The following is a 54,366-nucleotide window of genomic DNA, read 5'->3' as shown; positions in this document are numbered from 1 at the left end:
GGAGCAGATGCTGGCGATGGAGGGGCGCCTGCCCGATTCGCTCATCGCCTGCATCGGCGGCGGCTCCAACGCCATGGGTCTGTTCCACCCGTTCCTCGACGATTCGAGCGTCGAGATCTACGGGGTCGAGGCCGCCGGCCACGGCATCGCCTCGGGCCTCCATGCCGCCTCCCTGTCGGGCGGCAAGCCCGGCGTGCTCCACGGCAACCGCACCTACCTCCTGCAGGACGGCGACGGCCAGATCGCCGACGCCCATTCCATCTCGGCGGGCCTCGACTATCCGGGCATCGGCCCCGAGCACGCCTGGCTGCACGAGGCCAAGCGCGTCACCTACCTCTCCGCGACGGATGCGGAGACCCTGGAGGCGTTCAAGCTGTGCTCGCTGCTAGAGGGCATCATCCCGGCCCTGGAGCCCGCCCACGCCCTCGCCAAGGTGTTCGAGATCGCGCCTACGAAGCCGGCCGACCACCTCATGGTGCTCAACCTCTCGGGCCGGGGCGACAAGGACATCCCGCAGGTGGCCGAAATCTTCGGCACGCAGCTCTGAGTGACGAGCTCGGGTGCCGCGGCCGCCAAAACCCCGTTGACACCGCAAGGCGGATTCCTTATTCCGCCGATCTCGCCGCTGCTCCGGTCCATCCGCAGCGGCGACGACATGGCGGGGTAGCTCAGTTGGTTAGAGCAGAGGAATCATAATCCTCGTGTCGGGGGTTCGAGTCCCTCTCCCGCTACCAAAGAATTCAACGACTTAGACGCGAAGCCCTGGCCTGGACGCCGGGGCTTTTTCGTTCCGGGGCGGATTTGGGGCGGGACCTCGCGATCCGCCCCCGTTCCGTCCCGCCCCCGTCCGCCCCCGTCGCGACGCCTGTGGATGATCCCACCCGGTATCACCGGCAGCCGGTGATCCCACCCGGGATCAGGATGCCAGCCGCACGGGACGCGCCCGCCGCCGGTCCCGCCCCAGCGCCCTCGCTAGGTCCGCCGGCCGCTCGGCCTTCACCAGCCCGGGCCGCCGCGTCGACCTCACCTCCAGCATGTCCTCCGCCAGGGCCCGCAGGATCGCGTCGCGTTCCTCGCCGGCCACTGCATCCAGGATGTCCGCGTAATCAGGCATTGCCAACCCTCCGTCGCAGGAACAGATAGAGAACAAACGCGGCGGAGCAAGGACTGGGGCGGTGATCCTTCGGCTGGGCGACTTCCCCTACCGGCGGGTCCGGGTGGCCTGCCTGTGGTGCCCGCGCCGGCGGGGGGACTACTGCACCGAGAGGATGATCGCGCGCCTCGGGCCGAACGCCTCGCTCGACGCGGTGCTGCTGGCCGTGACGGTCACGTGCCGGTGGCCGAAGGCGTGGGGGAAGCGCGGCCCGAACCAGTACGTGCCCTGGTGCCGGGCCTACCTCGTGGACCTCGGCACGGACCGGCCGCCCGACCGACAAAGCTAACGGCGGACCGACGGATCTAAAGCTGCGGGGGGCTCCAACGACAAATCTAACGCTCGGGCAACATGGCCGACGTTGATGGTCTAACCCGCTTCCGAAGCTGTCGAATCATCCTGTTGGGGACAGTTTCGTTGATGCCCCCAGGCCAGGCCCCGTTAACCCGGCCCGTGCTACGACACCGATTCCACCGCCAACCCTTTCCGTTTTGGAAACGGTTCGCCGCTCCGGAGAGACCCGTGAAACCGATACGCCGCCGTCCCCTCGCCGAGATCCCTAATCCCGGGGCGTGACCGCGTGCGCGGCAGCCCCCTTTGAGGCTGCCAAAATGACGACCTTTTTCACCGCCGACACCCATTTTTTCCACGCCGGCGTCCTGCGTATGAGCGACAGGCCGTTCGTCGATATCGCCGAGCACAACGAGCTCCTCGTGCAATCGTGGAACGCGGTCGTCGGCCCACGCGACGAGGTCTGGCACCTCGGCGACTTCGGCATGGGTGGCACGCCGGAGCAGTACGCGGCGCTCTTCAAGCGCCTCCGGGGCCGCAAGTACCTCGTTCGCGGGAATCACGACCGCACGAAGACGACCAGCCTCGGATGGCACGAGCAGCACGAGCTCGTCTCGCGCCGGATCGAGGGCCAGCGCGTCATCCTCTGCCACTACCCGATGAGGGCCTGGGTCGGCGCGTGGAGGGGGAGCATCCAGCTTTTCGGGCATACCCATGGCCTGCTCCCGGACACCTCGCAGTCCTGCGACGTCGGGGTCGACCGGTGGAGCTATAGGCCGGTCACCCTCGGGGAGATCCGGGAGCGCCTGGCGGCGACCACGGACCAGCCCGAGGAGAAGGTCCGTGGCGCCGCGCTGGAGGCCGAGGACGACGGCGAGGGCTAGAAGTTCACCTCGACTGTACGGTCGCAGACCTCGACATCCGAATGCTCCATGAAGATGTCGTGGTAGTGCTGAACGGCGGCGAGTTCCGGATGCTCGGAGTAGTCGCCGTTCAAGCTGATGCGCTGGGCCATGCCGGCCGGAGTGAGCCACTGCGTCAGGCGGTCGAAGGCGGCCTTGTCCTTGTCGACAAGGCACTTGCGGACGAACACGTCGTCCTCACTGTCTCCGTACGCCAGGCGCCACGCCGTATGCGTCCACTCGTCCGCGATGTAGGCCATGAACCAATCCTGAGGGATCGAGTCCGACCGTCCCTGGCCCTTCACGTAGAACATGCGCAGGTCGTCCCGGCCTTCCTCCTTCACGAGGTTCACGAGGACGTAGGCCCGGTACAGCGTCAGCAGCATGTAGTCGGCCTGCTTGACGCGGTCGCCGGGCCACTTGGCGTGCATGATCCTGGCGGCGTCGCACGCCCGATCCAGGATGACGCTCTTGGCTTCGTCTTCGGTCGTCGGCTCGTCGAATCCACAGATGATTGTCATGGGATGTGCTCCTCCCGCAGAGGCCGGCGGCCTCGATGCGCGAAGGAATCCCCAAGTCCCGGGCGGAGTCTATCGACACCTGGGAGCTTGGTTAAGACGGTTTGGGTAGGTTAACCCGATGCCAGACCTTCGCAGGGTCGCGGATCGCCTGCAACCCCTGGGGCGAATAGTGGTTAACAGGTGGTTACCAAGCGCAGATCCGGTGATTCCCGTTTTGGGAATGGGGCGCTCAGTCCGGCCCGTGCGCGGCGTGCCAGGACAGCAGCAGCAGGGCGCGCTCCCACACCCGGCGGTGGGCGCCGTCGTCGTCGGGGATGGCGCCCACCGCCTCGGCCTGGGCCCGCCCGTCGCGGGCGAGGAGCCCGTCCACGAGCCTGTCGACCGCGTCCGTCTCGGCTCTCCACGTCAACAGGTCGATCCTACCCACGCCCGATCACCTTCGGCTTGGGCCGGTCGAGGACGCCCGTCACGGCGTCGACGAGCTTCAGTGCCGCGTTGATGCCGGCCTCGCCCGACGCTTGCACGATGACCATGCGGAACGCCGTCCTTCCGGTATCGGCGTCCCGGGCGCCTTCCGTCACCGAGACGCTGAGCCGTGGTTCACGCTTCGCCATGATCGGCCTCCTTCGGCTGGGGCTTGGCGACCGCGCCCTCGACGTCGATCCCGCACGCCGCCGCCAGGAAGCACAGCGTCAGGAAGGCCAGGACGAACGCGGAGCCCAACACCGCGGTGACGAACACCGCCCGCAGCAGGGCGTCCCCGCGCCCGTCGAGGATGAAGCCGCAGGTCACGATTCCCGCGGCGGAGACGGCGACCCTGCCCGGGCCGCCGGCGATGAGGGTGAGGAAGGACCGCATCAGGATGCCCCCCTCACCAGATTGGCGTCCGCCTTGGCGAAGCGACCCATGTCCTTCAGGAGGAACTGCATCAGCTCCTTCCGGACCTCGGGTGTGCCCTGCAGGTAGAAGGTGTCCTCGCCGAGTGAGATGGAGATCTCGGGCTCTCGCTCCGCCTTCACCGCCGCCTCACCCTTCTCGATCAGGTCGAGGATGCGCTCCACGGACGAGGCGTCCCCGGAGATGGTCGTGAACGGATCGTCCTCGCCGAAGCTGTGGTGTTCCGTCCGGCGGAGGCTCTCGTCCGGAAGGCGGGACACGATGCCTGTCAGCGTGCGGACCTCCTCGACGATCTGGTCGATCTCGAACGAGTAGCTGGGCCCGTGCAGGATGGTGACGATGTTTCGGAGGCCGTTTTCCCACCGCGCCTGGTAGCGTTTGAGATCGGCGTCGGCGGCCTCCTTGGGCTGCTCAGGCGTACGGCATTCGCGCACCAGGGCCTCGTAGGGCCCCACGATCAGCGTTGACGGCGCCGGCTCGTCGGGTGCCAGGAAGCGACGTTGGGTCATGCTGAAGGCGACCCAACGCTCGCGGTCTACCTTGCTGCCATACCCGTTCAACGCATGAAGCTTCGCCGCTTTGGTCACGGTAGCGACGTCGGCTCCGTCCTCAACGAGGATGGTGCTCGACGTGAACTCCGGCCAGCCGATCCGGACGGCGAACACCTGCTGAAGAGGCCCCACGTCATCGACCAGGTCGAGGGGCACGTACCGGATCTCGAACCCGGCCTTGGCGAGGGACTGGGTGATCTCGTGGGCTAGCTCCTCGGCTCGGTGGGGGGCGCAGCCTTGCACTGCCGCCTTGATGTCTCGGACAATCACCATCTCGGCGTCCAGGACGGCGTGATCCCGGTCGGTGAGACCGTGCGGCCGCTCCGATGCGACGAGGATCTCCATGCCACGTGGGACGGGAGCTTCTGCCGCGGCCTTGATGGCTCGCTCACCCTCCTCATCGAGGACGATGTCGAGCCCCTGCACGGGGGCCTCACGCCATGCCAGGAGATCCTTCTCCGAGACGGCGGTCCAGTTGCCGGTGCGGACAGCCTCCCGAACGGCCTCGGCGTTGCCGGTCGGCTTCGGCACGATGATGAGGTCGGCCTTGGCCAGAGCGGCCAGGATGCGGTCGGTCCGCTCTATCGCAGACGATAAGCCACCATGGTCGGCGCGCACCGCCGCGTGGATGACGGCCCTCGTGCCGGTGACGTGGAACTTGGTCTGGATGTCCATGGTCTCGCGCCGCATGGGGACGCTCCTTCATGTGTGGGGTTGCTGGGGGAATCGAGGAGCGCCCCTGCCGCCGGGCGCGCGACGGGGCAGCCTCAGGCGGCTGCGGGCTGCCGGTAGTAGGAGGCGACTTGCTCGGCGATCTTCGGACCGTCGAGGACCTCCCGGACGGCGAGGCAAGCGACCGTGAGGGCCGTGGGGTCCTCGATCCCGATCTGCTCGGCGAGGACCTTCACGTCAGCCTCGTCGGTGGGGAAATCGAAGATGCAGTCGAGCTTCTTGAGGGCCTCGACCGCCTCGGTCTGGCTGGCATCGACGACGAACAGCCCCTCGCGCGCCAAGCGCTTCATGATGCGCTCGGCGACCTCGTGGGCGGCGACGTTGCCAGATGCGACGATCTCGCCGGCGATGATCCTGCGTGTGTTCTCAATGCTCATGGTGGTCTCCCAAGGAGTTGCGCTGATCTCGGTGGCCACTGTCGCCTGGCTCGTCGGCGGGGCGGATCAGGCGGCGATGGTGAGCCCGAGGGCCGGGACCGCCTTGGCGTGCCAGCCGGTGTCGTCGGCGTAGACCTCGGCCGCCCGCCACCGCGGGGGCTCCGTCCGGAGGATCAGGAGGTCGCCCTCGACCGGGACGGTGCCTTGGGCGAACACGGTGACCCTGCGGCCCGGCTCGACCTCGACGAGGCAATCGACGGTGAAGGCGGACCCTACGCGATGGATCACGGCTGGCTCCTTCTGGGTGGGACGCGGGGGAGAGTGGACGGCTGCGGCGGCTCGCCGTGGCTCTCGGCGAGCCCGTTCGCGAGGCGCTCGATGCTGATGCGCGACGTCTCCATGAGGAGGCGGTCGACCGAGTCCGAGACATCCATCAGCGCGCACTTCAGGGCCGGGTCAGTGAGCTCGTCGATCCGGCGGTGGACAGCCGCGCGGACCGTGATGAGCCGGGCCTTCGTCGCCGCCTTGTCGAGGCGCTGCAGGCCGGTGACGAACTCGCTACGGACGGACGTCATGCTGCACTCCTCTGGCGCCGGACCTCGGCGGCGCGCCGGGCGGCGGTGACCCGGTCCACGCGGGGGATCGGCAGGCCGCGCTGGCGGAGCACGCGGCGCACGCTGTCCTGCGACAGCCCGGTCTCGACGGCCGCGGCCGGCACGCTAGCGAGGCGCTCGACGGCAGCGACAACGGCGTCAGCGAGGCCGGGGGTCTTGAGCGGCCTGCTCCCCCGCGCAGGGCGGGGGAGCCCGAGCGTCTGGCGACCCTCGGCCGCCAACTCCAGAAGGACGTTCACGGAGCACCAGTGCCAGCGCTCGCGAGCCGCAATCATCCCGTCCTCGCGGGACAACAGCAGCGCGACGGTCTCGGGTTTGGGGCGAATCCAAACGTCCGTGGCGAGGCTCTTGCCGCGGCTCACGACACCACCTCGTCGACCGGGACGTAGGTGATCTCGCGTCGCAGACCGAGGCGGCGGAGAAGCCTGTCCCCGGGGACCCGGTGCCCCCTCAGGACGTCGCTCACGTACTGAGGCGAGACCCCGTTCGCGGACGCCCATTTCGCCTGGGTACCGGCAGCCCGGCACTCGGCCAGGAGCATGCGGACGATTGCTTCGTCTCCGAGGACTACTGGTCGTTCGAGGCTATCGTCAGCCACCATCGGGCCCTCCTGTCGACGTGACAAGAGAGAATGTACCCGCGATCCGCTGATCCGCTAGATGTGTAACGGATGATCAGGGACTATTTTGGCATTTCGATTTATTCCACAATCCATAATAAATCATCGGCCCTTGTCGGCCTTGGAATTCATGGCAATCTACTCTGATCTGCGGATCATCGGAGGTCGCCATGCTCACCCTCATCTTGCTCCTTGTCGCCGTCGGGGCCGTCTGCGCCTCGGCCTACGGGGCGGCCCAGCGCCCGCTCCCGCCCCTGACCGAGGCCCTGCCCGTCGGTGCCCTCGGCCTGGCATGGCGCCGCGTCGGGGAGCGCCAGACCAAGGGCGGCCTCAAGACCCTGTGGCTCGCCGATGCCGGTGACGAGAGCTCCTACAGCCGGCTCTACCGGGCGGATCGCGACGGGATGCGCGAGCTGGGCTTCTCCTGGGGTGGCGACCGCCAGGGCGAGTACGACAAGCCGGTCTGCTGGGAGCCGCAGCCCGCGCCGTCGAACGACCGATTCGAGGCGGCCTTCGCCCGGGCCGACGGGATCGCGCGCGAGGAAGAAGGACGCCGCGCAGCCGAGGAGGCCGAACGCCGGGCCCGGGTGGCCGAGAACATGGCTCGCCTGTGGGCGCAGGAGGGTGAGGAGCGCCTCGCCGCCGTCTCCCTCCTGCGCGACCGGATGAAGGCGCTGCCGTGGGCGTGGACGCGGTCGCAGCGGGACAAGGCGACCGCGATCTTCGCCGAGGGCGATCAGCCGTCAGCGTCGGCCGCCAAGATGGCCCGGCGCCTGGTCGAGACCTGCGACGAGATGGTCGCCCGGGTCACGGATCGGGCGCAGACGGAGAGGAAGGAGAAGTGGTGGGCGCTGGCCGCTGACCCGGCGATCCAACTCCTCGTCCACTCGGCCACGAAGCACCTGTCCGCCATGGACGACGACTGGGCGACGGTTTCTAACGATGCGGGCTGGTCGAAGGCTCACACCGCGTTGGGGCACGTCCTCTCCGGCCTGCCGCGGCTCGGTCAGTGCGAGGCGTCCCAGGCCCTGTGGGCCGTCCACGTCCACCGGCGGCAGATCCCCGACAACATGCGCCGCGAGCTCTTCGGGGAGGCCGCGTGATGGCCCGGCGACCGCATCCGAATCAACTCGACCTGTTCGCCAGCGTCACAGAGCCAACCCCGGAGCCGGCGGAGACCGTCGTCCGGCAACCGGATCGCCGCGACGACGAGATCACGCCGTTCGTCGACGCCTCGATCATGGGGGTCGTTCCGGGTCGTACCCCGATGGACGCCGCCCTGATCGAGGCCGGCCTCGCGAACCTCTACTCCCTCTCGATGGGGTACGCGCTGCGAGACATGACGGTGCCCTTCGCACCACGGAGCATCGCCTTCCCGGTGACGCTCCGGCGCGACCGGGGCGGTCGCCCATACCTTTTCCTATCGACGCCGGCCTGCGCCGACCTGCCGTACGTGCGCAGGGTCGAGGAGGTCACGGGGCTGAAGGCCGTGTGGGCGCCTTCAAACTGCGACGGGGGCATGTGGCACCACGCCATCGATCTCGCGACCGATGCCGGCTGGGAACGCCTAGCCGGGAGCATGGAGCACACGAAGATCAGCCACGTGCTCCACGCCGTCGGCCTCAATGTGTTCTGGGGGGAACTGTCGGTCGGCAACGCACGCGCCCTTCTCGAAAGGATCGGCGAGCCGGAGCCCGCCGACGCACGCCCGGCAATCCTCGGCTCGTGGGCGAAGCCGTTCGGCGCGTCGGTAACCAACAACTACCTGCACGGCTGGGGCTCCGTCCGCGCCATCGAGCTCGGCTGGGCAACCCCCAAGCGCATGAAGGGCAAGCGCGAGATCGAGGCGGCCTTCACCGAGGCCGGGCTCGCCGCAATCGCCGAGGCACGGGCATCGAAGATCGCCGCCTGAAGAAAAATCCGCATTTTTGCGGATTTCCCCGCTGTGCCTTTCGAGCCGGCGCGGCACGATTCCCTCACCACCAACCAAGGAGACAACCCGTGGCCCGTCAGCTTCTCGCCTACATCCTCGCCGCCATCGCCGCCGTCGCCGAGATGGCCGTCACCGCAACCCGCCTCGTCTGGAAGGCGGGCCGCTGGGTCGTCGAATCGATCACCCCCGCTCCCCGCCGCGCCGCCCCCGCCGGTGGTGGTTCCGCCGACATGGCCGCCGCGCTGGCCGAGGCCGCGACCGCCCCGGTCGGATCGCCTGCCGCCCTGACCGCCGCGCCGGCCCCCAAGAAGGCAATCACCCCCGACGAGGCCGCCAGGGAGTGGGGCTCCCTCGCCCAGCGTTTCGCCCTGTCCCAGGGGACGCTCACGGACGAGGAGCCCGATCTCCGCGCCCTCGACGAGGCGGCGCAGGCTTGGCTCCGGGGCCTCCCCTGGATGGACCTGATGAACGTCGCCAACGGGGACGCCTTGATGATCGGGCGCCACATGCTCGGCATGAAGCCGCTGGCGTCCCTGCCGCCGTGCCCGACGCTTGAGGAGTGGGAGCAGGGCAAGCGCGAGATGGCCCAGATGACCGCGGAGAAGCGCGAGCGCATGGCCGAGGGCCGCAAGGCCATCAGCGACGCGATCCAGGACCTGATCGACAGCCCCTCGTACGTGCCCTGCCAGGGCGTCTGATCACCCCGCATCCCTGACGCAACGAAGCCCGCCTCGGTCACCCCGGGGCGGGCTTTTTCAGGTCTGGATGCCATCGAAGAAAAATGCGTCCCCGTGCATTTTAGGGGTTGCGACTTTCCCTGTGCGCACGTGTGCACACGTCGTCAGCACGCGAAAGCATTCCGTCAGCACGTGGAGCCCCGTACGTACGCGGCCCCGGTGCCGCGTACGTCACGCGCGGCGGGCGTTCGTACGGCGGGCGGCGACCGCGACGGCCCGGACCGCATCAGCCCGGCGGCTGGTGGCGAGCTCGCCCTTCAGGCGGGCGTTCTCGGCCCGGAGCGCAGCGAGCTCCCGGCGCTGCTCCAGGAGGACCCGGGCGACGGTCGCCAGGTTCTCCGAGGTCACCGCCTCCTCCTCGGCAGCCCGGGCCTCGGCGACCAACCGGTCACCCCGGGCGAGGCCGGCAGCATGGGCGGCAGCGAGGCCGGCCGCGAGACCGTAGGCGCCGTTCTCGAAGCTGGAAACGAAACGGTCTGCGTTCATAGGGGCCTCCCCTGGTGCGTGAGACCAGGAGATCGCTACTCGGATTCACTTGTCGAGAGTCGGTCGCTTGTAGTGGTTACTGATCTCCTGGCCGCCTGTGGAGAACCCGTTACGTGCGGGCCAACTTTGGATCGGCCTGCAGGGCTGGGTTCGTACGGTAACAGAGCGCCCCGTTACACCTATGCTGTGTAACGAGTGCTCCGACTTGCGTAACGGATTGTCGAAGGTCTCCATTACCAGTGCCAGATGATGTGAGCGAAGTCGCTCAAGTGCCAGACGGTATCCGTCGGGTGCACGACCACGTTCCAGAGTGTCGTCGAGTCCGCGCAGGCGAGCCAGACGAAGCACTTCGAGGACGACTGCATGAAGCTGGAGGCCAGGCTCCGAGCCAATGACGAGATGCGCGACGACGCCCTGGCGGAATGCGATTACCTACGAGAGGAGAATGTCCGTCTGGCGCGGGAGGCCGCCGAGGTGCTGAAGCTGCGGGCCGAGAACGAGCAGATGCGGCGGCGCCTGGACAGGATACGCGCGGAGGAGTTCTGGGACCGGGTCATGGCCGAGGTGGCGGAGATGATGCCGGTCGGCGGGACGCGGCCGCTGGACGAGATCTTGGCGGGCCTGAAGGACTCGATCCACCGCGGGGCTCGGCTGCACAAGGAGCCGCTCGACGAGGACACGCTGAAGAAGAAGATGATCGGCCGGTGGGAGCACGGGAAGTATTTCGAGAAGGCTCCGGACGGCACCCTCGTGCGCAAGGCCGGATAAGCGGGGTTCCCGATCCGGGGGGCAAGCGGAACAACGGCATTCTTACCGGGACAACCAGTCGTGTGATGGCGTCGGAGAGCGCCGGACACCACTGTCGTTCTACTCGGCATCAGTCTCTCCCCATGAAAACCGCGCTACCGTCCCTTGAAACGAGTCGAATGTGCTGATGTAGAGTTGCGGCCGTCGCGGTAGGATACCATCTAGGCAGTAAGGTCCTGGGTGGAGCATTGCGATGGCCAGCAACGGAGTGGCGGCAGCTGCGCTTGTCGTTGTCCCCGACCACGAGACAGCGGTCGATCTCCTCTATTTCGAGGCCATCGCGCAAACGGTCGTCAACCTGATCGATGCGACACCCAACAAGCCACTCACCGTCGGCATTCACGGTGATTGGGGGGCCGGCAAGTCGAGCGTGCTGCGAATGGCCGAGGCTCGGCTCAAGAAGCGGGAGGGCGTTCTGTGCCTCCACTTCGACGGGTGGCGTTTCCAGGGGTTCGACGATGCCAAGACGGCATTACTGGAAACCATCGTCGAGGAGTTGCGCGACTCCGAGACCTTCGGTGCCAAGACGAAGAAGGCGGCCAAGGGCCTGCTCAAGCGCGTCCGCTGGATGAAGCTGGCCAAGCGAGGCGGCCAGTTGGCCTGGAACTATGCGAGCGGCCTGCCGAGCCCGGATCAGGTCACCGAGATCCTAGGTAAGCTTTCCGGCATTCTCAACGCGCCGGGGGAAGCCGTCGACGGCGAAGCGCTCAAGAAGGTCGTGGAGGAGGCGAAGGAATACCTCGCCGAACCCGAGGCGGCCGAGTCCGCGGTCACGCACATACGTGCGTTCCAGAAGGAGTTCGAAACGCTCCTGAAGGAGGCGGGCATCAAGAAGCTCGTCGTCCTGATCGACGACCTCGACCGTTGCCTGCCCAAGACCGCAATCGAGACCCTGGAGGCGATCCGCCTCTTCCTTTTCACTCCGCAGACGGCCTTCATCATCGCGACGGACGAGGCGATGATCGAGTATGCTGTCCGGCAGCACTTCCCCGACCTGCCGGCTGCGGCGGGGCCGACCTCCTATGCGCGGAACTACCTGGAGAAGTTGATCCAGGTGCCGTTCCGCATCCCTGCGCTCGGGATGGAGGAGGCCAAGGTCTACGTCACCCTGCTCCTCGCGCAGGCGATCCTGGGAGAGGAGGCCCGGGGTTTCGTGACGCTGGTCGAGAAGGCCCGGGCCGTCATCAAGACGCCCTGGATTTCGAATGCCCTCACGTTGGAGGACATCATCGCTGCCGGGCCCGACAAGCGAACGGAGCTGACGGCCGCCTACCGGCTTGCGCAGCAGCTAGGGCCGACGGTCGCGGAAGGGCTTGAGGGCAACCCCCGACAGATCAAGCGCTTCCTGAACGCCGTCGCGTTGCGGAAAGCCGTCGCCGACGCGCGCGGTCTCTCAAGCGAGGTCGAGATCTCCGTCCTAGGGCGCGTGATGCTGATCGAGCGCTTCAAACCGGATTTCTTCACGCAGGTCGCCAAGCAGGCGATGACGGTCGCGGGTGGCATCGTCGTGGAGTTGAAGCTGCTTGAAAGCGACGAGGCGACACCTCCGAGACCGGGTGGACCGTCCGCTGGATCGCCCCAAGCGGACGGCTCCAGGACACTGCCTGAGGCCGTGGCCGATTGGGCGGGGGACGCTTGGCTGCGCAACTGGGCACGGCTGGACCCCGACAAGCTCCTCAGTACCGTCGACCTACGCCCGTACGTGTTCGCGACCCGCGACCGCAAGAGCGCGTTCGGTCGTGCCTCGTCCAACGCCCTGCTCGACCGTATCCTGTCGTCCGTGGGTTCGGGTGCGCTCGGGGCGACGCAAGTGGACGGCGACATCCGAGCACTGGACGAAACCGGTGCCAACCTGCTTTTCAACACGTTGAAGGACCAGATCCTGGCCGTCGATCAGCTCTCGGCCTCGCCTCCGCACTTTGCCGGCCTGTGTGCGCTTGTGCGCCACCACCCCAGGTTCCAGGGTCGGCTCCTGGACTTCCTCGGCGAACTGCCAGCCGACGAGCTCGGCAGTTGGGCCGCTGCCGGTTGGTCCCCGCAGGCCTTCCAGGATGGGCCGAAGACGCGGGCGCGGGACATGTTGCGGTCCTGGTCAACCAGGGGAAGCCGTCAACTCCAGATCACCGCCAAGGCCACTTTGAGAAGTCTGGACGGACCGGAGCGCCGCTGATGGGAACGTCCGCACTGCCACGCGGGCAACGTCCGACGACCCCTCTGGTCCCGGGTTGGCTGGGCGGTCCGGCACCGCCGCCGGTCCCGCCGCCCGGCATGCCTCCGCCCCCCGTCGTCCCCCCCGGACCCGTGCCTCCTGTCCCGGTCCCAGGCCCTCCGACCCCGCCTGGCGCAACTCCCGCACTTCCCTTGGTCCCGGCCCCTCCGCCAGCCCCTCCGCCCGAACCCAACCGCTTCGGCCCGAGCAGGTCCAACTTCACCAGGTTCTCCCGGAGCGGCGGAACCGATGACCGTGCCCTGGGCAGGGCCGTCAGGGGGTACGCCCGCAACGCCGCCGGTGGGGCACGCAACGCGACGCGCCGGATGGGAGCGGCCCGTCAGGCTGCGGCGGGCGTGCTCGGCCTGTTCCGCGACTTCGACACGGTCGGCGTCCGCGAGACCTTCGAGCGCCTTGGGCTCGATGCGCTCCTCGACGGAGGGGTTGCGGAGGCATTCGCGGGGCTCACGGACGTGATCTGCGCCGACGGTGGCCTCGTGGACGAAGCCATCGCTCGTGACGCATGGGCCGAGACCGTCGACCAGCTCGGCGCCCTTGGGATCGAAAGCCTCGACGCGTTCGAGGCCGCCCAGAAGCAAGGCTTTTTCGCCGCCTTCCTCTCCAACAGCATCGTGGGGCGCATTTTCCACGATATCGCGGTTCGCGGTTTCAAGGTCGCCCCGGTCATAGCCGACTTCCGTACCGTCGAGCGCGAGTTGCGGGACTACGTGTCCGCCGCCACGCGCGACGGCATCATCGGCCTAACCCCGCAATCGTTCGGCGACCTCACCGGCCCGAGCCTGGGACGCATCGTGGACGAGATCTACGAGGTGGCGTGGTCCCTGTTGGAAACCTACGGCGATGAAGGCGAATCCTCATGAGATGCCACATCGTCGTTCGTCTCGGACCCTCCGACCGCGCATCCATCGCCGCCCCCGCCGGAGAGCCGCAGCGTACCCTCGACGTCCGTCCCGACGTAGCGGGCCTGAGGTTCGGCATGGGCCAGATCCTCGGCGAGATGGCCACACGCGGGTTGCGTCCGACCGAGGTAGGCGTCGACCTGCTGGTTCTTGCCGTAGCCGTGCAGGCGGCCGACACGCGGATCTCCAGGGTCCGTAACGCGGAGGACTCCTTCACGCGGGAGATCGCGCTTTGGGTCCCGGTCTCGGATCCCACGCTATGGTCCGGCGTGGCGGACCTGATCGAGCGGATGCTGGGCTTCCTGTCGGGGGACATCTGGCGCGTGTTCTTTCGATCCAGGCCCGACGACGGTCCGCTCGCGCCGGCTCCTCTGGGTCTACCGCTTCTCCCGTTCGACCGGGTGGCCTTGTTCTCCGGCGGGGTCGACAGCTTCGTCGGCGCGACAGATCTCCTCGCCAGCGGAAGCAAGACGTTGTTCGTCAGCCACTACTGGGATGCCGGCACGTCGAGCCAGGCGGCATGCGTCCGAATGCTCGATCAGCAGTTCGGAGCCTTCGGCACGCGCCACGTTCGTGCACGGGTCGGCGTCACGGCCGGCGACATGGCCTCCCTTGGCAGCGAGGACACGCAGCGTGCCAGGTCGTTCCTATTCCTCGCCCTCGCCGCCGCCGGAACCAGCGCGATGCCCCGTGGGTCCCGGGTGGTGGACGTTCCCGAGAACGGCCTCATCTCCCTCAACGTCCCGCTCGATCCGCTCCGAGTGGGAGCATGGAGTACACGCACGACACATCCGTTCTACCTGGCTCGCTGGCAGGAGTTGCTGAGGCGGCTGGACCTCGCGGAGAACGTCGAGAACCGTTATCGATTCAGGACGAAGGGACAGATGCTGGACGAGGTGGCCCGACGCAGCTTCGTCGAAGCCGCCATGCCGAGCACGATATCCTGCTCCTCGGTATCGAAGGCCCGGTGGGAGGGAAGGCCGCCCGGTCATTGCGGATATTGCGTACCGTGCCTCATACGGCGCGCCGCCGAGGTCCATGCCTACGGCTACGAACCCACGACGTATCTTGACCTTCCCGTGTTGGGCGGCACGGTCGATCCGCGGGGCGCCAAGGGAGAACACGTCAGGAGTTTCGAGTTCATGGCCCAACGTCTGCGGCGAAAGCCGGAAACCGCGGTCGCGCTCGTGCGAAAACCTGGGCCGCTCACTGACTACGCCCCCGGGGAGATACGCGACTACACCAAGGTCTTCGCGGAGGGTATAGACGAGGTGGGACGAGCTATCGGAAACCTGCAGTCCTTCGCTCCCTGAAGCTCCCGACGGCGGTGGCCTTGCACGATTTCCATTGCCACCTCGACCTGATGGCCGATCCGAAGGCGGAGTACGAAACGCGCGGTGCCTATCGGGTGACCACCGTCGCCGTCACGACGACCCCGCGCGCCTGGCAACAGAACCTTGCATGGTCCAAGGGAAACCCTTGGACGCGACCGGCGCTGGGGCTTCACCCGGAATTGGTCGGGCAGGCACAGGACGAGGTCGGCCTGATGCTGGACCTCATGCCCCAGGCGAGGCTCATCGGGGAGATCGGCCTCGACGGCAGTCCGCACCTGGCGGATGCCTTCGAGGCGCAACGACGCGTGTTCAGGGAGGTCCTGCACCGGGCAGGCTCGCTGGGTGGCCGGGTGCTGAGCATCCACAGCCGTCGCGCCGCCGGACAGGTCCTCGACGAGATCCGTGCCTGCCCGTCGAGGGGAGGCTTCCTGCCCGTCCTGCATTGGTTTTCCGGTACGGCCTCCGAACTCGGTCGGGCCATCGCAGCGGGCTGCTGGTTCTCCGTCAACGGCAGCATGTTGAAGGGGGCACGGGCATCTTCCCTCATGGCTGCAGTTCCCCTCGATGCGCTGCTGATCGAGAGCGATGCCCCTTTCCGGGGTGGCAAGGGCGACCTGAGGGCTACGGTGAACCGCCTTGCGGAGATGCTGGGAAAGGACACGGCGGACTTGGAAGCCATCACCGACGGCAATGCATCCCGCTTGCTTGGAAACTTCGATATCCCAGCCTAGTCGTCTCAGCCTCGGTAGCGCAGCGCCTCGACCACCAGGGCGAAGGCCGGGGCGTGCTGGTGCCGGCTCGGGTAGTACAGGTGGTAGCCGGCGAACGGGGGGCACCATTCGGCCAGGACCCGCTTGAGTCGGCCCTCCTCGACGTAAGGCCGCACCCGGTCCTCCGGCAGGTAGGCGAGGCCCAGCCCGCCGAGGGCGGCCTTCAGGATCAGCCCGGTGTTGTTGAACGCCATCTGGCCCTCGACCCGGACGTTGAGCTCGCGGCCGGCCTTCTCGAACTCCCAGGCGTAGATGTTCCCACGCGTCGGCAGGCGTAGGTTGATGCAGCGGTGGTGCATCAGGTCCTGCGGCTTCCCCATCGAGGAGGTCGCCGGCGCGGTGAAGGAGTTGATCGCCCAGGGCAAGGTCAAGCATTTCGGCTTGTCCGAGCCTGGAGCGCAGACCGTTCGTCGGGCGCACGCGGTCCAGCCCGTGGCCGCCATCCAAAGCGAGTATTCGCTTTGGACCCGCGACCCGGAACCGGAGATTGAACCGCCCCGGGATTTTCGGAGGCTCCAACTCTTGAGAGACTGGAGCCATGACGAAGCATATCCCACCCTTCTCCCCTGAGGTCCGCGAGCGGCCAACCAGGCGCTGGTCGAGCTCCTGCAACGCTTCGCCGAGGCCAAGGAGGCGACGGCGGCGCAGATCGCGTTGGCTTGGTTGCTCTCGCGAAAGCCATTCATCGTGCCCATCCCCGGCACGCGCCGGCTCGACCGGGTCGTGCTCACGCCCCAGGACATGGCCGAGATTGAGGCGTCCGCCTCCGCCATTCCTATCGAGGGAGAACGTTTGCCCGCTGCCGTCCTGCAGTTCTCCTACCGCTGACCCCATCCAAGGGGCGTCGGGATTCACGACTCCTAAGGCAGCGCATAGCGGGACGCGCGTCCCGTTGCCCGCTTCCGGAGTCAACGGCCCGTAAACTATGACCGTCTGGCCCGGGATCGTGCGTCACGATCCGCCGCCGGTCCCCGGGACGGTTACGAGGGTCTCCTGACGAACCCGATGTCGGCGGCGACGGCCTTGAGCCGATCCGGTTCCCGCTCCTTTCGTTCCGAGTAGCGGTCCACGAGGTAGTCGGATCGCTCGCGGGTCAGGAGCGTGAACTTCATCAGCTCCTCGCAGACATCGACGACCCGGTCGTAGAGCGGCCCGGGTTTCATCCGGCCGGTTTCGTCGAACTCCTTGTAGGCCATCGGCACCGAGGACTGGTTCGGGATGGTGACCATCCGCATCCAGCGCCCGAGCACGCGCAGGCCGTTGACGGCGTTGAAGGACTGCGAGCCGCCGGAGACCTGCATCACGGCCAGCGTCCGCCCTTGGGTCGGGCGCACCGACCCCTCGGACAGGGGCAGCCAGTCGATCTGGCTCTTCATCACCCCGGACATGGCCCCGTGTCGCTCCGGGCTGACCCAGACGTGCCCTTCCGACCAGATCGAGAGGTTCCGGAGTTCCTGGACCTTTGGGTGATCGGCGGTGGCGTCGTCGGGCAGAGGGAGGCCGTGCGCGTCGTAGATGCGGACCTCGCCGCCCATCGCCTCAAGCAGGCGCGCCGCCTCGTAGGCGAGGAAGCGGCTGAACGAGCGCTCCCGGAGCGACCCGTAGAGGATCAGGAAGCGCGGGGCGTGGGCGAACGGCGTCGCCACCTGCAGGTCGGCGCTCGCCGGAACGATGAAGTGTCCCTCGCTCAGGTTCGGCAGGCCGTCGGCGAAGGGCTGTCGAGGCTTGTCCAAGGAACGTCTATCCTCTACGTTTCAATGATGGTTGAGATATTGACATCATGATGGACGAACGGCAAGCTGTCGCTGCCTTCGCGGCCCTCGGCCAGGAGCATCGGCTGCGCATCGTGCGCCAGCTCGTCACAGCGGGGCCTGACGGGATGGCGGCCGGCATGCTGGCCGAGGCGGTCGGCGTGTCCGGCACCAACCTGTCGTTCCACCTGAAGGAACTCAGCCATTCCGGCCTGGTCACCTCCCGGCGCGAGGGGCGGTCGATCATCTACAGCGCCGCCTACCCGGACCTGTCCGAGCTCATCCAGTTCCTGATGCGCGATTGCTGCCAGGGCCGCCCCGAGGTCTGCGCCCCGGCCGTAGCCGCCCTATCCGCCTGCTGCGAGGAAACCGCCTGATGGACGTCGTGATTTACCACAACCCGGATTGCGGCACGTCCCGCAACACCCTGGCACTCATCCGCAACGCCGGCATCGAGCCGCACGTGATCGAGTACCTGAAGACGCCGCCGAGCCGGGTGATGGTCCGTCAACTCGCGGAGCGTGCCGGCCTCACCGTGCGCGACCTCCTGCGGGAGAAGGGCACGCCCTACGCCGATCTCGGCCTTGGGGACCCGAGCCTTACGGATGACCGGCTTCTCGATGCCATCGAGGCTCACCCGATCCTGTTGAACCGCCCCCTGGTCGTCACCCCTCAGGGCGTCGCCCTCTGCCGACCGTCCGAGGCGGTCCTCGACCTCCTGCCTGCCCAGCAGGGCGAGTTCGTCAAGGAGGACGGCGAGCGCGTCGTCGACGAGCACGGCCGGCGCATCGCCACCGCCTGATCGCTCCACATAATCAAGAACAAGAAACGGTCCCGATGCTCGCGCTCGCCATCTTCGTCGTCACCCTCGTGTTCGTCATCTGGCAGCCGAAGGGGTTCGGGATCGGATGGAGCGCCCTGATCGGAGCCGCGGTCGCGCTCGCCACCGGGGTCATCCACCCGGGCGACATCCCGGTCGTCTGGCACATCGTCTGGGACGCCACGTTCACCTTCGTCGCGCTGATCATCATCTCGCTGCTGCTCGACGAGGCCGGCTTCTTCCACTGGGCGGCGCTCCACATCGCCCGGTGGGGCGGCGGACGGGGGCGCCTGCTGTTCCCGTTGGTGATCCTGCTCGGCGCCGCCATCGCCGCGGTGTTCGCCAACGACGGCGCGGCCCTGCTGCTCACCCCCATCGTGCTGGCCATCCTGCTGCGCCTCGACTTCAAGCCGGCCGCGGCGCTGGCCTTCATCGTCGCCTGCGGGTTCGTTGCGGACTCCACCAGCTTGCCGCTGGTGATCTCGAACCTCGTCAACATCGTCTCGGCGAACTTCTTCGACATCTCCTTCAGCCGCTACGCGGCCGTGATGGTGCCGGTGAACCTCGTCTCGCTCGCGGCGACCCTGGTGGTGCTGTGGCTGTTCTACCGGCGCGACCTTCCGGCCACGTACCCCGTGGCCGAGCTCGAAGCGCCGCGCCACGCGATCATGGACGCGCTGGTGTTCAAGGCAGCCTTCCCGCTCCTCGGGCTGCTGCTGGTCGCCTACTTCGTGACGGCGCCGTTCGGCGTGCCCGTCTCGGTGGTCACCTGCGCCGGCGCCGTGATCCTGCTGGCGCTGGCGAACCGGAGCCGCGTCATTCCGATCCGCAAGGTGCTAGCGGGGGCCCCCTGGCAGATCGTCCTGTTCAGCCTCGGCATGTACCTCGTCGTCTACGGGCTGAAGAATGCCGGCCTGACCGACTACCTGGCGCAAGGCCTCGTCTGGCTCTCGGGCCATGGGCCGTTCGTCGCCACCATAGGCACGGGGGTCGCAGCCGCGATCCTGTCCTCGGTGATGAACAACATGCCGAGCGTGCTGGTTGGCGCGCTGTCGATCCAGCAGGCCCCGGACCTGTCGCCGCTGATGCGCGAGCTCATGGTCTACGCCAACGTCATCGGCTGCGACCTCGGCCCGAAGTTCACGCCCATCGGGAGTCTGGCGACCCTGCTGTGGCTGCATGTGCTCGACACCAAGGGCCAGCGCATCACCTGGGGCCAGTACATGCGGGTCGGCCTCGTCATCACGCCGCCGGTGCTACTCGTCACCCTGGCGGCCCTGGCGTTGTGGCTACCCATGATCGGGGCCCGGTAGCACGGCGATGACCCCGCCGCACCGCTGGCCCGTGACCTCGGCCCTGGGCGTGATCCAAATCCTGACCTGGGGCTCATCGTTCTACCTCCTGTCGGTTCTGGCCACCCCGATGTCGAGGGATACGGGATGGCCCCTCGGCTGGGTCATCGGGGGCCTATCCCTCGGCCTCCTCGTCGCGGGCCTCGTCTCGCCGCGGGTGGGAGCCTTCATCGGGGAGCATGGCGGCCGGCCGATGCTGGCCTTCGCCGCCATCGCCCTGGCGCTGGGCCTCACGGGCCTTGCCCTGGCCCCGTACGTTACGGCTTACTTGGCGGCTTGGCTCCTCATCGGCCTCGGCATGGGCACCGGACTGTACGATCCCGCCTTCGCCACCCTCGGCCGGCTCTACGGTGCCGAGGCGAGGTCCGCCATCACGACGCTGACCCTGTGGGGCGGCTTCGCCAGCACGGTGTGCTGGCCGCTTTCCGCCTTCCTGCTCGAGCAGGTCGGCTGGCGCGGCACCTGCCTCGCCTATGCGGCGCTCCACCTTACGGTCACACTCCCCCTCGTGCTCGTCGTGATCCCGTCCCCTCCGCCGCCTACGGCTCGACGGCTTAAGGGATCAAACGCAAGCGCTCGGCTGGATGGGCGGGAGCGACGCGCCTTCCTCCTCATGGCCGGGGTGCTGACCCTCGGCGGCACGGTGATGGCCATGGTCTCGGTGCACCTCATCACCCTGCTACAGGCCCGTGGCGTGGCTCTCACCTCGGCCGTGGCCTACGGGGCGCTGATCGGACCCTCCCAGGTCGGCGCCCGCATCATCGAGATGGCCGGCAAGGGACGGCATCACCCCCTCTGGACCCTGACCGCCGCCATGGTCCTGGTGATCCTGGGGATCGCGATGCTGACGGCCGGCCTACCCTTGGTCGGGCTGGCGCTGGTCCTCTACGGGGCCGGGAACGGGATCTACTCGATTGCACGTGGTACGGTGCCCCTGGCCCTGTTCGGTCCCGAACGATACGCCGCGCTCGTCGGTCGCCTCGCCCGTCCGGGGCTGGTGGCGCAGGCGCTTGCACCCTCCGTCGGAGCCGTGGTCCTGACCCACGCGGGCGCGGACGCGACCTACGCCCTGCTCAGCGTGCTCGCCGTGGCGAACGTCGCGCTCGCCCTATCGCTCTGGCGCGTCCGGCCGCGAAGCCAGGGAGCCGGCGGCCGCCTTCGACGGTCGCCGTGATCCAGTCCCGATCCGATCTTGCCTCCGACCCGTCGCGAGCCTACTGACGCTTAAACGATTCCATAACGGTTTAAGTGTCGTGCAAGAGAAACAAGCGCTCGACGGCTTCGCGGCCATCGCGCAGGAGACCCGCCTGCGCATCATCCGCCTGCTGGTCACGGCCGGGGCGAAGGGCATGGCGGCTGGTGCCATCACCGAGGCCATCGCAGGTGCCTCGGCGCCGCGCATCTCGTTCCACCTTAGCCACCTGGAGAACGCCGGCCTCGTCGAGAGCCGCCGCGAAGGTCGCTCGATCATCTACAGTGCGATCTTCCCGGCCCTGTCCGACCTCGTCGCCTTCCTCATGCGCGATTGCTGCGAGGGTCACTGCGAGGTCTGCGACCGCGCCATCGACCTGTTCGCCAAATGCACGGGCCGGCCCCAGCGGGTCGAGCAAGCCCCCAAGATCGCCTGCGAGGAAGCATGACCACCTTGCGCGACATCCTCGAAGGCCGGCAGATCCCGATCTACTTCGCCGCCATCGGCCTGGCCGTCGTCGTTGCGCTGATGGTCCCCGGAACCACGGCCCTGGACGTCGGGATCAACCCGGCCCTGGCGTTGATGCTGTTCGTCACCTTCCTCCAGGTACCCCTGCCCGAGTTGGGGAAAGCCTTTACGCGGGTCCGTTTCCTGGCGGCGCTCCTCGCCACGAACTTCGTCGCGCTGCCGATCCTGGTGGCCTGCCTGATCCAGTTCCTGCCCGCCAATCCGATGCTGCGGCTGGGCGTGCTCATGGTCCTGCTCACGCCGTGCATCGACTACGTCGTCACCTTCGCCCACCTCGGCCGCGCGGACGCCAAGGTGCTGCTGGCCTCCACCCCGGCGCTGCTGATCGCGCAGATGCTGCTGCTGCCGGTCTACCTCAACGTCTTCCTCGGCGAGGACGCCGCCAGGTTCGTCCAGGTCGGTCCGTTCGTGCACGCCTTCGTCTGGCTCATCGCGGTTCCCCTCGGACTTGCTGCGGCCGTGCAGATCTGGGCCGGACACAGCCGCGCCGGCCACCGGATCGCCACCGGGCTCGGACTTCTGCCGGTGCCGTCGACGGCCCTCGTCCTGTTCGTGGTGATCGCGTCCGTCCTGCCCCAACTCGGGCCGGCCCTAGACGACGCCCTGCGGGTGGTCCCCGTCTACGTCGCCTTCGCCGTGGCTGCCCCGCTGCTGGGTTGGGCGGTCGGGCGCGCGTTCCGCCTGGATGCCCCCACCGTCCGCACGCTGGCCTTCAGCGCCGCCACCCGAAACTCTATGGTGGTCCTGCCGCTGGCCTTCGCCGTTCCAGGCGCCGTCCCGCTCCTGCCCGCCGTCATCGTCACACAGACGCTGATCGAGCTCCTGAGCGAACTCGTTTACGTCCGCCTCGTGCCCAGGCTCGGCCCAACGGCGGCGTCGCCGGTCCCGGCCGTCTAAGTCGCCCCCGATGAGACGGCAGAGCGTACCCGTGATCCCGCATCGCCACCGTCTCGTGGTGATCTCGGCCCTTGGCTCGATCCAAATCCTGACCGGGGGGGCCTCGTTCTACCTGCTGTGTGTGCTCGCCAACCTGATATCGGAGTATACGGGGTGGCCTCTGAGATGGGTCATCGGGGGCCTGTCCCTCGGCTTCCTCGTCGCGGGTTTGCTATCTCCGCGGGTGGGGCTTTCGTCAGGTAGTGCCTATCCCTTCCGCGCCGACACGCGATGTGGCATCGTCCGTTCGTGACCTTTTGGCTCGCCCTTCGCAGGCTGCTCCCGCTCCTGGCGGTGATCGGCCTCGCCCTTGCGCCGGTGACCGCATCCGCGGCCGCCGCAGGCATGCGCGCGCCGACGGCCGTTCAGGGGCACGCCATGGCGATGCCCGACGAAGCCATGGCCGACATGGCCGGGATGGCCATGGACGAGATGCCGTGCTGTCCCAAGGAGCGGCCGGATATGCCCGACTGCTCCAAGGGCTGCCCCCTGATGGCGCTTTGCCTGGCGAAGGTCGCCACCGGGCTGCCGGTCGCCGTCGGACTTCCGGGCCGCGTCGGCGGCGTCGAGGGGCCGACCTGGGGCGTCACCGCCTCCTTCGACAGCCTGTCGCAAGGGCCGCCCACCGAGCCTCCCCGAGCCTGAACCCGATGCCGCCGGCGCCTGCGCCGGCAGATCCCGCGCGCCTGAAGGCCCGGGTCCCATCGTTTTCAGGAGATCATCGACCGTGTCCAACACATCGTTTTCGCGCGCGCTCACGGCTGCGCTGCTCGGCCTCGCCCTGACCGCCGCGGCCCGGGCCGACACCAAGGACTACGAGTTCCAACTGGTGAAGGACGAGGCCAAGCAGGGCGAGGCCATCCTCGACGTCCGCCTCGTTGACAAGCGCACGTCCAAGCCTGTGCCGAACGCCGTCATCTTCGCCAAGCGCATCGACATGGCGCCTGACAGCATGGAGGAGATGACCTCCAAGATCGAGCAGCTGCCGTCGCCGGAGCCGGGTCTCTACCGGTTCAAGGTGAAGCTGACGATGGCTGGCAGCTGGCGCCTCTCGCTCGGGGCCAAGGTCCAAGGCGAGACCGGCACCGTCGAGAACAAGCTGGTGTTCAAGGCCACCAAGTGAGCCGGAGAGCATGGCTGGCCGGGACCCTCGCCGCGCTCGCGGCGGGGGTTTTGGGGTATGGCGCGGGGCATGAGGGCAGCCCCGTGCCGGCGCTCGTCCAGCAGGCGCGGACCGGGTTCGTCCACTGGCTGCCGGGTGCCGAGACAAGGTCCGCTGTGCCCGCTCGGGTCCCGACCAAGGCGACCGGTCCCGTGGTCTACTACCGGGACCCGGACGGGAAGCCGGACTACTCCGCCGAGCCCAAGCGCACAGCGGACGGTCGAGACTATCGCGCCGTCCACGCAAGCGAGGACGTGCGCTTCGACGAACCCGACGAGCCCAAGGCGATGCCCGACCCCGGGCACGGCGACATGGCCATGGGTCAGACCACGATGCCGGCGACAGGTGCCCGAAAGGTGCGCTTCTACCGCAACCCGATGGGTTTGCCGGACACCTCGCCGATTCCGAAGAAAGATTCGATGGGGATGGACTACCTTCCCGTCTACTGGGGCGAGGACACCGACGACGGCACCGTGAGGATCTCGCCCGGCAAGCTCCAACGCACCGGGGTCCGGACGGCAATCGTCGAGCGACGGGTCCTGTCGATGCCGGTGCGCGCGCCCGGCGCCATCGAGGAGGACGAGCGCCGGATCTCGGTCATCGCGATGCGTACCGACGCCTTCATCGAGAAGGTCGAGCCCGTCACCACCGGCGACCACGTGCATAAGGGCCAGCCACTCCTCCGCCTGTTCTCGCCGGAGATGAACGCGGCCGCCGCGCAGTACCTTACCGGCATCGGCTACGAGGGCGCCCGCCGGCGCCTGGAGAACCTCGGCATCCCGCCCGAGGTCATCGACGAGATCGAGCGATCCCGGAAGGTGCCTTCCACCATCACGTGGTCGGCGCCCCGCGACGGGGTCGTGGTCGAGCGCAACGTCTCCGACGGCATGCGCGCCAAGTCCGGCGACACCCTCTTCAAGCTCGTCGACCATTCCAGGGTCTGGGTCCTGGCCGACGTGACCGAACGCGACTTGGCGGCCGTGGCGGAGGGCCAGACGGCGACCGTGCGCGCCCGGACGTTCCCGGACCGCGTCTTCACCGGCGCGGTGACCCGGATCTACCCGCACCTCGCCATGGCGACCCGGACCGCCCGCCTGCGGATCGAGTTGCCGAACCCGAACGGCGACCTGCGCCCGGGTATGTTCGCCGACGTGACGATCGCCACCGGCAGCGACAGGCCGGTGGTGGCGGTGCCCGACGACGCGGTCATCGACACCGGCATCAGGCAAGTCGTCCTGCTCGACAGGGGCGAGGGTCGCTTCGAACCGCGGCCGGTCAGGCTCGGCACCCGCGGCGACGGCTACGTCGAGATCCGCGACGGCATCGTCGCCGGGGACCGCGTGGTGACCTCGGCCAACTTCCTCATCGACGCCGAGAGCAACCTGAAGGCGGCCCTCCAAGGTCTTTCCGAGCCGAAGCCCGATCCCGGCCCGCAGGCCGCCGTCGAGGGGAAGGCGCCATGATCGCCCGCCTCATCGCCTGGTCGGCGAAGAATCTAGTGCTGGTGCTGATCGGGACCGTCTTCGCGGTGGGAGCCGGGCTCTACGCCCTGAGGACCCTGCCGCTCGACGCGATCCCGGACCTCTCGGACGTCCAGACCATCGTCTACACCGAGTACCCCGGGCAGGCGCCCCAGGTCATCGAGGACCAGGTCACCTACCCGCTGACCACCGCGATGCTGACGGTGCCCCGGTCGAAGGTCGTGCGCGGCTTCTCGTTCTTCGGGGTCTCGTTCGTCTACGTCATCTTCGAGGACGGCACCGACCCGTACTGGGCCCGGAGCCGGGTGCTCGAATACCTGAACACCGTGGCCAGGCGCCTGCCGGCCGGCGTGACCCCGAACCTGGGACCCGACGCGACCGGGGTCGGCTGGGTCTACCAGTACGTGGTGGTCGCCAAGGAACGCACGCTGGCCGAGCTCCGCTCGCTTCAGGACTGGGTCGTCCGCTTCGGGGCGTCGCGTGCCGAGGGCGTGGCCGAGGTCGCGGGCGTCGGCGGCTTCGTGAAGCAGTACAACGTGGTCGTCGATCCCAACCGGTTGCGGGCGCAGGGCATCACCCTGTCCAAGCTCCGGGAGGCCATCCGGGCGAGCAACGCCGACGCCGGCGGCCGTACCGTCGAGCTCTCCGAGTTCGAGTTCGTCGTCCGTGGCCGCGGCTACCTCAAGAGCGTCGCCGACATCGAGAGCATCGTCCTGAGGACGGAGGCGGGCACACCCCTGCGGGTGAAGGACGTGGCTCGGGTAGAGCTCGGTCCCGACGAGCGCCGCGGCATCACCGAGATGAACGGCGACGGCGAGGTCGCCGGCGGGATCGTCCTGCAACGGTTCGGTGCCAACGCCCTGAACGTCATCGAGAACGTGAAGGCCCGGCTTTCCGATGTCGCCGCCAGCCTGCCCAAGGGCACGGAGATCCTGCCGGTCTACGACCGCTCGCACCTCATCGAGGCGGCCATCGAGACCCTCAAGGGCACGCTGATCGAGGAAAGCGTCATCGTCGCCCTCGTCTGCGTCGTGTTCCTGCTTCACGTCCGCAGCGCGCTGGTCGCGATCCTGATGCTGCCGGTCGGCATCCTGATGGCGTTCGCGGGCATGAAGGCCCTCGGGCTCGGGGCCAACATCATGAGCCTGGGCGGCATCGCCATCGCGGTGGGCGCCATGATCGACGCCGCCATCGTGATGATCGAGAACGCCCACAAGCACCTGGAGCGGGCGGACCCCGGCAAGCGCCGGGTCGAGATCCTAATCGAGGCCGCAAGCGAGGTTGGGCCGTCGCTGTTCTTCTCGCTCCTCATCATCACGGTGAGCTTCCTGCCGATCTTCACGCTGGAGAGCCAGGAGGGCCGCCTGTTCGGTCCGCTGGCCTTCACCAAGACCTTCGCGATGGCCGCGGCGGCAGTCCTGTCCCTGACACTCGTCCCGGCGCTGATGGTCCTGTTCGTCCGCGGCCGGATCATCCCCGAGCACCGCAACCCGGTGAACAGGCTCCTGATCTGGATCTACCGCCCTCTCATCGCCGGCGTCCTGCGGGCGCGTGTGCTGACGATCCTGCTGGCCTTGGTCGTCCTGGCGGTGACGGCGTGGCCGGCGAGCCGGCTCGGCTCGGAGTTCATGCCCGACCTCGACGAGGGGACTTTGATGTACATGCCCACCACCCTGCCGGGCATTTCGGTGACCAAGGCCGGCGACCTGCTGGCGACCCAGGACAGGATCATCAAGTCGTTCCCCGAGGTCGCCTCGGTCTACGGCAAGGCCGGACGGGCCAACACCGCGACCGATCCGGCGCCGAGCGAGATGTTCGAGACCATCGTCAACCTGAAGCCGAAGGTGGATTGGCGTCCCGGGGTCACGACGGCGAGCCTGAAGGCCGAGATGGACGCCGCGCTCCAGTTCCCCGGGGTCTCGAACGCCTGGACCCAGCCGATCCGCGCCCGCATCGACATGCTCTCCACCGGCATCCGCACGCCGGTCGGGATCAAGGTGCTCGGGACGGACCTGACCGAGATGGAAAAGGTCGCCCGCCAGGTCGAGGCGGTGGTGAAGGTGGTGCCGGGCACGTCGAGCGCCTACGCCGAGCGCGTCCAGGGCGGCTACTTCCTCGACATCACCCCCAACCGCGAGGCGCTTGGCCGGTACGGGCTGACGGTCGGGGACGTGCAGGACGTGATCGGGATGGCGCTCGGCGGCGAGAGCGTCACCAACACCGTCGAGGGCAGGGAGCGCTACACCGTCAACGTGCGCTACCCCCGGGCCTTTCGGTCCGACCCGCGATCCATCGCCTCCGAGGTCCAGGTGCCGATCCCGGGCGGGGGGACCGTGCCGCTCGGCGAGGTCGCCAAGGTGCAGTTGAACCGCGGCCCGACGCAGATCCGGACGGAGAACGGGCAACTCGCGGTCTTCATTTACGTCGACGTCGCCGGTCGCGACCTCGGGGGCTACGTTGCTGAGGCTAGAGCGGCGGTGACCAACGAGGTCAGGCTTCCCCAGGGTACCCTCGTGCAGTGGAGCGGGCAGGTGGAGTACCTCGACCGGGCGACCGCCCGGCTCAAGATCGTGGTGCCCCTGACGCTGCTGATCGTGTTCCTGCTGCTCTACCTGAACTTCCGTAGGCTGACCGAGACGCTCATCGTCATGCTGTCGTTGCCCTTCGCCCTCGTCGGCGGGGTCTGGCTGATGTGGTGGATGGGCTTCAATCTGTCGGTGGCCGTGGCGGTGGGCTTCATCGCGCTGGCAGGCGTGGCCGCCGAGACCGGGGTGATCATGCTGGTTTACCTCGACCACGCGCTGGCCGAGATCCGGGCCGAGCGCGATAGGGCCGGGCTGACGTTCACCAGGGCCGACCTGCGGCGGGCGATCATGGTCGGCGCGGTCGAGCGGGTGCGCCCGAAGATGATGACGGTGGTGGCGATCATGGCCGGGCTCCTGCCGATCCTGTGGAGCACCGGCTCGGGCTCCGAGGTCATGCAACGGATCGCCGTGCCGATGATCGGCGGCATGGTCTCCTCGACCCTGCTGACCCTCCTGGTGATCCCGGCGGTCTACGGCTTCGTGAAAGGGTGGGGGCTGCCGCGGTCCGAACCGAATACCATCGACCCCGAGGCCCGACTTGTAACGTTATGAACAATCTGACGGATTGAAACCATGCCCTGGGCCGACTCCCGGCCCCTTGCCGACACTCCGAAGGTCCGCTCCCAGGCTGTCGAGGCAGAGGCCAACGACCGGGTTGGGTGGCAAGCAGCTTGGCTGCTTTCAGTCGCAAGACGTTCTAAAGCGGACCAAGGATGAATCACCGTCTCCGGACGGTCGGTCCAACTCATCTCAGGGTCGAATTTTGTTAAAGCCGGATGCCGACTTCATCAGAGGCGATGCCACCGGCGCGAAAGTGCTCTGCCTCGGGAGACAGCGTGATTCACGATTGCAAAGCCCCGGTCACGCGACGTCTCGTGCTGGTCCGGCATGGCCAGAGCGTAGCCAACCGATCCGGCCTGTTCACGGGATTGCTGGACTCGCCCTTGACCGAGCAGGGCCGGATGGAAGCCGAGGCAGCCGGCCGGCGTTTGGCCGAGCGCCGCTGGCGCTTTTCTGTTGCCTTCACCTCGACGCTGACGCGGGCCGTCGTGAGCGGCCGGCTTATCCTCGATGCGCTCGGGCAACCCGGATTAATCCCCCAACGCTTCGCCGCGCTCGACGAGCGAGACTACGGCGACCTCAGCGGGCTCGACAAGACCACCGCCGATGCGCGCTGGGGGGCGGTGCGGATTGAGACCTGGCGCCGCTCCTACGCTGATGCGCCGCCGAATGGTGAGAGCCTGCGCGACACTGTCGCGCGCATCGTGCCCTGCTACCTCCGATCCATCCTACCGGCGGTCATGGGCGGGGACGTGCTGGTCGTCGCCCACGGTAATTGCCTGCGGGCGCTTGTGATGGCGCTCGAAGACCTCAACCCGGCGGAGGTCGAGCACCTCGAACTCGCGACGGGCTCCGTCAGGATCTATGAGTTTGCCGCGGACACGACGATCAAGGCACGCTGGATTGACGGGTGAATGCGCTTGTCGGCCCCCCAGAATGGATCTCCGCAAGCCGCGAAGGGGCCCCTTTTCATCTATTCCGTTGATGGGAAACATCTGATCATTCCGTTGGAGTGAATGAAAGGGACATGGGATTCTCTGGCATCACATCGGAGCCATCCATGTCCATGCCCAGACTTTTCTCCCACCCTCGATCGATGGGCGCCTTGGCCGGCACGAAAGCCATCCTTCCGGGACTGGGCCTCTGCGTGGCGGTCACCGCCGCAGCGGTCGGCTTCGAGGCCGTCGAGGCGCATCTGTTCGGTCGCGCCTGGCTCGAAGCCCTGGTGCTGGCGATCCTGCTCGGCAGCGCGATCCGCACGGCCTGGACCCCGTCGCAACGTTTCTTTCCCGGCATCGCCTTCGGGGCCAAGACCGTACTGGAGATCGCGGTTGTTCTTCTCGGGGCCTCGCTCAGCCTCGCGACGATCTTGGCGGCCGGTCCGGGTCTGCTCTTCGGCATCGCGGGCGTCGTCACGGTGGCGATCCTGTCGAGTTACGGCATCGGTCGGGCGCTCGGGCTGCACCCGCGCATGGCGATCCTCGTCGCCTGCGGTAACTCGATCTGCGGCAACTCGGCCATCGCCGCCACGGCGCCGGTGATTGGTGCCGACGGCGAGGACGTCGCCGCCTCCATCGCCTTCACCGCGGTTCTAGGCGTGCTGGTGGTGCTCGGGCTGCCGCTACTGGTGCCCCTGCTCGGTCTCTCGCCGATGCAGTACGGGGTGCTCGCCGGCCTCACCGTCTACGCTGTTCCGCAGGTTCTCGCCGCCACCGCGCCGGTCGCGGCACTCAGCGTCCAGGTCGGAACCCTGGTGAAGCTCGTCCGGGTGCTGATGCTCGGCCCGGTCGTCCTGGTGCTCTCGCTCGGCGCGAGCCGGCTGGGCGAGAAGACCGACGAGGCCGCCCCCGGCGTCACAGCCGGCGACCGCCCGGCCCGCGCCAGCCTCGCGATCCACCGCCTGGTGCCGTGGTTCATCCTCGCATTCCTCGCGCTCGCGGGACTTCGCTCGGCCGGGCTGATCCCGCAGGTCGCGCTCGCGCCGATGTCGGAGACCGCCAACGTGCTGACCGTGGTCTCGATGGCGGCGCTCGGCCTCGGGGTCGACGTGCGCAGCGTCGCCAAGGCCGGGGCGCGGGTGACGCTGGCGGTAGTCGCCTCGCTCCTCGCGCTCGGCGCCGTCAGCCTCGGCCTGATCCACGTGCTGGGCCTTGTCTGATCCGGGTGTGGATCCGGCTCCACCACCGATCCAGGTTTTCATCCGGCGCGATGCCCCGAAGAAATCCGGATTAAGCGGGAGATTGAAAATTCTCGAATCATCGCACCGGGAGATCGTTCGCATCGCGAAAGACCGTTGGAGGGAATAAATCGCTTTCCGTAGCATCTCCCTTGTCGCGAGGAATCGCCACGAGGCCCGATGCGCTCGAACGCATCGACGCCGACATTCTTCAAGGGGAGAGACCATGCACGGATTGGACAGACCGACGAACCGCCGCCTCGTCCTGGGTGGACTCGGGCTCGGCAGCCTCGGCGCCGCGTTGCCGGCCTGGGCCGCGGGCTCGGTGAAGCTGCCGCTGCCCGGCGGCCCGGACGAGCGGGCGCTGACCACCGCCTTTCCGGGCAAGGGCGAGATGATCCTCCAGCGCACCCATCCGCCGCTGCTGGAGACGCCGTTCTCGGTGTTCGACGCGGGCGTGTTCACCCCCAACGACCGCTTCTACGTGCGCTGGCACTGGGCCTCGATCCCGACCGAGGTCGATGCCGGCACCTTCCGGCTCAAGGTCCACGGCCATGTGGAGAAGGAACTCTCGCTCTCCCTCGATGCCATCGCCGGCCTGCCGCGCTTCGAGATCGCCGCGGTCAACCAGTGCTCGGGCAATTCACGCGGGCTGTTCGAGCCGCGGGTGCCCGGCGCGCAATGGGCCAACGGCTCAATGGGCAACGCCCGCTGGACCGGGGTGCGCCTCAAGGACGTGCTCGAAAAGGCCGGGGTGAAGGCCGGTGCCGTGCAGGTGCGCTTCAACGGCCTCGACGAGCCCGTGGTCGACGACGCGCCGGACTTCAAGAAGTCCCTCGATCTCGACCACGCCAACAATGGTGAGGTGATGATCGCCTACGCGATGAACGGCGAGCAGCTCCCGCTGCTCAACGGTTTCCCGCTCCGGCTCGTGGTGCCGGGCTGGTACTCAACCTACTGGGTCAAGATGCTGTCCGACATCGAGGTGCTGGACAAGCCCGACGAACAATATTGGATGAAGACCGCCTACCGTATTCCCGACGTGCCGGGTGCTAACATCAAGCCCGGGCAGACAGGGTTCAAGACAGTGCCGATTAACAGGATGGTGCCGCGCTCGTTCGTCACCAACCTGACCGACGGCGCCAAGGTGGCGGCCGGAACGCCGGTGGCCATCCGCGGCATCGCGTTCGGCGGCGATTGTGGGGTGAAGGCGGTCGAGTTCTCCGGCGACGGCGGGGCGACGTGGTTCCCGGCGCAACTCGGTGCCGACGAGGGCCCCTACAGCTTCCGCCGCTTCGACGGCAGCCTGCCGGCGCTGGCCGCCGGGACCCACACGGTCAGGGTCCGCTGCACCAATACCAAGGGCGTCGCGCAAGGCATGGACCGAATCTGGAACGCCAACGGCTTCATGCAGAACGGCATCGAGACCGTGTCCTTCCAGGCCGCTTGAGGAGAACAGCCATGAACACAATTCGCCCTGCGGCCCTCATCGCCGCGCTCATCCTGTCTCCCCTGGTGGCGCTCGCGGCGCCTGCTCCCGAGCCGATGCGCTTCAGTTCGCAATCGATCGAATTTCCGACGTCCGACCGGATCTTTCCGGACGGGCCGGGAGCCGAGGCGGTCAATAACAATTGCCTCGCCTGCCACTCGGCCGGGATGGTGCTGACCCAGCCCAAGCTCACGAAGGCGCAGTGGACCGAGACCGTGAACAAGATGGTCCACGTCTACAAAGCGCCGGTCGATCAGGCCGATGTGCAGACCATCGTCGATTACCTCACGGCGTTGAAGCCCACGCCCTGAACCCTCGAATCCCGAGGCCGCCGTGCTTTTTTCGCCGGCCTCGGGGAATAGACCGCCCTCGCTGGCATCTCCCTAAGGCGATGCACGGCCTGACCGGTCCCGCACGACGCAATCCGATTTCGAACTCGCCCGCACGGCCGGCCCCAGGCCGTCGAACGAGGGCGCATGCCCGAGAGACACGCTTCATGACCCACGTCCGTACCAGCCTCCGCGCCCTCCTCGCCGGAGCTGCCTTGCTCCTCACCCAGAACCAACCTGGATTCGCCGCCGGCTTCGACGGCGCAATCAAGAACAACGCGCTCGCCCTGAACGCCGCCGGCACGGTCGCCGCGGTGTCGAACAGCGAGGAGAGCGCCGTCATCGTCTACGACGTCGCCAAGGGCACGGTGCTCCGCCGCCTCGACGGCTTCGTCACGCCGCGCAACATCGTGTTCGCGCCGGACGGCGCCCGCTTCTACGTCTCCGACAGCGGCACGGGCCGGATCACGGTCTACGAGACCGGCACCGGCAAAGAAGCCGGCGTTCTTGCCGCGGGCCCCGGTGCGTTCGGCACGGTGCTCTCGGCCGACGGGACAAAGCTCTACGTCAACAACGAGGCCGCGAGCACGCTGACCGTGTTCGACACCAAGACCATGCTCGCAGTCGCCGTGATCCCCGGCTTTGCGCAGCCGCGCCAAGGCGTGAAGCTGTCGCCGGACGGCAAGACCGTGTTCGTGACGAACTTCCTCGGCGACAAGATCACGTTGGTCGACACCGCCACCAACAAGATCACCAGCGAGATCGCCGGGTTCGACAAGCTGCGCGCCATCTCGATCACCAAGGACGGCAAGACGCTGTTTGCCGCCAACAGCGGCCGCAACACCGTCAGTGTGGTCGATGTCGCCGCCCGCAAGGTCACGTCAGAAGTCGCGGTGGGCAAGGACCCCTACGGTGCCGCGCTGACCCCGGACGGGCGCTTCGTCTATTCGGGCAACCTCAAGGACAACTCGCTCTCGGTGATCGACACCGACACGCTCAAGGTCGTCGCCACGGTGACCGGGCTGAACGAGCCGCGCCAGGCGATCGCATTCTCCAGTGACAACGCCCACGCGTACGTCCTCAACCGCGACCTCAGCGTGGCCGTGGTCGACCGCGCGAAGAACGCGGTGGTTTCGACGATGAAGCCGTGAAGCGTCGCGCGCCGGGTGCCTTTCGGCGCCCGGCGCGTTCTCGATCTCGACACGTCGCGAACGCAGGACAAAGACCCCATGCTCGGCCTGTTCCAGCGCAAGGACCGCCTCATCGTCCACGGAAAGACGCCCTACAACGCCGAGCCGCCGCTCGATCGCCTGCGGGCCGCCTTCCTGACTGATCAAGCCGACTTCTACGTCCGCAGCCACGGCGACATCCCGGACCTCGACGCCGACGGCTACCGCCTGACCGTCGACGGGATGGTCGCGACGCCCCTCGACCTCTCCCTCGCCGATCTCAAAGAACGCTTCGCGCCCGTCACCGTGACGGCGGTGATGCAATGCGCCGGCAACCGCCGGGCCGACATGCTGGCGGTGGCCCCGGTCTCCGGCGACCCGTGGGCGCCCGGCGCCATCGGTAATGCGGAATGGACCGGCGTGCGGCTCGCCGACGTGCTGCGCGCGGCCGGCATCAAAGCGGATGATGAGCGCCACGTCGCCTTCGAGAGCCACGACCGGATCGCGGACACGGACACGCGCTTCGGCGCCTCGATCCCGCTCGCCAAGGCGCTGGCGCCCGAGACGCTGCTTGCCTTCGCGATGAACGGCGAGCCTCTCGCCCCCGAGCACGGCCATCCGTTACGCGTGGTGGTGCCGGGCTTTGCCGGCATCCGCAGCCCGAAATGGCTCGCCCGGATCACGGTGCAGGACCGGCCCTCCGACAACCCGATGCAGGCCGACGACTACAAGCTGTTTCCGCCCGACGTGACGGCCGAGACCGCCGACCCGGCCCACGGCATCACCATCGAGGCGATGCCGTTGAACAGCGCGATCTGCGAGCCCGCCCGCGGCGCTGCGTTGAAGGCCGGCCGGCACGCGATCCGCGGCTACGCCATCGCCAGCGACCGCGCGGTCGCCCGCGTCGACGTCTCGACGGATGGCGGCCGCAGCTGGGCGCAAGCCCGGATCGAGCGCGATGCCGACGCGCCCTACGCCTGGACGTTCTGGGAGATCGAGCGCGAACTGACCGCGGGCGAGCACGAGCTCGCGGTGCGGGCCTGGGATTCCGCCGGCCAGACCCAGCCGGCCGCCCCCGACGACACCTGGAACTACAAGGGTTACCTCAGCGCCGCCTGGCACCGGGTGCGAGTGACGGTGGCCTGACCCTCACGCCCAGAGCAGGGCGGTGGCCGCGAGGCCGGAGATCGCGATGAGCAGGGCCGCAATCCCGACGGTGAGGAGGCGCGGCATCATCGGGATCTCGGAATGGGCGAGCCGTGCCCGGATCGCCCGGTCCCGCCACACGGCGCCGGCGAATGAGGCGAGCGCGCAGCCGATCAGCGTCAGCGACAATACCTTCAGCGGCCAGACCGCGAGCACCTCCCGCAGGAAGCGCTGCGCGGCGAGGCCGACGCCTAGGAACGCGAGCCCGGTGCGAAGCCACGCCACGAAGGTGCGTTCGGCCGCTAGAACCGTCCGATCCTCGGCGAGTCTCACCCGGGGATCGTCGGGGGGCACGGGTTTCGCGAGCTCGCTCATCCGGCATTCGCTGTCGCGATCAGGTCGAGAAGCGCGTCGGCGGCCCGGCTGCGGTAGCGCTCCTTGTGGCGCAGCACCCGGAACGGCCGGCTCGGTAAGTCGAACGCCGCCCGGACCAGGGTCCCGGCCCGAAGCGCGGCGGCGACCACGGTCTCGGACAGGACGGCGGCCCCGCCCCCGGCCTCGACGGCGGCGCGGACCGCCTCGTTAGAGGGCAGTTCGAGCGTGACCCGAAGCTGGGCGGCTGCGAGGCCGGCCGCACCCAGGGCCGCCTCGAAGGCCGAGCGGGTTCCCGATCCCGCCTCGCGCAGCACCCAATCGACCCCGGCGAGGTTTTCGGGTTCGAGGTGGGTCGCCTCGGCGAAGGCATGGCCAGGGGCGACCACGAGGACCAGTTGGTCCTGCGCGATGGTCGTGCTCGCGAGCGTCGGGTCGTCCAGCGCCCCCTCGACAAAGCCGAGTTCGGCCTGCCCCGCGCGCACCGCGTCGGCGGCGTCGGTGGTGTTGCCCACCGCCAACCGGATGGCGATCTCAGGGTAGGCCCGGCGGAAGGCGACGAGGTGGCGCGGCAGCCAGTCGCTGGCGATGGTCTGGCTGGCATAGAGGGCCAGCGTCCCGCGTCGCATGCCACTGAGGTCGGCGAGCACCAGTTCGGCGGCCTCGGCCCGGGCGAGTACGGCGCGGGCCTCGACGAGGAACACGCGTCCCGCCTCGGTCAGCTCGATCCCGCGGCCGACCCGGTGAAACAGCTTGGTGGCGTGCCGCCCCTCGATGTTGGCGATCGCCGTGCTGACTGCCGACTGGACGAGGTTCAGCGCCTCTGCAGCCCGGGTCACGTGCTGCCGCTCCGCCACGGCCACGAAGATGCGGAGTTGGTCGAGGGTCATGGTTGCCGCGGCGGAACCGGCAATCCACGGACCTGCGCGTCAACCGCCTGCGCGACGGTCAACAGCCGCGCCTCGTCGGTGCGACCCGTCACGACGTAGGACATGCCGCCATCGACCCAGGAGAAGGCAGCGACATCGCCCTCGCGGGCGAAGCGGAACACCGTGCGGCCATCCGCATCGCCCACGCGGCTGTAGAGCGTCAGCCGGGTGCCGTGATCGTCATCGTACATCAGCATCGCGGCGGATTCGGAACCCGCCGGCAGCAGCCGGCCGCCCATCAGGCGGAAGCCGTAGGCCGTGAGGTCGGGGGTGGTCACCGCCCGGCCGAGGCGCTTCGAGAGCCACGTCACGAGGTGCGGCTTCTCGTCGGCGCGCACCTCCACCGGATGCACCGCCTCGACCACGTAGGTGCGGAAGGCCGCCACTGCGTCGTCGGTCGCCGGCTCGGTTCGCGCGAGCGTGACCGTGGGTACCTGCCGCACGGCATGGCCGAACCAGCCGGCGGCACCGCCGACCGCGAGGCAGAGCACGGCCGCAGCCGCGACCGGAAGCCAGCGCCCGGTTATCGGGCGATGTCGCGAGCGGATATTGGCGACCCTGAGCCGCGCCGGGATCGCCTCCTCGGCGATCGGCGCGAGGCGGGCACGCAAGCGCTCGCGCAAGGCGCGATCCGCCGAGACCTCGGCCGCCCGCGCGGGATTTCCCCTGAGCCATGCCTCGACCAGCGCCTGCCGCTCCGGTTCCAGACGACCGTCGATCAGGCCGTGCAGGTCGTCCTCGCCGACCGGGCGCGGATCCCCGCTCATTTTACCCTCCTCAACAAGCCGGTTCGGCCGGTTTCCAGAAAACTTCGCATCCGCTCCCGGGCTCGGCTTAACCGCGACATCACCGTGCCGAGCGGTACTCCGAGCACCTGGGCCGCTTCCGCATAAGACAGATCCTCAACCGCGACGAGCAGCAGCACCGAGCGCTGCTCCTCGGGCAGCGCATCGAGCCCGGTGAGCACGTCACGGGCTCCCATAGCGGTCTCGGGGTCGGCACCCGGATCAGGCACCTGCTCCAAAGCCTCCGCGCCGAGATCGACGCCGCGCCGGCCCCGGCGTCGAACAGTGCCGAGGAACAGGTTGCGCTCGATCGTGAACAGCCAGGCCCGCAGGTCGCCGTCGCGGCGGCGTCCGGACCAGCCGGACAACGCCCGCTCCAAAGTGTCCTGGACGAGGTCGTCCGCCGCTTCGCGGTCCCGTAACAGCGCGACGGCGTAGCGCCGCAACGCTGGGATCTGCGGTTCGATGAGGGCAGCGATCTCGTCCACGAGGCTTTACCGATCAGGGCTTGGCGATGTGCCATGCACCGTTGAGGAATCCGTCGCCGGTGATGTCGCCGGGCTTCGTATCCTTGGCGAAGGTGTAGAGCGGCTTGCCCTTATAGGCCCACTGCATCGTGCCGTCGTCCCGCGTCACCATCGTCCAGTCGCCACTAGCAGCCGAGCCGGGCGCCGCCATCAGGGCGGGCCAGTTGGCGGCGCAGGGGCCGTTGCACATCGACTTGCCGCCCATGTCCTTGTCGAAGGTGTAGAGGGTCATGCTCTTGGCATCGACGAGCGCCGGCCCCTTGGCAGTCTCGGCCGTCATCGCAGGCGCAGCGGCCTGGGCGGCGACGGCGGAGAAGGCGAAGGCCGCAAAGGCGGCGCGGATCAGCATGGTGCGCATGAGTGAGGTCTCCGGCGGTCGACCATGACCGCATTGGGAGAGATGCCGAACGGGCGCGTCTATTCCACTGACATTTGGAAAAGATCGATCACATCGGCAGGGCCGCGAATTCGTCCCCGGCCAGGGAATAAAACCGTTTCCCCGGCATCTCTCCCCTCGACAACGAACAGGGAGGACGGCTCATGCGCGGAGCATTGGGATTTGCGCTCACGGCCGCCGTGATGGCCGGCGGCCTCGTCGGCGGCCGGATGATGATGCCCCCGACGCTGGCCGCTGCCGAGCCGCCGGCCGTCGTCTCCGCGTCCTTCGACGCGGTGATGGCGCAGTCGATGACGCGGATGCATGCCGACATGATGGTCCCGCCCTCGGGCGATCCGGACCGCGACTTCGCCGCGATGATGATCCCGCACCACGAGGGCGCGATCGCGATGGCCCAGGCGGAGCTGCTCTACGGCAAGGATCCGGTCCTGCGCCGCCTCGCGCAGGGGATCATCGTCGAACAGGGCCAGGAGATCGCGGTGATGCGCCGGGCGCTCGCCGATCTCCCTCCCGCGCCGGATTCGTCCGCCGCAGCCGCCCACCTTCACCACCATGGCACGGCCCCTGCCGCCGAGATGCCTTCGGAGATCTGCCGATGAAGACCGCCCTCACCCTCCTCGCGCTCGCGCTGCTCTCCGGCTCGGCTCTCGCCGGGCAGGCCCCGGGCGCAGCCTCCGCACCGGACGTGCCGGTCAGCGGCAGGGACCGGTTCTACACCTCGGACCAGTTCTCCAACACGGTCTCGGTGGTCGATCCCGCCGCCAACGTCCTGCTCGGCGTGATCCGGCTCGGCGACCCGACGCCGATGAACCTGAGCCCGCTCTATCGCGGCCAGCTCCTCGTCCACGGCATGGGCTTCTCGCCCGACCACAGGACGCTGCTCGCGGTCTCGATCGGTTCGAACTCCGTGAGCTTCATCGACACGGCGACCAACACGGTCCGCCACACGGCCTATGTCGGCCGCGCGCCGCACGAGGCCTTCTTCACGCCGGACGGCCGGGAGGCCTGGGTGAGCGTGCGCGGCGAGGACTACATCGCCGTACTCGATGCCGCGACCGCCAAGGAGACGCGCCGGATCACCGTGCCGAACGGGCCCGGCATGACGATCTTCTCGCCGGACGGCGCCTACGGCTATGTCTGCTCCAGCTTCAGCCCCGAGACGGTGGTGATCGACACGAAGACCCACACCATCGTCGGGCGCGTGAAGCAGGAGAGCCCGTTCTGCCCCGACATCGCCGCGACACCGGACGGCAAGCAGGTGTGGTTGACCCTCAAGGATGTCGGCCGGACCCAGGTGTTCTCTGCGACGCCGCCCTTCGCGCCGCTGAAGACCATCGAGACCGGGCCGATCACCAACCACGTCAACATCGTCTCGACCAAGGCCGGCCAGTTCGCCTACGTGACGATCGGCGGCCTGAACCAGGTCAAGGTGTTCCGCACCGACGACTTCACCCAGGTCGCCACCATCCCGACCGGCGCCCTGCCGCACGGGCTCTGGCCCTCGGGCGACGGCAGCCGCGTCTATGTCGGCCTAGAGAACGCCGACAAGGCGGCGGTGATCGACACCGCATCGAACACCGTGATCGCCGAGGTTCCGATCGGCCAGGGGCCGCAGGGCGTGGCCTACGTCCCGAACGCCGTGCCGGAGGGGGACGGAAAGCAGAACCTCCAGCCGCTGGGCGCAGCCGGCAAGACCAGCGCGCTGACGCTCGCAGGCACCGATGGCAAGCCGGCGACGCAGGTGACCCTGTTCGACCAGGGCGTGCTGCAGACCCTGCAGGCCGCGGTCACGGGACTGGCGCCGAAGACGCCGTTCGTCCTGGCGCTCGCCGCCGATCCGAAGGGGGCCGCCGGCCTGGAGCCGCTCGCCGCCTTCATGACCAACCCGGCCGGCGCGGCCATCGTCAACGCCATCGGCCCGATCCGCCAGATCACCCGCACGGATGCCGGCGCGAGCCGGCGCTACCTCGTGGTGGTCTCGGGCAAGCCCGGTGAACTCGGCGGCGTCGTCCAGATGCAGACTGTGGATTGAACGGGCGGCCTCACGAGCGCGGGAAGCGGGAATCCGAGAGCATGCGTTCGCAGCGCGCGTCCGACTGCAACGTCTGCTTTCGAGGCCGCCGTTAGATTGCTCCTATGACCTAGTTGGGTCGGATACGGCACGTCCGCTCCAGCGCGAAAAGCCAAGGTCCGCTCCCCCTTCATCCCGGACGTTTGTGGCGGTACACAGCGTCAGATTTTCAACACTAGCGCTGCAAAGCGGGATGACGCTGGTCAACCTGTTACGCCCTCTTCGCCTGATAAAAGTTGAGTTTTGGAAGTACGGACCGCGCTTGGACTGCGAGGGCTCCTGTGTCAGGTCCCCGCCATCACGTCGCGACACCTGAGCCCGGGTGTCGTCGGATACGATAAGGGGCCCCGAAGGGCCCCTGCAGATCACATGCGATGGTGGCGATGGCCATGCCCGTGGCGCATCATGTGGCCACGGTGGTGATGATGGTGCCGCAGCATGTGCCCACGATGATGGTGATGGCGCATGCCATGGCCGCGATGACCGTGCATACCGTCCATCCGGACCTCAGTCACGGCGGTCGGGGCATCGACGGCGCCGATCATGCCGGGGGCGGCCGAGGCGGGGGCGACCGCAGCCGCACCCAGGGTTGCCAGGATGGCGGCGGCGAAAAGGGACTTTCTCATGGGCTTCCTCACGTCGTTGTCGGCAATGCGTCGAAAACGACGGCACCCGAGCCTTGGGAACGGCTCCGCTTCCAAGACCGTTCCGCGGGGTACGTTCTCCTCCCGCTCGCGTGCCTAACGGTACATTCGAATTCCACTGCGCTGGCCGGCCCGACCTTCGACTCAGCTGGCAATATCACCGAACGGCCTTCACCCAGCCCTGACCGGCCAACGATGATGCAGGTCGTCGATGACGAAGGCGTGGGCGTGATGGTGGCCTCCATGCAGGTGCGGGTGCCGGACGTCGAGGTCCGCGTGGGCATGCTCGATCACGTCGGGATCGTCCACCGGCCATAGTCGGGCAGCCGCGGCGACGCCTACAAGCGTCACGCCCCCGAGGATCGCCAGCGTGGCGGGCATCCCCATGGACGGGCCGAGCCAGCCGGCCAACGGATAGGTGAGCAACCACGCGGCATGGGACAGGGCGAATTGGGCGGCGAAGACGGCCGGCCGGTTCTCCGGGGTCGCCGAGCGGCGCAGGAGTCTGCCGGTGGGGGTCTGCACGGCGGAGTAGGCGACGCCGAGCACCAACCAGGTCCCGAGGAAAAGCGGCCAGCCGATGGTCCCACCCCAGGTCATGGCGGCGACACCCAGGAGAACCGCGCCGAGCAGGGCTGCCGCCGGGATCATCACGGCCCGGTCGGAGAGCCGGTCGAGGAGGCGGGGCAGCGTCAGGGCGGCGATCATGGAGCCGCCCCCGAACAGCCCGAGGGCGAGGGCCACGTCGGTCTGGGGGCGTCCTAGAAGGCCCTGCACGATCACCACGGTGTTGACGATGACCATGGCGCCGGCCGCGGCGACCGCAAGGTTCAGGGCGAGCAACCCGCGCAGGCGCGGCGTCGCGAGGTAGATCCGAAGGCCGCGCGTCGTCCGGTCGTAGACGCCGCCATGCGGGTCGGACCGGGTGGCGGTCGGCAAGGTCACGGACACCACCAGAGCCGCCGAGCACAGGAAGCCGACGACCGTGCCGCCGAACAGCGCGTTGTAGGGCACCACGGTCAGGAGAAGGGCCGCCAAGGTCGGGCTGAGCAGGTTCTCCAGGTCGTAGGCGAGGCGCGAGAGCGAGAGGGCCCGGGTGTAGTTCCGTTCGTCCGGCAGGATGTCCGGGATGGTGGCCTGGAAGGTCGGGGTGAACGCCGCCGAAGCCGATTGCAGGACGAAGATCAGGGCGTAGACCTGCCAGACCTGATCGACGAAGGGCAGCGTCAGGGCGATGGCGGCGCGGACAAGGTCCGTGCCCGCCAGGAAGGCGCGTCGTGGCAACCGGCTCGTGAAAGCCTGGGCCACCGGGGCGACGAGGACATAGGCGATCATCTTGATGGCCAGCGCCGTGCCCAGCACCATGCCGGCGCGGTCACCGGCGATCCGGAATGCCAGTAGCCCGAGGGCGACCGTGAGCAGGCCCGTGCCGAGCAGGGCGATGACCTGGGCCGCGAACAGATGGCGATAGGTGCGATGGGTGAGGACGCTCAGCATCGGGTCCTCAAAGGTACTTCGCCAGCGCCTTGAACTCGGCCAATGCCTCGGTCGCCCCCTTCGCGCCGTTCTCCATCCCGTGCCCGAGGCAGTGCTCCATGTGGTCCTGGATCAGGATGCGCTTGGCGTTGGTGATCGCGCTCTCGACCGCATGGAGTTGCTGGGCGAGGTCCACGCAGGGTCGTCCCTCCTCGATCATGGAAATGACGCCGGCGAGGTGACCGTGGGCTCGCTTGAGGCGCTTGACGATATCCGGATGCGAGGCGTGTTCCATCCGACGATCCTGTCCCCCTGGAGGGGATATTCCAAACGTCCGGGCACGTCTGCCGGGGCCTTCATCGCATCGTGGCGAGCCAGCCGAACAGCACCAGGACCCCGGCGATCAGGATCGTGGCCATCAGGAACGCACGTCCGGCGGCCTTGCGGATATGCGGCCTCACCTTGCGCCGTCGTCCGCCTCCGCCTCCCCAGGTCTCCATCCGGCGACCAAGCTTCTTGCCCGTCACGGCACCGGAAACCGATTCCGACGGACACGGCGATGAACGGTGGACCGTTCCTCCCCTTGCATCGTCGGCATGCTCATTGGACGCCTGCGCCGATCAGGTCCGCCACATGGGCGTCGGCGGAATGGCCGGTGGCGGCGCGGTGGCTTTCCGAGCAGGCCGCATAGCCCGGGCCGGAGGCCGACATCACCAATTCCCGGGTACCGTCCGGCATCGCGCGCGTCGCCAGGACAGTTCGGCCCAAGGGCCATTCGAGTGACCCGGTGACGGGCCCCGGCCGCGGCTCGCCGTAGCGGCGAACCCCCTCGCGCCGGACGGCGTCGCGGGCGGTGGCGTGGGCCGCGTCGTCGAGCGGTCGCCCGACCCAGACGACCTGCTGGAGACCCTCATTCCGGCAGATTACCAGCACCACCTCGGCCGTATCGGGACCGGAGGCGAGGGGTCGGTCGTGCAAGTAGTACAGCCCGGTCAGGTTGGCCTCGCGGTCGACCATCGAGGGCTTGTCGATCCGGTCGACAGGACCCCACGCCAATCCGAATGGCCCCTCTCCGACGGATGGGTCAGCCATGGCCGCTCCGCTCCACGCCAGCAACGCCATCGCAAGCGGTGAACGGACGCGACGTCGCTTCATGTCGCCTGCCCGCCCATCAACGCCGACCCTTCGGACTGGTCGGGCCTTCATGAGGCGAGGGAACGCCCTGTCCCTCCTCGCAGTGGACGGCTTCGTCCTCCAGCGGATTACGCGGCTTGGACGTGGTCGCCGGCGTGATCGGCATGCGCCTGACCTGGAGAGGTTGGTGGTCGTGCACCATGCATCCGCTACGAGCCGCGTCGGGAGTTCCGACGAGGGAGATGGCGGAGGCCAGGACGAGGGTGGCGACGTTCATGTCACGTCTCCGGAAGATGCGAGGGGGCTCATTCGGCGGGAACCGCGACCGCGTGACCGGTTGCGTCCGACTTGGCGGATTTCGCAGGGAGGACGTCCCCGGCGAAGCGGGCGTAGAGCGCCGGCAGGATGACCAGCGTCAGCAGGGTTGCCGAGATGAGGCCGCCGATCACCACGGTTGCCAGGGGCCGTTGGATCTCGGCCCCGGTCTCGGTGGCCAGCGCCATCGGCACGAAGCCGAGCGACGCCACGAGCGCGGTCATCGCCACCGGCCGGAGCCGGGTCATCGCCCCTTCGAGGATGGCCTCGCGGCGGGGTTTCCCTTCGGCGATCAGCTGCTTGATGTAGGTCAGCATCACCAGGCCGTTGAGCACCGCCACCCCGGACAGGGCGATGAACCCGACCGCCGCGGGCACCGAGAACGGCATCCCCCGCAGCCACAGGGCGGCGATGCCGCCGGTCAGGGCCAGAGGAACCGCGCTGAACACCAGCAACGCGTCCTTGGCCGAGTTCAGGGCTGAGAACAGCAGCAGGAAGATCAGGAAGAAGCACACCGGGACGACGACCATCAGGCGCTGCCGGGCCGAGGCCAGGTTCTCGAACTGCCCGCCCCAGGTCACGTAGTACCCGGCCGGAAGCTGCACCCCGGACGCGACCTTGGCCTGGGCCTCGGCCACGAGCGAGCCGATGTCGCGGCCGCGCACGTTGGCGGTCACCACGACCCGACGGCGGCCGTTCTCGCGCGAGATCTGGTTCGGGCCCTCGGTGACCGAGAAGCTTGCGACCTGCTTCAGGAGTACCGACGACGCCCGCCCGTTGACGCCAGGGGGCAGCGGCACGGGGATGTTCTCCAGGGCCTCGCGGTCCTCGCGGACCTTGTCGTTCAGGCGCACGACGATGGGGAAGCGGCGATCGCCCTCGAACACCATGCCGGCCTCCCGGCCGCCGATGGCCGCGCCGATGACGTCCTGGATCGCGGAGGTGCTCAGGCCGAGGCGCGCCGCCTCCGTCTTGTTGATCTTGATCTCCAGGAAAGGCAGGCCCGCCGTCTGCTCGACCTTGACGTCGTCGGCCCCCTCGGTCCCGCGCAGGATCGTGGCGACCTGGTTGGCCGCCTTGAGCATCGGTTCGAACTCCTCGCCGAACACCTTCACGGCGAGGTCGCCGCGGGTGCCGGCCAGGAGCTCGTTGAAGCGAAGCTGGATCGGCTGCGAGAACTCGTAGACGTTGCCGGCGAGTGCCCCGACCGCCTTCTCGATCTCCTCCTGAAGGTCTGCCTTGGAAAGGCTCGGGTCGGGCCACTCCTCCTGCGGCTTCAGGATGACGAAGGTGTCGGACGAGCTCGGCGGCATCGGGTCGGAAGCGACCTCCGCGGTGCCGGTCTTCGAGAAGACGTAGGCGACCTGGGGGAAGCGGCTGATCGCCTGCTCGACCTTCAGCTGCATCGCCTGCGACTGGGTCAGGGAGGTCGACGGGATGCGCTGCGCGTTGAGCGCGATGCTCTTCTCGTCGAGTTGGGGGATGAACTCCTGACCGAGCTTGGTGAACAGGAACCCGGCCCCGACGAGCAGCACCAGGGCGACCGCGACGAAGGTCATCGGAATCCTGAGCGCCGCGCCGAGGACCGGGCGGTAGGCGGCCTTGATCCCGCGGATGAGGACGTTGTCCTTCTCCGTGACCTTGCCGGTGATGACGATGGCGATCATCGCGGGCACGAAGGTCAGCGACAGCACGAAGGCCGAGACCAGCGCGATAATGACGGTGAGCGCCATCGGCTCGAACATCTTGCCCTCGACCCCGGTGAAGGTGAGGAGCGGCACGTAGACGAGGATGATGATGGCCTGCCCGTAGAGGGACGGCTTGATCATCTCCTCGGCCGAGGCGCGCACGGTGACCAGGCGCTCCTCCAGGTCGAGCTTGCGCCCGAGCTCGGTCTGGCGCTCGGCGAGATGGCGCAGGGCGTTCTCGGTGATGATGACCGCGCCGTCGACGATGAGGCCGAAGTCGAGGGCGCCGAGGCTCATCAGGTTCGCGCTGATGCGGCCCTGGACCATGCCGGTCATGGTCATCAGCATCGCCACCGGGATGACGAGCGCGGTGACGATGGCCGCCCGGATGTTGCCGAGCAGCAGGAACAGGATGACGATGACGAGGGCGGCGCCCTCGGCCAGGTTCTTGGCCACGGTCCTGATGGTGGCCTCGACCAGCACCGTGCGGTTGAGGACGGTCTGCACCTCGACGCCCGGGGGTAGCGAGCGGCGGATCTCGGTCATCTTGTTGTCGACTGTGGCCGCCACCGTGCGGCTGTTCTCGCCGATCAGCATCAGGGCGGTGCCGATGACGACCTCGCGCCCGTCCTCGCTGCCCGACCCGGTGCGCAGGTCGCGCCCGATCCGCACCTCGGAAATGTCGGAGATGCGGACCGGCACGCCGCCACGCGTGGTGACGACGACGTTGCCGATGTCCTCCATGGTCTCCAGGCGGCCGGCGGCACGGACGACGTAGCCCTCGCCGTTGTCCTCCAGGTAGCGGGCGCCCTGGTTGGCGTTGTTGGCCTCCAGCGCCCGTCCGATGTCGGCGAAGGACAGGTCGAGGGCGGTGAGCTTCATCGGGTCCGGCTGGACGTGGTACTGCTTGTCAAAGCCGCCGATGCTGTCGACGCCGGCGACCCCCGGCACGGTCTTCACCTGGGGTCGGATGATCCAATCCTGGACCGTGCGCAGGTAGGCGGTGCGTTCGAGCTCGGTCGTGAGCCGCTGGCCCTCGGGAGTCAGGTAGCTCCCGTCCGATTGCCATCCGGCCTTGCCGTCCGGGGAGACCTTGCGATCCTTCGGTTGGGCGTAGTGGATCGACCACATGTAGATCTCGCCCAGGCCCGTCGAGATCGGGCCCATGTGCGGCTCGGCCCCCGGCGGCAGGGTCGACTTCGCCTCGCCGATGCGCTCGGCAACCTGCTGGCGGGCAAAATAGATGTCCAACTTTTCGGAAAAGACCGCCGTGACCTGGGAGAAGCCGTTACGCGAGAGCGAGCGCGTGTATTCCAGGCCCTTGATCCCGGCGAGCGCGGTCTCGACCGGGTAGGTGACCTGCTTCTCGATATCGACCGGGGAGAGCGACGGCGCCGTGGTGTTGATCTGCACCTGGTTGTTGGTGATGTCCGGCACCGCGTCGATGGGGAGCTTGGTCAGCGAGAACACGCCGAAGCCCGCCGCGAGCAGCGACAGGAGCACCACGAGCCAGCGCTGGTGGACGGAGAAGTCGAGGATCTTGGAGATCATGATGGCCGCCCTCAGTGCGCGTGGTCGGCTTCGGCCTTGCCGAGCTCGGCCTTCAGGACGAAGGAGTTGGCCACCGCGACCTCGTCCCCGGGCTTGAGGCCGGACAGGATCTCGAAGGCGTCGTCGTCGGCCTTGCCGATGGTCACGTCCCGGCGCTCGAAGCCCTCCTGGGTGCGTACGAAAGCCACCTTCTCTCCGCCGATGGTCTGGATCGCGGACTTCGGCAACCGGACCCCGACCTTGTCCTGGGCGATCTCGACCTCGGTGGTCACGAAGGTGCCGGGCCGCCAGGCCATGTCCTTGTTCGGCAGGGAGACGATGACCCGGGCCGAGCGGGTCTCCGGGTTGAGGATCGGGCTGACGAACACGACCTTGCCCTCGGCGCGGGAGGCGTCGTCGCCGCCGACGATGGTCACCTTGGCGCCCTCGCGGACCTTCGACAGCTCGGTGGTCGGGACGGAAAGCTCGATCCACACCGAGGACAGGTCGGCGACGGTGTAGACGTCGGCCGGATCGCCTTCCTTGCCGACGGCGGTGCCGACGTCGACCTTGCGCTCGACCACCCGACCGGCCAGCGGCGACCGCAGTTCGTAGCGGCGCAGGCTCGACAGGTTCGGGGTGGTCTCGTCCTTCTTGGCGGAGGTGGCGACCTCGGCCGCGTTCAGCCCCAGGGCCGACAGCTTCTGCCGGGCGAGGTCGACGCGCAGGGTCGCCTCCGAGTAGGCGGCCTTGGCGTTCAGGAATGCCGACTCGGCCGAGATACGCTTGTCCCAGAGGGCCTGCTGGCGGTCGAAGTTCGTCTTCTCCAGGTCCGCCTTCACCGTCGCGGTGAGGAAGTCGCTCTTCGCCTCGGCGACCTCGCGGCTGTCGAGGACGGCGACGACCTCGCCCTTGGCCACCGCCTCGCCGAGGCGTTTGCGCATTTCGGACACGGTGCCGATCACCCGCACGGGCACCCGGGCGATCCGGTCGGCGTCCTGGGTGATGGTGCCCGGCACCAGCAGGTGGCGCGAGAGGATGCCGCCCTCGACCGTCGCCAGCTTGATGTCCTGCTCGGCGGCCTGCTCGGCCGTCATCTTGATCTTGCCCTCGCCCTCCTCGTCGTGGCCGTGCGCCTCGCCCTCGGCGTGTTTGTGGCCTCCGGCCTCCGGCTTGGCCTCGCCATCCGAATGCTTGTGCTCCCCGGCAGGCTTGGGCTCGCCTTCGGCATGCTCGTGGCCATGCTCGCCATGACCGTGGCCATCGTCGGCTGCGGGTGTCGCCGGCTTGGTCATGGCGGCGTTGGTCGGTGGCGCCGCCCGGGCGTTCGTGAGGCCGGCGGCGGCGAGCGCGCCTTGCACGACCTCGGACACGCGGGGGAAGGCACCGCCGATGGCGATGCCGATGGCCAGGAAGGCCACGGAGAGGAATGCACGCATGGGAATGGGCCGGGTCCGCCAGGGACGTCGCACCTCCGCTCATGCGGCAGGGGACGGTCCCGTACTGGGTATTTCGCGATGACGAGGCGGCCGCGACCCGTGAGGGGCCGACCGGGACGCGCCACGGACGTGGCGACGTCGCCTCAGGCGCGAGGCGGCCTGGGAAGGCGGTCGGGCGAAACCGAACCGACGGGGGTAATCTCGGTCGCGTAGGAGGCGCGCGCTGTCCCGCGGGATGGCAAGGCGGGCGTCCCGTCCACGTTCAGGGCCTGGTGGCACCCGCAATTGGCATGGCAGGCCGGGCAGGCATCGGCGTGATCGGCGCCGGCCGCCTGCGTCGGCGCGGACACGGACAGTTCGTGACCGGCCGGACGATGGGCCTCGGCGGAGTGGATCGCGCCGGGGACGACGAGCGCCAGGACAAGGACGAGCGAGAGCACGCGGACGGTGGTCGCCCACCAGCCGCGCATTGTCTCGCAGGCCCTGATCCGGGGTCCCTTTGTCATGGTCGCCTTATGAACGATTCAGGGCCGCCCGTACATGCCGGATGGCCGAAGACGAGGGCCGAGCCTAGTCATCGTCGTGATGGTGATGGTGGTGCCTGCGCTCGCCGTAGAACCGACGTTCCCCGTAAAACGCCCGGTCGCCGTAATCCCGATGCGGACGGTGGATGACGACGTCGTCGTGGTCGCCATGGTGGTACCGGTCGACGTGGACGTCGCCGCGCCGGTCGAAGTCGCCGCCGTAGTATTGGGCGGACGCGGCGGCCGGCGCCAGGATCAGGCTGACGGCGACCAGGGCCGGAATGCGAACTCGCATGGCTCGTTCCTCAAGGGGGTATGGCGACAGGATGGGCCCCTTGAGTTGAACGGACCCTGAAACCCCCGTTCATCGAAATGCGGATGGAGATCCGGGACCCCGTGATAGCGGTTCACAAGGTCCCGGACCGCAAGGGCTCAGTTACGTTCGATGATCGTCGTGCGACGCTCGCCGCCATGATGATCGTCATGGTGGTCGTCATGGTGGTGATGCTCGCGAACGACCTCATGGTGGTCGTCGTGGCGATCCCGGTGACCCTCGCCATGGCGCTCGCCGTGGCTGTCGCCGTGGACGCCCACGCCGCCCGGGCCGACGTCGATATGCTGGGCCAGGGCCGCGACCGGCGAAAGGGCCAGGGAGACGATGGCGGCGATGGCTGCGAACTTGGTCTTCATGTTGAGGTCCCCTCTATCGATTACGACGCAGGAACGTACCGATAGGGGAAACCGATCCGAATATTCCCGGTGGAACCCGGGAATATTCGGCAATGGGCATTCGTGCGTCGCCGGATCGTCCGCGATGCTTGCTTGGGCGATGATCCTCGATGGCGCCCCGGCATGCGGAACGCGGCATGACCGTGCAGCCGGCCCGCATCGACCGTGTAAGCCCGGGGGGATCGCGGGGTGCCCGCCCCGGCACGGGGCCGAGGCGGGCGGTTCACGGGACCGAGGGGGGCACGACGGTCCCATGAAGGTGTCGGGCGGGAGCGGACAGGTCATCCCCCCGCCAGGGCGTAGCCGATGCCGACGGCAAGGAAGGCGAAGGCGACCAGGAGGGGAAGCATACGCATCGGTGCATCCTCCCGGCCGCCCGAGGTCGGCGACGTCCGCTCACTTCTTGTCGTGGGAGTGACCGTGGGCATGCCCATCCTTGTCGGAATGGATCGGCTTGCCGTCCTTGCCGACCTCGCGGGCCTCGCTCTTGCGCGGGTCGTCGCGATGGGCCGGGCCACCCGCGACGCCGCCGGTGTTCGGGACGGAGCGCTCGGGATTGTTCGCGTTCCCATGCCCGTCCTCGGCGGCGAGGGCGGGAGCCCAGAGGCTCGCCAGCAGGCCAGCGGCGAGAAGGGCGGCGACGGTACGCTTCATGATGATGGTCTCCAGGGCTCGGCGGCCGCTGCGGCCGCCTCGACACCTGAGATAGCGACCCTGTTTGACACCCGGACGCCCGGTTCGTGACGAAGTGTGTCAGCGACCGGCGCGCGGCAGGGAGATCAGCACCCGCAGGCCGCCTTCCGGGCGACTGGATAGGACGATGTCCCCGCGCTCCGCCTCGACGCTCCGACGCGCGATGGTCAGGCCGAGGCCGGTGCCGCCGGTGTTTCGGTTCCGCGACGCTTCCAGGCGGGTGAACGGCTCGAAGGCGCGGGAGACCTCGTCGGGCGCGATGCCGGGACCGTCGTCCTCGATGGAGAGCAGCAGTTCCTCCGGCTCCACCGCGAGCGAGATGCGGGCGCGGGTCCCGTAACGCACGGCGTTGTCGACGACGTTGTCGAGCGCGCGTCTCAGGGCCACCGGGCGCACCGTCGCGAGGGCGCGACCGGGCCCCGCATAGGAAACGTCGCGGCCCGCGTCCGAGGACGCGTCGGCGATGCTCATGAGGACGCTCGCGACGTTCGTGACCTGGCGCGGTTCGGGATCGGCGTCGCCCCTGAGGTACGCCAGGGTCGAATCGACCATGGCCTGCATGTCGTCGAGGTCAGAGCCCATCGCCCAGGTCTCGTCGCCCTCGGGCAGGCCGTCGAGGCGCAGGCGTAGCCGCGCGATGGGGGTGCGCAGGTCGTGCGAGACGGCCGCCAGGGCTTGGGTCCGCTCCATCACCAGCCGATGGATGCGGTCCTGCATCGCGTTGAGGGCCCGGGCGATCCCTCGGGTCTCGTCCGGGCCGGCTTCCCGCACAGGAACGACCTTGCCGTGCCCGATCTCCCCCGTGGCTCGGGTGAGGTCGCGCAGCGGTCCCGCGATCCGGTGCATCAGGATGACGGCCGCGACGCCGACGAGGATGGCCATCGCGGTGGCGAGGTAGGCCCACGATCCAAGCCTGGCGAGGCCGGGCGCGTGCGCCGAGCGGAAGGTCAGGAAGCTTCCGTCGGCCAGGGCGAGCGCGCCGCCGAGGTCGTCCTGGTGAAGGACCTCGTCCCCGCCGTCCATCGCCAGTGCGAGACCGGGCCCGAGGCTCGGCTCGGATGCGATCATCCGGGACCTGAGCGACCACATCGCCGGATCGCCGGCCTCGTCCTGGCGCAGGGGCGAGGTCGCGGACCACCCCAACTCGAAATGCGCGGACGACAGGGCCTTCGCCTCCGCGTCGCGCTCGGTCCGGGGGCGTCGGAGCACCGCCTCGCGCGCCAGGGTAAGCTGGTTGGCGACCTGTCGCGCGAACGCATCGTCCGCCGCGGCGGTCGCGGATTGCCGATAGAGAAGCAGGGCCCCGCCGTGGACGGCGAGGATGGCGAGGAGCAGGACGGCGACCGTGCGGGCTTCGAGGCTGCGGGCCAAGGGTGCGAGGCGCCTCACGCGTGCTCGACCTTCGAGGCGAGCATGTAGCCGGCTCCGCGCACGGTCTTGATGACCGGGGGCAGGCCCTCGGGCGGTTCGAGCTTACGTCTAAGGCGGCTCACCAGGGTATCGACACTTCGGTCCGTAGGCGACCCGAGCCTGGCACGGGACAGTTCGAGGATCGTCTCCCGGCCGAGCACGCGCCCCGGGTGTTCGAGGAAGACGAGAAGGAGGTCGTACTCGGCGCCGGACAGGTCGACGGCCGCCCCCTCTGGATCGACGAGCGACCGGCTGCGCATGTCGAGCCCCCACCCCGAGAACGTGAGGACCTCCGATGCCGGGTTCGAGGGCGACAACGCTGCCATGGAGGCGCGGCGGAGCACGGCACGGACCCGGGCCAGGAGTTCGGGACGGCCGAACGGCTTGGCGACGTAGTCGTCGGCGCCGAGTTCGAGCCCGAGCACCCGGTCTGCCTCCTCGTTTCTGGCGCTGACCATGATCACCGGTACCGTGCTCCTGGCCCGCAACGCCCGGAGCAGGTCGAGACCTGAGGTTCCGGGCAGCATCACGTCGAGCAGGACGAGGTCGACGCCACCGGCAGGCAGGTGCCGCCAGAACTCGATGGCATTCCTGCAGCCGGTGACGCGGTAGCCGCTTTCCCCGAGGAGACGCGTGACGAGCATGCGCAGGCCGTCGTCGTCCTCGACGAGCACGATGTGGCCCCCGTCGACGGCCGGTGGGCTCTGAGGGTCTTGCGAAGCCATCGATTCCCCCCCGCTCAGGCGATGGCCTGGTCGAGCATGAGCAGCAGCAGGAAGCCGGCGAAGAACATCGCCGTCACCCAGGGACGGTCCTCGGTCTCGTGCGCCTCGACCAGGAGTTCCTCGGTGACGAGGTACAGCAGGGCGATCAGGCCGAAGGAGAGGAAGGCGGCCTGGATCGGCGCAGACAGGGTGGCGACGGGCCCTCCCAGCAACGCCCCCAGCGGCAACAGGACGACGAGGCCGGCGGTCATGCCGACGACCTTGCGCTTCGATGTCCCGCCTTCCCCGAGCTCGTTCGCGACCGTCAGGCCGAGGAACAGCACCTCGATGGTGAGGGCGACCGTGAGCAGGATTCCGGCCTTGGCGCCGGCGGCGAAGGCGATGCCGAGCACGAGCCCGTCGACGAGGATGTCGATGCCCGTGACAGCCATCAGCCCGACGGGGCCGCTCGCCCGCTTCCCCAGCGTCTTCACCAGCAGCATCGCCGCGACGCCGAGCGCGCCGCCTGCCAGCATGGCCAAGGGCGAGCCGGCATGCTTGAGGTCCGGCAGGATCTCGCCGGCCGCCGCGGCGAAGACCACGCCCGCCGCGAAGTGCTGGATGGCGCTGACCAGGATGGGTCCGGGTCGAAGGTTGACCGCGACCGCGGCGCCGATGACGGCCGCCGCCGCGGGGATCAGTGTGTAGGCCCAGGCTTGCATCACGCTCTCAGACGACGTGGTCGGGCGCGAGGGCGCAGGCGTTGTCCGCGCTCGTCTCCACCTGCAGGGTGGTGTGGCCGATGCCGAACCGTTTCTTGATCCCGCCTGCCGCGTCCATCAGGAAGGCGTCGTCGGGACGGCCGCCCGGCATGATGAGGTGGGCGGTCAGGCATGTCTCCGTGGTGCTCATCGCCCAGATGTGCAGGTCGTGGAGGGCGGTGACGCCCGGCAGTCCTTCGAGGTGGCTTCGGACGGCGGCCGGGTCGATGCCCGGCGGGACGGCGGCGAGGGACAGCGTGAGGCTGTCGCGCAGGAGGCCCCAGGTGCTCCAGACGATGACCGCCACGATGGCGAGGCTGACGACGGGATCGAGCCAGGTCCACCCGGTGTAGAGGATGACGAGGCCGGCGATGACCACGCCCGCCGAGACGGCGGCGTCGGCGGCCATGTGCAGGAAGGCGCCCTTGATGTTGATGTCGCCCTTGGCGCCCGAGGCGAACAGCCAGGCGGTGATGCCGTTCACCAGGATGCCGACCGCGGCCACGACCATCACGGTCTTGCCGGCGACCGGGGCTGGCTCGCCGAAGCGCTGGATCGCCTCCCAGGCGATGGCGCCGACGGCGACCAGCAGGAACACCGCGTTGAACAGGGCCGCCAGGATCGACGAGCCCTTCATCCCGTAGGTGTAGCGCGCGCTCGGGGCGCGCTTCGCCAGCACCATGGCGACCCAGGCCACCACCAGTCCGAGGACGTCCGAGAGGTTGTGCCCGGCATCGGCCAGCAGGGCCATCGAGTTCGCCAGCACCCCGTAGGTGGCTTCCACGACGACGAAGCCGACGTTGAGGGCGATGCCGATGGCGAACGCCTTCCCGAAGCTCGCCGGTGCGTGGCTGTGCCCGGGGCCGTGGGCGTGCCCGGCGTGGGCTTGGGAATGGTCGTGTCCGGCGTGGTCGTGGTGGTCCGTCATCTCGGCTTCCGGTCTGAGGATGCAAGCATTGATGCCTAACTCCTCTACCCACTAGAGGAGCAAGCGCCCGTTTCGGCCTCGGTCAGTGCCGGTCGCTGAGACACTCGCCGTGGTCGGCCAGCACCTCGATGATCCGGCATTCCCCGACGTCGCCGCCCGAGCACTGCTCGACCATGGCCTGCATCTCCCGCCGGAGGCCGGTCAGCCGGGCGATCCGGTCGTCGATGTCGGCGAGATGTTTCCGGGCGATGGCGTCGGCCTCCCCACAAGGCCGGTCGGGATGTCCGGCCAGGTCGAGAAGGGTTCGGATATCCTCGATCTCGAAGCCGAGCTCGCGGGCGTGCCGGATGAACCGCAGCGTCCGGACGTCGCCCTCTCCGTAGGTGCGGCGATTGCCCTCCGTACGCACCGGCGTCGGCAGCAATCCGCGTTCCTCGTAGAACCGAATGGTGGGGACCTTCACCGCGGCGCGGCGCGACAACTCCCCGATGGCGATGGACTTCATGCCGCTTGCTCCTCTAGTCGCTGGAGGAAGTAGGGTGCCTGGGGAATTGCGGAAGGCACCTCATGAAAGACGCGACGACCTTGGACCGAACCGATAGCCCCCCGACGCGCCTGCGCGTGTCCGGGATGGATTGCGCCTCGTGCGCCGCCAAGGTCGAGAACGCCGTTCGGCGCCTACCCGGCATCGAGGACATCTCGGTCTCGGTGGCGACCGAGACGCTGACGGTGCGGCATGGACCCGCCACCGACGCCCGGGCCATCGCGGCGACGGTCCGC

General features: G+C 68.4%; 62 protein-coding genes, 1 tRNA gene and 3 pseudogenes (2 of these 66 running past the window's edge). 33 read left to right on the top strand and 33 right to left on the bottom strand.

Annotated elements, in window-relative coordinates; translation table 11 throughout:
• Both trpB and ASF28_RS20280 read left to right on the top strand, forming a co-directional pair.
• On the top strand, window positions 1-547 hold the 3' portion of the coding sequence (gene trpB, locus ASF28_RS20285) for a tryptophan synthase subunit beta (protein WP_056097088.1). Its footprint begins 695 nt before the window's first position; the window shows 547 of its 1,242 coding nt (coding positions 696-1,242); its start codon lies off the left edge, out of view; the stop codon is at window positions 545-547.
• 110 nt (window positions 548-657) lie between these two features.
• Window positions 658-734 (top strand) — tRNA-Met (locus ASF28_RS20280).
• A 182-nt stretch (window positions 735-916) separates the two neighbouring features.
• Here ASF28_RS20280 and ASF28_RS20275 read toward each other — a convergent pair.
• Window positions 917-1,114: a hypothetical protein gene (locus ASF28_RS20275; RefSeq protein ID WP_056097086.1), complete on the bottom strand. Its 198-nt coding sequence runs from the start codon at window positions 1,112-1,114 to the stop codon at window positions 917-919.
• A gap of 61 nt (window positions 1,115-1,175) precedes the next feature.
• Here ASF28_RS20275 and ASF28_RS20270 point away from each other — a divergent pair, with 61 nt between their 5' ends.
• Window positions 1,176-1,442 carry a hypothetical protein gene (locus ASF28_RS20270; protein ID WP_056097081.1) on the top strand — a complete coding sequence of 89 codons (267 nt, stop codon included), beginning with the start codon at window positions 1,176-1,178 and terminating at the stop codon, window positions 1,440-1,442.
• Between the two features lie 322 nt (window positions 1,443-1,764).
• Window positions 1,765-2,328 (top strand): metallophosphoesterase family protein, encoded by a 564-nt coding sequence (locus ASF28_RS20265; protein WP_056097078.1) that lies wholly within the window; start codon window positions 1,765-1,767, stop codon window positions 2,326-2,328.
• Here the strand turns inward: ASF28_RS20265 and ASF28_RS20260 are convergent.
• From ASF28_RS20260 to ASF28_RS20225, 9 genes are all read right to left on the bottom strand, one after another.
• A complete protein-coding gene (locus tag ASF28_RS20260) occupies window positions 2,325-2,867 on the bottom strand; it encodes a hypothetical protein (RefSeq protein WP_056097074.1) in 543 nt (180 codons plus the stop codon). The genes ASF28_RS20265 and ASF28_RS20260 overlap by 4 nt on opposite strands.
• A gap of 229 nt (window positions 2,868-3,096) precedes the next feature.
• Window positions 3,097-3,276 carry a hypothetical protein gene (locus ASF28_RS20255; RefSeq protein WP_156384043.1) on the bottom strand — a complete coding sequence of 60 codons (180 nt, stop codon included), beginning with the start codon at window positions 3,274-3,276 and terminating at the stop codon, window positions 3,097-3,099.
• A gap of 10 nt (window positions 3,277-3,286) precedes the next feature.
• The gene (locus ASF28_RS22785) at window positions 3,287-3,481 is read right to left on the bottom strand and encodes a hypothetical protein (protein WP_056500594.1); all 195 of its coding nucleotides are present in this window, start codon (window positions 3,479-3,481) and stop codon (window positions 3,287-3,289) included.
• Window positions 3,468-3,725: a hypothetical protein gene (locus tag ASF28_RS20250; protein WP_056097068.1), complete on the bottom strand. Its 258-nt coding sequence runs from the start codon at window positions 3,723-3,725 to the stop codon at window positions 3,468-3,470. Before ASF28_RS20250 ends, ASF28_RS22785 begins: the two co-directional genes overlap by 14 nt.
• Window positions 3,725-5,005, bottom strand: coding sequence for a hypothetical protein (locus ASF28_RS20245; protein WP_056097065.1), 1,281 nt, complete (start codon window positions 5,003-5,005; stop codon window positions 3,725-3,727). The genes ASF28_RS20250 and ASF28_RS20245 overlap by 1 nt, the downstream gene beginning before the upstream one ends.
• Window positions 5,006-5,082: 77 nt before the next feature.
• A complete protein-coding gene (locus ASF28_RS20240; protein WP_056097062.1) occupies window positions 5,083-5,424 on the bottom strand; it encodes a hypothetical protein in 342 nt (113 codons plus the stop codon).
• A 66-nt stretch (window positions 5,425-5,490) separates the two neighbouring features.
• Window positions 5,491-5,712: a hypothetical protein gene (locus ASF28_RS20235; protein ID WP_056097059.1), complete on the bottom strand. Its 222-nt coding sequence runs from the start codon at window positions 5,710-5,712 to the stop codon at window positions 5,491-5,493.
• Window positions 5,709-5,999: a hypothetical protein gene (locus ASF28_RS20230; RefSeq protein ID WP_056097056.1), complete on the bottom strand. Its 291-nt coding sequence runs from the start codon at window positions 5,997-5,999 to the stop codon at window positions 5,709-5,711. The genes ASF28_RS20235 and ASF28_RS20230 overlap by 4 nt, the downstream gene beginning before the upstream one ends.
• A complete protein-coding gene (locus ASF28_RS20225) occupies window positions 5,996-6,400 on the bottom strand; it encodes a hypothetical protein (protein ID WP_056097054.1) in 405 nt (134 codons plus the stop codon). Before ASF28_RS20225 ends, ASF28_RS20230 begins: the two co-directional genes overlap by 4 nt.
• A gap of 427 nt (window positions 6,401-6,827) precedes the next feature.
• Here ASF28_RS20225 and ASF28_RS20215 point away from each other — a divergent pair, with 427 nt between their 5' ends.
• The 3 genes from ASF28_RS20215 (at window position 6,828) to ASF28_RS20205 (ending at window position 9,288) form a co-directional block, all read left to right on the top strand.
• On the top strand, window positions 6,828-7,760 hold the full coding sequence (locus ASF28_RS20215) for a hypothetical protein (protein ID WP_056097050.1): 933 nt from the start codon (window positions 6,828-6,830) through the stop codon (window positions 7,758-7,760).
• On the top strand, window positions 7,760-8,569 hold the full coding sequence (locus ASF28_RS20210) for a hypothetical protein (protein WP_056097047.1): 810 nt from the start codon (window positions 7,760-7,762) through the stop codon (window positions 8,567-8,569). The genes ASF28_RS20215 and ASF28_RS20210 overlap by 1 nt, the downstream gene beginning before the upstream one ends.
• 89 nt (window positions 8,570-8,658) lie before the next feature.
• On the top strand, window positions 8,659-9,288 hold the full coding sequence (locus ASF28_RS20205) for a hypothetical protein (RefSeq protein WP_056097044.1): 630 nt from the start codon (window positions 8,659-8,661) through the stop codon (window positions 9,286-9,288).
• 210 nt (window positions 9,289-9,498) lie between these two features.
• Here ASF28_RS20205 and ASF28_RS20200 read toward each other — a convergent pair whose 3' ends face one another.
• The gene (locus ASF28_RS20200) at window positions 9,499-9,813 is read right to left on the bottom strand and encodes a hypothetical protein (protein ID WP_056097041.1); all 315 of its coding nucleotides are present in this window, start codon (window positions 9,811-9,813) and stop codon (window positions 9,499-9,501) included.
• A 363-nt stretch (window positions 9,814-10,176) separates the two neighbouring features.
• Here ASF28_RS20200 and ASF28_RS22780 point away from each other — a divergent pair, with 363 nt between their 5' ends.
• The 5 genes from ASF28_RS22780 to qatD all read left to right on the top strand — a co-directional run bounded on the left by ASF28_RS22780 (window position 10,177) and on the right by qatD (window position 15,814).
• Window positions 10,177-10,581 carry a hypothetical protein gene (locus ASF28_RS22780; RefSeq protein ID WP_157085675.1) on the top strand — a complete coding sequence of 135 codons (405 nt, stop codon included), beginning with the start codon at window positions 10,177-10,179 and terminating at the stop codon, window positions 10,579-10,581.
• Between the two features lie 232 nt (window positions 10,582-10,813).
• Window positions 10,814-12,790: a Qat anti-phage system ATPase QatA gene (gene qatA, locus ASF28_RS20190; protein WP_056097040.1), complete on the top strand. Its 1,977-nt coding sequence runs from the start codon at window positions 10,814-10,816 to the stop codon at window positions 12,788-12,790.
• Window positions 12,790-13,710: a Qat anti-phage system associated protein QatB gene (qatB, locus tag ASF28_RS23680; protein WP_306424559.1), complete on the top strand. Its 921-nt coding sequence runs from the start codon at window positions 12,790-12,792 to the stop codon at window positions 13,708-13,710. The genes qatA and qatB overlap by 1 nt, the downstream gene beginning before the upstream one ends.
• 116 nt (window positions 13,711-13,826) lie before the next feature.
• Window positions 13,827-15,062: a Qat anti-phage system QueC-like protein QatC gene (qatC, locus tag ASF28_RS20180; protein ID WP_156384040.1), complete on the top strand. Its 1,236-nt coding sequence runs from the start codon at window positions 13,827-13,829 to the stop codon at window positions 15,060-15,062.
• A 20-nt stretch (window positions 15,063-15,082) separates the two neighbouring features.
• Window positions 15,083-15,814, top strand: coding sequence for a Qat anti-phage system TatD family nuclease QatD (gene qatD, locus ASF28_RS20175; RefSeq protein WP_156384039.1), 732 nt, complete (start codon window positions 15,083-15,085; stop codon window positions 15,812-15,814).
• Window positions 15,815-15,819: 5 nt separating this feature from the next.
• Here the strand turns inward: qatD and ASF28_RS23490 are convergent.
• A pseudogene (locus ASF28_RS23490) lies at window positions 15,820-16,164 on the bottom strand (LysR substrate-binding domain-containing protein); the annotation flags it as partial.
• On the opposite strand from ASF28_RS23490, the pseudogene ASF28_RS23485 reads away from it, so the two are divergent.
• Window positions 16,106-16,681, top strand: a pseudogene (locus ASF28_RS23485) (aldo/keto reductase). The pseudogenes ASF28_RS23490 and ASF28_RS23485 sit on opposite strands and share 59 nt — an antisense overlap.
• A 152-nt stretch (window positions 16,682-16,833) precedes the next feature.
• Here ASF28_RS23485 and arsH read toward each other — a convergent pair.
• Window positions 16,834-17,586: an arsenical resistance protein ArsH gene (arsH, locus tag ASF28_RS20165; protein WP_056097026.1), complete on the bottom strand. Its 753-nt coding sequence runs from the start codon at window positions 17,584-17,586 to the stop codon at window positions 16,834-16,836.
• A 47-nt stretch (window positions 17,587-17,633) separates the two neighbouring features.
• On the opposite strand from arsH, the gene ASF28_RS20160 reads away from it, so the two are divergent.
• The 17 genes and pseudogenes from ASF28_RS20160 to ASF28_RS20085 all read left to right on the top strand — a co-directional run bounded on the left by ASF28_RS20160 (window position 17,634) and on the right by ASF28_RS20085 (window position 34,530).
• Entirely contained in the window at window positions 17,634-17,981 is a 348-nt protein-coding gene (locus tag ASF28_RS20160; protein ID WP_056097023.1) for an ArsR/SmtB family transcription factor, read from the top strand.
• A complete protein-coding gene (gene arsC, locus ASF28_RS20155; protein ID WP_056097020.1) occupies window positions 17,981-18,406 on the top strand; it encodes an arsenate reductase (glutaredoxin) in 426 nt (141 codons plus the stop codon). The genes ASF28_RS20160 and arsC overlap by 1 nt, the downstream gene beginning before the upstream one ends.
• A 35-nt stretch (window positions 18,407-18,441) precedes the next feature.
• Complete coding sequence (locus ASF28_RS20150) at window positions 18,442-19,737, top strand: arsenic transporter (protein WP_056097017.1); 1,296 nt, start codon at window positions 18,442-18,444, stop codon at window positions 19,735-19,737.
• 7 nt (window positions 19,738-19,744) lie between these two features.
• A complete protein-coding gene (locus ASF28_RS20145; protein ID WP_056097014.1) occupies window positions 19,745-20,950 on the top strand; it encodes an MFS transporter in 1,206 nt (401 codons plus the stop codon).
• A gap of 79 nt (window positions 20,951-21,029) precedes the next feature.
• Window positions 21,030-21,416 carry an ArsR/SmtB family transcription factor gene (locus tag ASF28_RS20140; RefSeq protein ID WP_056097011.1) on the top strand — a complete coding sequence of 129 codons (387 nt, stop codon included), beginning with the start codon at window positions 21,030-21,032 and terminating at the stop codon, window positions 21,414-21,416.
• Window positions 21,413-22,393, top strand: a complete 981-nt coding sequence (locus ASF28_RS20135) for an arsenic resistance protein (RefSeq protein ID WP_056097008.1) — start codon at window positions 21,413-21,415, stop codon at window positions 22,391-22,393. The genes ASF28_RS20140 and ASF28_RS20135 overlap by 4 nt, the downstream gene beginning before the upstream one ends.
• Before the next feature lie 10 nt (window positions 22,394-22,403).
• Window positions 22,404-22,628: pseudogene (locus ASF28_RS23480) on the top strand (MFS transporter); the annotation flags it as partial.
• 53 nt (window positions 22,629-22,681) lie between these two features.
• Window positions 22,682-23,077 carry a hypothetical protein gene (locus tag ASF28_RS20130; RefSeq protein WP_056097130.1) on the top strand — a complete coding sequence of 132 codons (396 nt, stop codon included), beginning with the start codon at window positions 22,682-22,684 and terminating at the stop codon, window positions 23,075-23,077.
• 82 nt (window positions 23,078-23,159) lie between these two features.
• The gene (locus ASF28_RS20125) at window positions 23,160-23,555 is read left to right on the top strand and encodes a FixH family protein (RefSeq protein ID WP_056097005.1); all 396 of its coding nucleotides are present in this window, start codon (window positions 23,160-23,162) and stop codon (window positions 23,553-23,555) included.
• The gene (locus ASF28_RS20120; RefSeq protein WP_056097001.1) at window positions 23,552-25,057 is read left to right on the top strand and encodes an efflux RND transporter periplasmic adaptor subunit; all 1,506 of its coding nucleotides are present in this window, start codon (window positions 23,552-23,554) and stop codon (window positions 25,055-25,057) included. The genes ASF28_RS20125 and ASF28_RS20120 overlap by 4 nt, the downstream gene beginning before the upstream one ends.
• Window positions 25,054-28,212 carry an efflux RND transporter permease subunit gene (locus ASF28_RS20115; RefSeq protein ID WP_056096999.1) on the top strand — a complete coding sequence of 1,053 codons (3,159 nt, stop codon included), beginning with the start codon at window positions 25,054-25,056 and terminating at the stop codon, window positions 28,210-28,212. Before ASF28_RS20120 ends, ASF28_RS20115 begins: the two co-directional genes overlap by 4 nt.
• Before the next feature lie 284 nt (window positions 28,213-28,496).
• The gene (locus ASF28_RS20110) at window positions 28,497-29,135 is read left to right on the top strand and encodes a 2,3-bisphosphoglycerate-dependent phosphoglycerate mutase (RefSeq protein ID WP_055958948.1); all 639 of its coding nucleotides are present in this window, start codon (window positions 28,497-28,499) and stop codon (window positions 29,133-29,135) included.
• A 182-nt stretch (window positions 29,136-29,317) separates the two neighbouring features.
• Window positions 29,318-30,379 (top strand): YeiH family protein, encoded by a 1,062-nt coding sequence (locus tag ASF28_RS20105; RefSeq protein ID WP_055958946.1) that lies wholly within the window; start codon window positions 29,318-29,320, stop codon window positions 30,377-30,379.
• A 244-nt stretch (window positions 30,380-30,623) separates the two neighbouring features.
• Window positions 30,624-31,847 (top strand): molybdopterin-dependent oxidoreductase, encoded by a 1,224-nt coding sequence (locus ASF28_RS20100; RefSeq protein ID WP_056096997.1) that lies wholly within the window; start codon window positions 30,624-30,626, stop codon window positions 31,845-31,847.
• A gap of 11 nt (window positions 31,848-31,858) precedes the next feature.
• Window positions 31,859-32,197 carry a c-type cytochrome gene (locus ASF28_RS20095; RefSeq protein ID WP_055958939.1) on the top strand — a complete coding sequence of 113 codons (339 nt, stop codon included), beginning with the start codon at window positions 31,859-31,861 and terminating at the stop codon, window positions 32,195-32,197.
• A gap of 80 nt (window positions 32,198-32,277) precedes the next feature.
• On the top strand, window positions 32,278-33,366 hold the full coding sequence (locus tag ASF28_RS20090; RefSeq protein WP_243214752.1) for a beta-propeller fold lactonase family protein: 1,089 nt from the start codon (window positions 32,278-32,280) through the stop codon (window positions 33,364-33,366).
• Window positions 33,367-33,444: 78 nt separating this feature from the next.
• A complete protein-coding gene (locus ASF28_RS20085; protein ID WP_056096995.1) occupies window positions 33,445-34,530 on the top strand; it encodes a molybdopterin-dependent oxidoreductase in 1,086 nt (361 codons plus the stop codon).
• Between the two features lie 3 nt (window positions 34,531-34,533).
• Here ASF28_RS20085 and ASF28_RS20080 read toward each other — a convergent pair whose 3' ends face one another.
• Genes ASF28_RS20080 through ASF28_RS20060 form a run of 5 tightly spaced genes read right to left on the bottom strand, consistent with a single transcriptional unit; the run spans window position 34,534 to window position 37,501 of the window.
• Window positions 34,534-34,905, bottom strand: coding sequence for a YidH family protein (locus tag ASF28_RS20080; protein ID WP_055958930.1), 372 nt, complete (start codon window positions 34,903-34,905; stop codon window positions 34,534-34,536).
• Window positions 34,902-35,792: a LysR family transcriptional regulator gene (locus tag ASF28_RS20075; RefSeq protein WP_055958927.1), complete on the bottom strand. Its 891-nt coding sequence runs from the start codon at window positions 35,790-35,792 to the stop codon at window positions 34,902-34,904. Before ASF28_RS20075 ends, ASF28_RS20080 begins: the two co-directional genes overlap by 4 nt.
• Complete coding sequence (locus ASF28_RS20070) at window positions 35,789-36,598, bottom strand: anti-sigma factor family protein (RefSeq protein ID WP_055958925.1); 810 nt, start codon at window positions 36,596-36,598, stop codon at window positions 35,789-35,791. Before ASF28_RS20070 ends, ASF28_RS20075 begins: the two co-directional genes overlap by 4 nt.
• Window positions 36,595-37,104 carry an RNA polymerase sigma factor gene (locus ASF28_RS20065; RefSeq protein WP_055958922.1) on the bottom strand — a complete coding sequence of 170 codons (510 nt, stop codon included), beginning with the start codon at window positions 37,102-37,104 and terminating at the stop codon, window positions 36,595-36,597. The genes ASF28_RS20070 and ASF28_RS20065 overlap by 4 nt, the downstream gene beginning before the upstream one ends.
• A gap of 13 nt (window positions 37,105-37,117) precedes the next feature.
• The gene (locus ASF28_RS20060) at window positions 37,118-37,501 is read right to left on the bottom strand and encodes a COG4315 family predicted lipoprotein (protein WP_055958920.1); all 384 of its coding nucleotides are present in this window, start codon (window positions 37,499-37,501) and stop codon (window positions 37,118-37,120) included.
• Window positions 37,502-37,683: 182 nt separating this feature from the next.
• On the opposite strand from ASF28_RS20060, the gene copM reads away from it, so the two are divergent.
• Both copM and ASF28_RS20050 read left to right on the top strand, forming a co-directional pair.
• The gene (gene copM, locus ASF28_RS20055) at window positions 37,684-38,139 is read left to right on the top strand and encodes a CopM family metallochaperone (RefSeq protein WP_055958917.1); all 456 of its coding nucleotides are present in this window, start codon (window positions 37,684-37,686) and stop codon (window positions 38,137-38,139) included.
• On the top strand, window positions 38,136-39,572 hold the full coding sequence (locus tag ASF28_RS20050) for a YncE family protein (protein ID WP_055958914.1): 1,437 nt from the start codon (window positions 38,136-38,138) through the stop codon (window positions 39,570-39,572). The genes copM and ASF28_RS20050 overlap by 4 nt, the downstream gene beginning before the upstream one ends.
• Window positions 39,573-39,976: 404 nt before the next feature.
• Here the strand turns inward: ASF28_RS20050 and ASF28_RS20045 are convergent, their stop codons facing one another.
• From ASF28_RS20045 to ASF28_RS19975, 15 genes are all read right to left on the bottom strand, one after another.
• Complete coding sequence (locus ASF28_RS20045) at window positions 39,977-40,237, bottom strand: hypothetical protein (protein WP_056096991.1); 261 nt, start codon at window positions 40,235-40,237, stop codon at window positions 39,977-39,979.
• A 189-nt stretch (window positions 40,238-40,426) separates the two neighbouring features.
• On the bottom strand, window positions 40,427-41,752 hold the full coding sequence (locus tag ASF28_RS20040) for an MFS transporter (protein ID WP_056096988.1): 1,326 nt from the start codon (window positions 41,750-41,752) through the stop codon (window positions 40,427-40,429).
• A gap of 7 nt (window positions 41,753-41,759) precedes the next feature.
• A complete protein-coding gene (locus ASF28_RS20035) occupies window positions 41,760-42,026 on the bottom strand; it encodes a metal-sensing transcriptional repressor (protein WP_056096985.1) in 267 nt (88 codons plus the stop codon).
• Window positions 42,027-42,331: 305 nt separating this feature from the next.
• A complete protein-coding gene (locus ASF28_RS20030) occupies window positions 42,332-42,823 on the bottom strand; it encodes a threonyl-trna synthetase (protein ID WP_238282120.1) in 492 nt (163 codons plus the stop codon).
• A gap of 347 nt (window positions 42,824-43,170) precedes the next feature.
• Window positions 43,171-46,419: an efflux RND transporter permease subunit gene (locus ASF28_RS20025; protein ID WP_056096979.1), complete on the bottom strand. Its 3,249-nt coding sequence runs from the start codon at window positions 46,417-46,419 to the stop codon at window positions 43,171-43,173.
• 11 nt (window positions 46,420-46,430) lie between these two features.
• Window positions 46,431-47,837 carry an efflux RND transporter periplasmic adaptor subunit gene (locus ASF28_RS20020; RefSeq protein WP_056096976.1) on the bottom strand — a complete coding sequence of 469 codons (1,407 nt, stop codon included), beginning with the start codon at window positions 47,835-47,837 and terminating at the stop codon, window positions 46,431-46,433.
• A gap of 143 nt (window positions 47,838-47,980) precedes the next feature.
• Window positions 47,981-48,343, bottom strand: a complete 363-nt coding sequence (locus ASF28_RS20015) for a hypothetical protein (protein ID WP_238280003.1) — start codon at window positions 48,341-48,343, stop codon at window positions 47,981-47,983.
• A gap of 64 nt (window positions 48,344-48,407) precedes the next feature.
• On the bottom strand, window positions 48,408-48,656 hold the full coding sequence (locus ASF28_RS23075) for a hypothetical protein (protein WP_056096972.1): 249 nt from the start codon (window positions 48,654-48,656) through the stop codon (window positions 48,408-48,410).
• A gap of 137 nt (window positions 48,657-48,793) precedes the next feature.
• A complete protein-coding gene (locus ASF28_RS22070) occupies window positions 48,794-49,051 on the bottom strand; it encodes a hypothetical protein (RefSeq protein WP_082476696.1) in 258 nt (85 codons plus the stop codon).
• A gap of 435 nt (window positions 49,052-49,486) precedes the next feature.
• Window positions 49,487-49,744 (bottom strand): hypothetical protein, encoded by a 258-nt coding sequence (locus tag ASF28_RS20000; RefSeq protein ID WP_056096966.1) that lies wholly within the window; start codon window positions 49,742-49,744, stop codon window positions 49,487-49,489.
• 99 nt (window positions 49,745-49,843) lie between these two features.
• Window positions 49,844-51,172, bottom strand: a complete 1,329-nt coding sequence (locus tag ASF28_RS19995; protein WP_056096963.1) for an ATP-binding protein — start codon at window positions 51,170-51,172, stop codon at window positions 49,844-49,846.
• Window positions 51,169-51,918, bottom strand: coding sequence for a response regulator transcription factor (locus ASF28_RS19990; protein WP_056096961.1), 750 nt, complete (start codon window positions 51,916-51,918; stop codon window positions 51,169-51,171). Before ASF28_RS19990 ends, ASF28_RS19995 begins: the two co-directional genes overlap by 4 nt.
• A gap of 14 nt (window positions 51,919-51,932) precedes the next feature.
• Entirely contained in the window at window positions 51,933-52,619 is a 687-nt protein-coding gene (locus ASF28_RS19985; RefSeq protein WP_056096959.1) for a ZIP family metal transporter, read from the bottom strand.
• 7 nt (window positions 52,620-52,626) lie between these two features.
• Window positions 52,627-53,586 (bottom strand): cation diffusion facilitator family transporter, encoded by a 960-nt coding sequence (locus ASF28_RS19980; RefSeq protein ID WP_056096956.1) that lies wholly within the window; start codon window positions 53,584-53,586, stop codon window positions 52,627-52,629.
• A gap of 82 nt (window positions 53,587-53,668) precedes the next feature.
• Complete coding sequence (locus ASF28_RS19975) at window positions 53,669-54,091, bottom strand: MerR family transcriptional regulator (protein WP_056096954.1); 423 nt, start codon at window positions 54,089-54,091, stop codon at window positions 53,669-53,671.
• Between the two features lie 62 nt (window positions 54,092-54,153).
• Here ASF28_RS19975 and ASF28_RS19970 point away from each other — a divergent pair, with 62 nt between their 5' ends.
• Window positions 54,154-54,366: the start of a heavy metal translocating P-type ATPase gene (locus ASF28_RS19970; protein WP_056096951.1), read on the top strand. 1,926 nt of this gene lie beyond the right edge of the window; 213 of the gene's 2,139 nt are visible here — the first part of the coding sequence; its start codon is at window positions 54,154-54,156; its stop codon lies off the right edge, out of view.

It is taken from the genome of Methylobacterium sp. Leaf99, assembly GCF_001422375.1.
Lineage (GTDB): Bacteria > Pseudomonadota > Alphaproteobacteria > Rhizobiales > Beijerinckiaceae > Methylobacterium.
The sequence above is the reverse complement of the archived record's forward strand: the minus strand, read 5'-3'. Positions and strand labels throughout refer to the sequence as shown.

Bases quoted from the DNA above. Each gene is read 5' to 3' on its own strand.
- ASF28_RS20075 (WP_055958927.1), bottom strand. From the start codon at position 35,792: ATGACCCTCGACCAACTCCGCATCTTCGTGGCCGTGGCGGAGCGGCAG.
- ASF28_RS20100 (WP_056096997.1), top strand. From the start codon at position 30,624: ATGCACGGATTGGACAGACCGACGAACCGCCGCCTCGTCCTGGGTGGA.
- ASF28_RS20020 (WP_056096976.1), bottom strand. From the start codon at position 47,837: ATGCGTGCATTCCTCTCCGTGGCCTTCCTGGCCATCGGCATCGCCATC.
- copM (WP_055958917.1), top strand. From the start codon at position 37,684: ATGCGCGGAGCATTGGGATTTGCGCTCACGGCCGCCGTGATGGCCGGC.
- ASF28_RS20230 (WP_056097056.1), bottom strand. From the start codon at position 5,999: ATGACGTCCGTCCGTAGCGAGTTCGTCACCGGCCTGCAGCGCCTCGAC.
- ASF28_RS20210 (WP_056097047.1), top strand. From the start codon at position 7,760: ATGGCCCGGCGACCGCATCCGAATCAACTCGACCTGTTCGCCAGCGTC.
- ASF28_RS20160 (WP_056097023.1), top strand. From the start codon at position 17,634: ATGATGGACGAACGGCAAGCTGTCGCTGCCTTCGCGGCCCTCGGCCAG.
- ASF28_RS19990 (WP_056096961.1), bottom strand. From the start codon at position 51,918: ATGGCTTCGCAAGACCCTCAGAGCCCACCGGCCGTCGACGGGGGCCAC.
- qatC (WP_156384040.1), top strand. From the start codon at position 13,827: ATGGGCCAGATCCTCGGCGAGATGGCCACACGCGGGTTGCGTCCGACC.
- ASF28_RS20150 (WP_056097017.1), top strand. From the start codon at position 18,442: ATGCTCGCGCTCGCCATCTTCGTCGTCACCCTCGTGTTCGTCATCTGG.
- ASF28_RS20275 (WP_056097086.1), bottom strand. From the start codon at position 1,114: ATGCCTGATTACGCGGACATCCTGGATGCAGTGGCCGGCGAGGAACGC.
- ASF28_RS19975 (WP_056096954.1), bottom strand. From the start codon at position 54,091: ATGAAGTCCATCGCCATCGGGGAGTTGTCGCGCCGCGCCGCGGTGAAG.
- ASF28_RS20095 (WP_055958939.1), top strand. From the start codon at position 31,859: ATGAACACAATTCGCCCTGCGGCCCTCATCGCCGCGCTCATCCTGTCT.
- ASF28_RS20200 (WP_056097041.1), bottom strand. From the start codon at position 9,813: ATGAACGCAGACCGTTTCGTTTCCAGCTTCGAGAACGGCGCCTACGGT.
- ASF28_RS20215 (WP_056097050.1), top strand. From the start codon at position 6,828: ATGCTCACCCTCATCTTGCTCCTTGTCGCCGTCGGGGCCGTCTGCGCC.
- ASF28_RS20060 (WP_055958920.1), bottom strand. From the start codon at position 37,501: ATGCGCACCATGCTGATCCGCGCCGCCTTTGCGGCCTTCGCCTTCTCC.
- qatA (WP_056097040.1), top strand. From the start codon at position 10,814: ATGGCCAGCAACGGAGTGGCGGCAGCTGCGCTTGTCGTTGTCCCCGAC.
- ASF28_RS20040 (WP_056096988.1), bottom strand. From the start codon at position 41,752: ATGCTGAGCGTCCTCACCCATCGCACCTATCGCCATCTGTTCGCGGCC.
- ASF28_RS20035 (WP_056096985.1), bottom strand. From the start codon at position 42,026: ATGGAACACGCCTCGCATCCGGATATCGTCAAGCGCCTCAAGCGAGCC.
- ASF28_RS20025 (WP_056096979.1), bottom strand. From the start codon at position 46,419: ATGATCTCCAAGATCCTCGACTTCTCCGTCCACCAGCGCTGGCTCGTG.
- ASF28_RS22780 (WP_157085675.1), top strand. From the start codon at position 10,177: ATGAAGCTGGAGGCCAGGCTCCGAGCCAATGACGAGATGCGCGACGAC.
- ASF28_RS20260 (WP_056097074.1), bottom strand. From the start codon at position 2,867: ATGACAATCATCTGTGGATTCGACGAGCCGACGACCGAAGACGAAGCC.
- qatB (WP_306424559.1), top strand. From the start codon at position 12,790: ATGGGAACGTCCGCACTGCCACGCGGGCAACGTCCGACGACCCCTCTG.
- ASF28_RS20240 (WP_056097062.1), bottom strand. From the start codon at position 5,424: ATGAGCATTGAGAACACACGCAGGATCATCGCCGGCGAGATCGTCGCA.
- ASF28_RS20135 (WP_056097008.1), top strand. From the start codon at position 21,413: ATGACCACCTTGCGCGACATCCTCGAAGGCCGGCAGATCCCGATCTAC.
- ASF28_RS20045 (WP_056096991.1), bottom strand. From the start codon at position 40,237: ATGAGAAAGTCCCTTTTCGCCGCCGCCATCCTGGCAACCCTGGGTGCG.
- ASF28_RS20080 (WP_055958930.1), bottom strand. From the start codon at position 34,905: ATGAGCGAGCTCGCGAAACCCGTGCCCCCCGACGATCCCCGGGTGAGA.
- ASF28_RS19985 (WP_056096959.1), bottom strand. From the start codon at position 52,619: ATGCAAGCCTGGGCCTACACACTGATCCCCGCGGCGGCGGCCGTCATC.
- ASF28_RS20250 (WP_056097068.1), bottom strand. From the start codon at position 3,725: ATGCGGTCCTTCCTCACCCTCATCGCCGGCGGCCCGGGCAGGGTCGCC.
- arsC (WP_056097020.1), top strand. From the start codon at position 17,981: ATGGACGTCGTGATTTACCACAACCCGGATTGCGGCACGTCCCGCAAC.
- ASF28_RS20105 (WP_055958946.1), top strand. From the start codon at position 29,318: ATGGGCGCCTTGGCCGGCACGAAAGCCATCCTTCCGGGACTGGGCCTC.
- ASF28_RS20000 (WP_056096966.1), bottom strand. From the start codon at position 49,744: ATGAAGCGTACCGTCGCCGCCCTTCTCGCCGCTGGCCTGCTGGCGAGC.
- ASF28_RS20050 (WP_055958914.1), top strand. From the start codon at position 38,136: ATGAAGACCGCCCTCACCCTCCTCGCGCTCGCGCTGCTCTCCGGCTCG.
- ASF28_RS20070 (WP_055958925.1), bottom strand. From the start codon at position 36,598: ATGAGCGGGGATCCGCGCCCGGTCGGCGAGGACGACCTGCACGGCCTG.
- ASF28_RS20265 (WP_056097078.1), top strand. From the start codon at position 1,765: ATGACGACCTTTTTCACCGCCGACACCCATTTTTTCCACGCCGGCGTC.
- ASF28_RS20145 (WP_056097014.1), top strand. From the start codon at position 19,745: ATGACCCCGCCGCACCGCTGGCCCGTGACCTCGGCCCTGGGCGTGATC.
- ASF28_RS20115 (WP_056096999.1), top strand. From the start codon at position 25,054: ATGATCGCCCGCCTCATCGCCTGGTCGGCGAAGAATCTAGTGCTGGTG.
- ASF28_RS20030 (WP_238282120.1), bottom strand. From the start codon at position 42,823: ATGGCTGACCCATCCGTCGGAGAGGGGCCATTCGGATTGGCGTGGGGT.
- ASF28_RS20085 (WP_056096995.1), top strand. From the start codon at position 33,445: ATGCTCGGCCTGTTCCAGCGCAAGGACCGCCTCATCGTCCACGGAAAG.
- ASF28_RS22070 (WP_082476696.1), bottom strand. From the start codon at position 49,051: ATGAAGACCAAGTTCGCAGCCATCGCCGCCATCGTCTCCCTGGCCCTT.
- ASF28_RS19980 (WP_056096956.1), bottom strand. From the start codon at position 53,586: ATGACGGACCACCACGACCACGCCGGACACGACCATTCCCAAGCCCAC.
- ASF28_RS22785 (WP_056500594.1), bottom strand. From the start codon at position 3,481: ATGGCGAAGCGTGAACCACGGCTCAGCGTCTCGGTGACGGAAGGCGCC.
- ASF28_RS23075 (WP_056096972.1), bottom strand. From the start codon at position 48,656: ATGCGAGTTCGCATTCCGGCCCTGGTCGCCGTCAGCCTGATCCTGGCG.
- ASF28_RS20015 (WP_238280003.1), bottom strand. From the start codon at position 48,343: ATGACAAAGGGACCCCGGATCAGGGCCTGCGAGACAATGCGCGGCTGG.
- ASF28_RS20245 (WP_056097065.1), bottom strand. From the start codon at position 5,005: ATGCGGCGCGAGACCATGGACATCCAGACCAAGTTCCACGTCACCGGC.
- ASF28_RS20090 (WP_243214752.1), top strand. From the start codon at position 32,278: ATGCACGGCCTGACCGGTCCCGCACGACGCAATCCGATTTCGAACTCG.